46 protein-coding genes (2 of these 46 cut by a window edge) are annotated in these 57,671 nt (G+C 38.5%); 18 read left to right on the top strand and 28 right to left on the bottom strand.

Annotation, left to right across the window (positions count from 1 at the left end; genetic code table 11):
- From ABD769_RS07185 to ABD769_RS07195, 3 genes are all read left to right on the top strand, one after another.
- A protein-coding gene (locus tag ABD769_RS07185; protein WP_344850668.1) for a DNA alkylation repair protein crosses the window boundary here: on the top strand, window positions 1-511 show its 3' portion. The gene continues 170 nt to the left of window position 1, outside the view; only the last 511 of its 681 coding nucleotides appear in the window; its start codon lies beyond the left edge, outside the window; the stop codon is at window positions 509-511.
- Between the two features lie 114 nt (window positions 512-625).
- Complete coding sequence (locus tag ABD769_RS07190) at window positions 626-1,348, top strand: pirin family protein (RefSeq protein WP_344850670.1); 723 nt, start codon at window positions 626-628, stop codon at window positions 1,346-1,348.
- A 59-nt stretch (window positions 1,349-1,407) separates the two neighbouring features.
- Window positions 1,408-1,704: a response regulator gene (locus ABD769_RS07195; RefSeq protein WP_344850672.1), complete on the top strand. Its 297-nt coding sequence runs from the start codon at window positions 1,408-1,410 to the stop codon at window positions 1,702-1,704.
- 341 nt (window positions 1,705-2,045) lie between these two features.
- Here the strand turns inward: ABD769_RS07195 and ABD769_RS07200 are convergent, their stop codons facing one another.
- From ABD769_RS07200 to tgt, 5 genes are all read right to left on the bottom strand, one after another.
- Window positions 2,046-2,324 (bottom strand): lipopolysaccharide assembly protein LapA domain-containing protein, encoded by a 279-nt coding sequence (locus tag ABD769_RS07200; protein ID WP_344850673.1) that lies wholly within the window; start codon window positions 2,322-2,324, stop codon window positions 2,046-2,048.
- A 3-nt stretch (window positions 2,325-2,327) separates the two neighbouring features.
- Window positions 2,328-5,132, bottom strand: a complete 2,805-nt coding sequence (locus ABD769_RS07205; RefSeq protein ID WP_344850675.1) for a hypothetical protein — start codon at window positions 5,130-5,132, stop codon at window positions 2,328-2,330.
- A gap of 1,986 nt (window positions 5,133-7,118) precedes the next feature.
- Window positions 7,119-7,997, bottom strand: a complete 879-nt coding sequence (locus ABD769_RS07210) for a DMT family transporter (RefSeq protein ID WP_344850677.1) — start codon at window positions 7,995-7,997, stop codon at window positions 7,119-7,121.
- Window positions 7,998-7,999: 2 nt separating this feature from the next.
- Window positions 8,000-9,103 carry an LptF/LptG family permease gene (locus ABD769_RS07215; protein ID WP_344850679.1) on the bottom strand — a complete coding sequence of 368 codons (1,104 nt, stop codon included), beginning with the start codon at window positions 9,101-9,103 and terminating at the stop codon, window positions 8,000-8,002.
- A 1-nt stretch (window position 9,104) separates the two neighbouring features.
- Window positions 9,105-10,235 (bottom strand): tRNA guanosine(34) transglycosylase Tgt, encoded by a 1,131-nt coding sequence (gene tgt / locus ABD769_RS07220; protein WP_344850681.1) that lies wholly within the window; start codon window positions 10,233-10,235, stop codon window positions 9,105-9,107.
- 43 nt (window positions 10,236-10,278) lie between these two features.
- On the opposite strand from tgt, the gene ABD769_RS07225 reads away from it, so the two are divergent.
- Together ABD769_RS07225 and rsmG are read left to right on the top strand one after the other, a co-directional pair.
- Window positions 10,279-11,496, top strand: a complete 1,218-nt coding sequence (locus ABD769_RS07225; protein ID WP_344850683.1) for a glycosyltransferase — start codon at window positions 10,279-10,281, stop codon at window positions 11,494-11,496.
- 26 nt (window positions 11,497-11,522) lie between these two features.
- Entirely contained in the window at window positions 11,523-12,158 is a 636-nt protein-coding gene (rsmG, locus tag ABD769_RS07230) for a 16S rRNA (guanine(527)-N(7))-methyltransferase RsmG (RefSeq protein ID WP_344850685.1), read from the top strand.
- Here the strand turns inward: rsmG and ABD769_RS07235 are convergent, their stop codons facing one another.
- The 5 genes from ABD769_RS07235 to ABD769_RS07255 all read right to left on the bottom strand — a co-directional run bounded on the left by ABD769_RS07235 (window position 12,159) and on the right by ABD769_RS07255 (window position 19,972).
- Window positions 12,159-13,136 (bottom strand): M28 family peptidase, encoded by a 978-nt coding sequence (locus ABD769_RS07235; protein WP_344850687.1) that lies wholly within the window; start codon window positions 13,134-13,136, stop codon window positions 12,159-12,161. It abuts the gene before it with no gap.
- 61 nt (window positions 13,137-13,197) lie between these two features.
- Window positions 13,198-13,452 carry a type II toxin-antitoxin system VapC family toxin gene (locus tag ABD769_RS07240; protein WP_344850689.1) on the bottom strand — a complete coding sequence of 85 codons (255 nt, stop codon included), beginning with the start codon at window positions 13,450-13,452 and terminating at the stop codon, window positions 13,198-13,200.
- Window positions 13,452-13,661 carry a DUF2281 domain-containing protein gene (locus ABD769_RS07245; RefSeq protein WP_187591035.1) on the bottom strand — a complete coding sequence of 70 codons (210 nt, stop codon included), beginning with the start codon at window positions 13,659-13,661 and terminating at the stop codon, window positions 13,452-13,454. Before ABD769_RS07245 ends, ABD769_RS07240 begins: the two co-directional genes overlap by 1 nt.
- Before the next feature lie 261 nt (window positions 13,662-13,922).
- Entirely contained in the window at window positions 13,923-17,462 is a 3,540-nt protein-coding gene (gene smc, locus ABD769_RS07250; protein ID WP_344850693.1) for a chromosome segregation protein SMC, read from the bottom strand.
- Between the two features lie 206 nt (window positions 17,463-17,668).
- The gene (locus ABD769_RS07255) at window positions 17,669-19,972 is read right to left on the bottom strand and encodes an ATP-dependent helicase (RefSeq protein ID WP_344850945.1); all 2,304 of its coding nucleotides are present in this window, start codon (window positions 19,970-19,972) and stop codon (window positions 17,669-17,671) included.
- 408 nt (window positions 19,973-20,380) lie between these two features.
- Here ABD769_RS07255 and ABD769_RS07260 point away from each other — a divergent pair, with 408 nt between their 5' ends.
- Complete coding sequence (locus ABD769_RS07260; protein WP_344850695.1) at window positions 20,381-20,704, top strand: DUF493 family protein; 324 nt, start codon at window positions 20,381-20,383, stop codon at window positions 20,702-20,704.
- Window positions 20,705-20,828: 124 nt separating this feature from the next.
- Here ABD769_RS07260 and ABD769_RS07265 read toward each other — a convergent pair whose 3' ends face one another.
- The 3 genes from ABD769_RS07265 to ABD769_RS07275 are packed head-to-tail and all read right to left on the bottom strand — an operon-like array spanning window position 20,829 to window position 23,912.
- Window positions 20,829-22,334 carry a PH domain-containing protein gene (locus tag ABD769_RS07265; RefSeq protein ID WP_344850697.1) on the bottom strand — a complete coding sequence of 502 codons (1,506 nt, stop codon included), beginning with the start codon at window positions 22,332-22,334 and terminating at the stop codon, window positions 20,829-20,831.
- A complete protein-coding gene (locus ABD769_RS07270) occupies window positions 22,334-22,882 on the bottom strand; it encodes a PH domain-containing protein (RefSeq protein ID WP_344850699.1) in 549 nt (182 codons plus the stop codon). Before ABD769_RS07270 ends, ABD769_RS07265 begins: the two co-directional genes overlap by 1 nt.
- A gap of 55 nt (window positions 22,883-22,937) precedes the next feature.
- Window positions 22,938-23,912, bottom strand: coding sequence for an SGNH/GDSL hydrolase family protein (locus ABD769_RS07275; RefSeq protein ID WP_344850701.1), 975 nt, complete (start codon window positions 23,910-23,912; stop codon window positions 22,938-22,940).
- A gap of 257 nt (window positions 23,913-24,169) precedes the next feature.
- On the opposite strand from ABD769_RS07275, the gene ABD769_RS07280 reads away from it, so the two are divergent.
- Both ABD769_RS07280 and ABD769_RS07285 read left to right on the top strand, forming a co-directional pair.
- Complete coding sequence (locus ABD769_RS07280; RefSeq protein ID WP_344850703.1) at window positions 24,170-25,540, top strand: dipeptidase; 1,371 nt, start codon at window positions 24,170-24,172, stop codon at window positions 25,538-25,540.
- A 730-nt stretch (window positions 25,541-26,270) separates the two neighbouring features.
- On the top strand, window positions 26,271-27,251 hold the full coding sequence (locus ABD769_RS07285; RefSeq protein WP_344850705.1) for a glycoside hydrolase family 43 protein: 981 nt from the start codon (window positions 26,271-26,273) through the stop codon (window positions 27,249-27,251).
- Between the two features lie 19 nt (window positions 27,252-27,270).
- Here ABD769_RS07285 and ABD769_RS07290 read toward each other — a convergent pair whose 3' ends face one another.
- Window positions 27,271-28,518, bottom strand: a complete 1,248-nt coding sequence (locus ABD769_RS07290) for an MFS transporter (RefSeq protein WP_344850707.1) — start codon at window positions 28,516-28,518, stop codon at window positions 27,271-27,273.
- Between the two features lie 132 nt (window positions 28,519-28,650).
- Between ABD769_RS07290 and ABD769_RS07295 the strand changes: the two genes are divergently transcribed.
- From ABD769_RS07295 to ABD769_RS07305, 3 genes are all read left to right on the top strand, one after another.
- Window positions 28,651-29,613, top strand: coding sequence for a phytanoyl-CoA dioxygenase family protein (locus ABD769_RS07295; protein ID WP_344850709.1), 963 nt, complete (start codon window positions 28,651-28,653; stop codon window positions 29,611-29,613).
- A gap of 21 nt (window positions 29,614-29,634) precedes the next feature.
- Window positions 29,635-30,597 carry an SAM-dependent methyltransferase gene (locus ABD769_RS07300; protein WP_344850711.1) on the top strand — a complete coding sequence of 321 codons (963 nt, stop codon included), beginning with the start codon at window positions 29,635-29,637 and terminating at the stop codon, window positions 30,595-30,597.
- Between the two features lie 126 nt (window positions 30,598-30,723).
- Window positions 30,724-31,617: a glycoside hydrolase family 25 protein gene (locus tag ABD769_RS07305; protein ID WP_344850713.1), complete on the top strand. Its 894-nt coding sequence runs from the start codon at window positions 30,724-30,726 to the stop codon at window positions 31,615-31,617.
- Between the two features lie 169 nt (window positions 31,618-31,786).
- Here the strand turns inward: ABD769_RS07305 and ABD769_RS07310 are convergent, their stop codons facing one another.
- Complete coding sequence (locus ABD769_RS07310; protein ID WP_344850715.1) at window positions 31,787-32,884, bottom strand: mandelate racemase/muconate lactonizing enzyme family protein; 1,098 nt, start codon at window positions 32,882-32,884, stop codon at window positions 31,787-31,789.
- Between the two features lie 131 nt (window positions 32,885-33,015).
- On the opposite strand from ABD769_RS07310, the gene ABD769_RS07315 reads away from it, so the two are divergent.
- Window positions 33,016-35,025, top strand: a complete 2,010-nt coding sequence (locus tag ABD769_RS07315; protein ID WP_344850717.1) for a thioredoxin domain-containing protein — start codon at window positions 33,016-33,018, stop codon at window positions 35,023-35,025.
- Window positions 35,026-35,035: 10 nt separating this feature from the next.
- Window positions 35,036-35,542 carry an FKBP-type peptidyl-prolyl cis-trans isomerase gene (locus ABD769_RS07320; RefSeq protein WP_344850719.1) on the top strand — a complete coding sequence of 169 codons (507 nt, stop codon included), beginning with the start codon at window positions 35,036-35,038 and terminating at the stop codon, window positions 35,540-35,542.
- Between the two features lie 91 nt (window positions 35,543-35,633).
- Here ABD769_RS07320 and ABD769_RS07325 read toward each other — a convergent pair whose 3' ends face one another.
- The 6 genes from ABD769_RS07325 to ABD769_RS07350 form a co-directional block, all read right to left on the bottom strand.
- Window positions 35,634-36,263 (bottom strand): Uma2 family endonuclease, encoded by a 630-nt coding sequence (locus ABD769_RS07325; RefSeq protein ID WP_344850720.1) that lies wholly within the window; start codon window positions 36,261-36,263, stop codon window positions 35,634-35,636.
- A gap of 36 nt (window positions 36,264-36,299) precedes the next feature.
- Complete coding sequence (locus ABD769_RS07330) at window positions 36,300-37,517, bottom strand: hypothetical protein (RefSeq protein WP_344850722.1); 1,218 nt, start codon at window positions 37,515-37,517, stop codon at window positions 36,300-36,302.
- Window positions 37,510-38,094, bottom strand: coding sequence for an RNA polymerase sigma factor (locus ABD769_RS07335; RefSeq protein WP_344850724.1), 585 nt, complete (start codon window positions 38,092-38,094; stop codon window positions 37,510-37,512). Before ABD769_RS07335 ends, ABD769_RS07330 begins: the two co-directional genes overlap by 8 nt.
- A gap of 120 nt (window positions 38,095-38,214) precedes the next feature.
- Window positions 38,215-38,910, bottom strand: coding sequence for a DUF4397 domain-containing protein (locus ABD769_RS07340; RefSeq protein WP_344850726.1), 696 nt, complete (start codon window positions 38,908-38,910; stop codon window positions 38,215-38,217).
- 117 nt (window positions 38,911-39,027) lie between these two features.
- The gene (locus tag ABD769_RS07345) at window positions 39,028-39,684 is read right to left on the bottom strand and encodes a hypothetical protein (protein WP_344850728.1); all 657 of its coding nucleotides are present in this window, start codon (window positions 39,682-39,684) and stop codon (window positions 39,028-39,030) included.
- Window positions 39,685-39,767: 83 nt separating this feature from the next.
- On the bottom strand, window positions 39,768-41,390 hold the full coding sequence (locus ABD769_RS07350; RefSeq protein WP_344850730.1) for an ABC-F family ATP-binding cassette domain-containing protein: 1,623 nt from the start codon (window positions 41,388-41,390) through the stop codon (window positions 39,768-39,770).
- A 660-nt stretch (window positions 41,391-42,050) separates the two neighbouring features.
- On the opposite strand from ABD769_RS07350, the gene ABD769_RS07355 reads away from it, so the two are divergent.
- From ABD769_RS07355 to ABD769_RS07365, 3 genes are all read left to right on the top strand, one after another.
- Window positions 42,051-42,611, top strand: coding sequence for a hypothetical protein (locus tag ABD769_RS07355; protein ID WP_344850732.1), 561 nt, complete (start codon window positions 42,051-42,053; stop codon window positions 42,609-42,611).
- A gap of 147 nt (window positions 42,612-42,758) precedes the next feature.
- Window positions 42,759-43,334 carry a nitroreductase family protein gene (locus ABD769_RS07360; RefSeq protein WP_344850734.1) on the top strand — a complete coding sequence of 192 codons (576 nt, stop codon included), beginning with the start codon at window positions 42,759-42,761 and terminating at the stop codon, window positions 43,332-43,334.
- 206 nt (window positions 43,335-43,540) lie between these two features.
- Window positions 43,541-43,993 carry a 3-oxoacyl-ACP synthase gene (locus tag ABD769_RS07365; RefSeq protein WP_344850736.1) on the top strand — a complete coding sequence of 151 codons (453 nt, stop codon included), beginning with the start codon at window positions 43,541-43,543 and terminating at the stop codon, window positions 43,991-43,993.
- A 1,304-nt stretch (window positions 43,994-45,297) separates the two neighbouring features.
- Here the strand turns inward: ABD769_RS07365 and ABD769_RS07370 are convergent.
- From ABD769_RS07370 to ABD769_RS07385, 4 genes are all read right to left on the bottom strand, one after another.
- A complete protein-coding gene (locus ABD769_RS07370) occupies window positions 45,298-46,467 on the bottom strand; it encodes a DUF3298 and DUF4163 domain-containing protein (protein WP_344850738.1) in 1,170 nt (389 codons plus the stop codon).
- A gap of 259 nt (window positions 46,468-46,726) precedes the next feature.
- The gene (locus tag ABD769_RS07375; RefSeq protein WP_344850740.1) at window positions 46,727-47,614 is read right to left on the bottom strand and encodes a polysaccharide deacetylase family protein; all 888 of its coding nucleotides are present in this window, start codon (window positions 47,612-47,614) and stop codon (window positions 46,727-46,729) included.
- A gap of 11 nt (window positions 47,615-47,625) precedes the next feature.
- The gene (locus ABD769_RS07380) at window positions 47,626-48,987 is read right to left on the bottom strand and encodes a M1 family aminopeptidase (RefSeq protein ID WP_344850741.1); all 1,362 of its coding nucleotides are present in this window, start codon (window positions 48,985-48,987) and stop codon (window positions 47,626-47,628) included.
- Between the two features lie 57 nt (window positions 48,988-49,044).
- Window positions 49,045-49,923 carry a polysaccharide deacetylase family protein gene (locus ABD769_RS07385; RefSeq protein WP_344850743.1) on the bottom strand — a complete coding sequence of 293 codons (879 nt, stop codon included), beginning with the start codon at window positions 49,921-49,923 and terminating at the stop codon, window positions 49,045-49,047.
- A gap of 176 nt (window positions 49,924-50,099) precedes the next feature.
- Between ABD769_RS07385 and ABD769_RS07390 the strand changes: the two genes are divergently transcribed.
- Window positions 50,100-52,607 carry a S9 family peptidase gene (locus ABD769_RS07390; RefSeq protein ID WP_344850745.1) on the top strand — a complete coding sequence of 836 codons (2,508 nt, stop codon included), beginning with the start codon at window positions 50,100-50,102 and terminating at the stop codon, window positions 52,605-52,607.
- Between the two features lie 485 nt (window positions 52,608-53,092).
- Here ABD769_RS07390 and ABD769_RS07395 read toward each other — a convergent pair whose 3' ends face one another.
- On the bottom strand, window positions 53,093-53,929 hold the full coding sequence (locus tag ABD769_RS07395) for a M57 family metalloprotease (RefSeq protein ID WP_344850747.1): 837 nt from the start codon (window positions 53,927-53,929) through the stop codon (window positions 53,093-53,095).
- A gap of 122 nt (window positions 53,930-54,051) precedes the next feature.
- Here ABD769_RS07395 and ABD769_RS07400 point away from each other — a divergent pair, with 122 nt between their 5' ends.
- Window positions 54,052-56,877, top strand: a complete 2,826-nt coding sequence (locus tag ABD769_RS07400; RefSeq protein WP_344850749.1) for a S8 family serine peptidase — start codon at window positions 54,052-54,054, stop codon at window positions 56,875-56,877.
- A gap of 237 nt (window positions 56,878-57,114) precedes the next feature.
- Here the strand turns inward: ABD769_RS07400 and ABD769_RS07405 are convergent, their stop codons facing one another.
- Both ABD769_RS07405 and ABD769_RS07410 read right to left on the bottom strand, forming a co-directional pair.
- Entirely contained in the window at window positions 57,115-57,531 is a 417-nt protein-coding gene (locus tag ABD769_RS07405; protein WP_344850751.1) for a c-type cytochrome, read from the bottom strand.
- A gap of 25 nt (window positions 57,532-57,556) precedes the next feature.
- Window positions 57,557-57,671, bottom strand: the end of a protein-coding gene (locus tag ABD769_RS07410; RefSeq protein WP_344850753.1) for a hypothetical protein. Its footprint extends 347 nt past the window's final position; only the last 115 of its 462 coding nucleotides appear in the window; the start codon falls outside the window, past its right edge; it ends in the stop codon at window positions 57,557-57,559.

Below are 57,671 nucleotides of genomic sequence, written 5' to 3' on the forward strand. Positions count from 1 at the left end.
GCTCTGGGAAACCGGATTTCATGAAGCACATTTACTGGCCACCTTAATTGGCGATTATAAACAAGTAACAGAGATGCAAATAAACACCTGGACAAAAGATTTCAGCTCATGGGATGTATGTGATCAGGCTTGCGGAAATCTTTTCGTTAAAACGCCTTATTTTAAGTCGAAAGCTTTTGAGTTTGCCGAAGCGGAAGCAGAATTTGTAAAACGTACCGGTTTTGTGCTGATGGCCGAGGCAGCCGTTCACCTTAAAAAGGAACCCAACGAAACTTTTCTTGCCTTTCTTCCTGTAATTGAAAGTGAAGCTTACGATAACCGTAATTTTGTTAAAAAAGCAATCAACTGGGCTTTGAGGCAGATTGGCAAACGAAATGCTTTCCTCCATACGCACGCCATCCAAACTGCAAATAATATCCTTGCCCAAAACAATAAAAAAGCAAACTGGGTAGCTTTAGATGCTTTAAGGGAATTGAACAGCGATATAGTACTTGCTAAAATTAAGTTTTAGCGACATCGAACGCTCAGCGCTCCCCGTTCTCCGCCCAACTCACTTCTTATCTTACATCAATGCACAGCAGGTTGTACAGTATTAACTTTGTATCATAAATAAGAAAGGAAATTTATGTCACAGTTCATTTTGCACAAAGAAAACACCCGCGGTCATGCCAATCATGGCTGGTTAAATGCACATCACTCATTCAGTTTTGCAAACTACTACAATCCAGAAAGGATGCACTTCGGGGTTTTGAGGGTTTTAAATGATGACTTGATTGATGGTGGTATGGGCTTTGGTAGCCACCCACACGATAACATGGAAATTATTACCATTCCGTTGGCCGGTGCAATTGCGCATAAAGATAGTATGGGCAATTCGGCAGTGATCAAAAGCGGAGAAATCCAGGTAATGAGTGCCGGAACAGGAGTAAGCCACAGCGAGTTTAACGCAAATGCCGGTGAGCAGTTAAATTTATTGCAGATCTGGTTGTTCCCGAACAAGAAAAACGTTACACCACGTTACGATCAGCAAACTTTGGATGTTGCCGCCCGTCACAACAACTTTCAGCAGATCTTATCGCCCAATGCAGATGATGCCGGCGTTTGGATCCATCAGGATGCCTGGTTTTCGTTAGGGAATTTTGATGAAGGTTTTGAAACCGAATACAAAATCAAAAAAGCCGGTAACGGAGTTTATGCATTCGTAATCAGCGGAGAGGTAACCATTAACGGACAAGTATTAGGTAAAAGAGATGGATTAGGCGTGTGGGATACCAATAGCATCAGTTTTAAAGCTAACACTGCAGGCGCAGAAGTTTTATTGATGGATGTTCCGATGGAATTGAATTAAAATAATTTAACCAAACCCCGAAGGTTTTAGAACCTCGGGGTTTATTTATTTAAAAAAATATGCAAACTACCATACTTTATATCGGCAGGGATACTGAAATTACGGTTGTAATGAACCGCCTGTTAAATGCCAGGCCGGAGTGGAAGGGGATCTGTGTATGCACGGATGAAGAAGCCATTGAGATTTGCAAAGAACAGCACATTGATCTGGTGCTGCTCGGAAACGGTATTGATGCAACATGCGAAAAAGCATTGAGAGCAAAACTGAACGGACTTAAACCCGGATTGAAAATTATCCAGCATTATGGCGGGGGTAGTGGCTTGTTGTATGGGGAAATCATGACCGCACTGAATTAGTTAATTGAATATTTATGCGTTTTGCTATTTGAACTTAAATAGCAGCAGTTGCTAATCCTACCTAAACGGGATTGCAGCGGTATCCTTTTAAAATTAGCAGTTGCTTCCGTTTTTATTGTCATGCTGAGGTACGAAGCATCTGCAACCGATGATACAGATGCTTCGTGCCTTAGCATGACAGCTGTATTTTAAAAGATTTAGCAAAAAGCCCGGCTAACCCTTAATAGCATTACGGGATTTGCTTTTCAAAATATTTTTATTGAACCTTACTAAAGTTAGCCGTAGGCAAAGGCTGTGCTTCAAAAAAAACTTGATGGTCTGTGAGACACAGACCAAGGGATCTAACTAATGTAATCCCTGTCCTCATCGCTCAATTCTTTTTTGTTTGAAACCGGTTGATGTTTTTCGATCTCATCATCATAACTGCTAACTGTTTTTCGCGGACGGCCTACTACAAAGCCGATGATAAAACCGATGATGATACAGATACCGATAACCAGAAGTTTAGATACCGGGACCGTGGCAACCAGGAAATCGAAATCTACAGGTTCTGTGTTTACCATTAAAAAAATGGTTAGTAATACGGTTACTATAATGATGGAAATTGTTTTTGCGCTCATGGCTTAAAAGCTATAATTAAATGAAAACTCTAATATCGGATTTTGATTGTAAATCTGGTTGACAAAAACCAATCTCGCTCCTAGATCTACAACAGGCTGATAGCGCAAAATGTTTACACTCGTATTCAATTCTACACCATAAGTTTTCGGATCATTAAAAGTTGTGCCTTTGCCGATGTTCTCGTAATGGCAGAATAAACCCGCCCTGAAATTCCTCACGTAAGCCAGCGGACCCAACTCCCAATCGGGAAAGGCAAAAGGAAAACGATAATTAAAAAGTAAACTGTTTTGCAGTTTGCTTTTTGCTAAGATGTTGTTGTATCCATATACGGTTGCAATCTCGGTTGCATACTGGTTTACCCCACTTGCCTTTTGGTAATTGAAACTTGCCAGGAAGGAATGATTTTTGGCCAGCCCCGGAAAATAAAGAAAACTTTCGAGCGCCAGAATTTCGCCTCCCAAATTTTTATCGAAAGGTTGATGATCATAAGTTACCCTGAGCACCTGTGCCCACTTTGGCGCGATGTCTCTTTCGGTGGTACGCACATTGTGGTTGAAAGTAAAATTGTATTCCATCGGGAATTTAAGCTCGCGGATAAAATTGGTAGGCATGTTTTCGGGCATATACCTTTGCGTAAAACTGGTTGCCGCATTTAAGGTAAAAGCATAGTTCTCGTTGCGGGCATTAAACGATAGCGGAAGCGATGCATTAAGCTTAATGTAATGTTCTCTCCAGTCGCCTTGCTGTACCACATTTTTAGCTCTGTAGAACGTTCTTTTCGGGCGGTTGCGATACAACACACTCAATACCGGATAAAGTGCTTTATAGCTAATGTCTGCAGTGTACTCGAAACGTTTTAAATCGCGGTGGTATTTTGCGCCCGAATAAAAGTCCATGGTGTTAAGCAGGTTGTTCGATTGCAGTTCCAAACCGAAAACATATTCGTTATCAATTACCGGAATAATGCTGTGGATGCTGAACAGATTTAACGCCTGGCGGTAGTGTTTGGATTGGTACGTGCTGTCCGGAATTTTGTCGAAAACATTGCCAACGTTTTCCTGCTTTTCTGCTGCGGCTGAAAAATCGATAAAGTTATTTTCACCTACCGGTTTTTCTGTAATGCTGGTTTCAGCAATTTCGTAGCCGTTGATTTTATAATCGTTAAAAATGATTTTTCCATCTTCGGTTTCGGTAGGATTGAAGGCTCCGTATTTTGACGAACTAAGGGCTGTGATTTTTTTCGAAGATGGATCAATTCCGTAAATATTATCAATGCCATTGAAGTGTGCATTGAAGACAACTTTATCGTTAATAAAAACCGGGCGACTGAGCTGTTGTCTGCTGTTCGAAATCAGCGCCGATTTTTGATCTCCATCCATCAGCCATAAAGTTTTTCCTTTTTCCGTTACACCGATATAAGCAATCTTATTTCCGGTTTTATCGAAAGACGGAGTTTGCAGAATTTCATTTTCCGGATTTGGATAAGTCTTTAAAATTTTTCCCGAAGCGGCATCCATCTCTACCAGATTGAACTGATTATTGAGTTCAACTTTTGCAGCAATAATTTTCTTTCCATCTTCAGATAGGCTGGGAGAGAAGAGCTTGCTCTTGCTGCTTAATTTGTTGAATTTTTTAGTCTTTAAATTGTACGAACAGATTACGCTATAACTGCGTTGTTTATATCTCGGATCGTAACGGATTTCATCCCAAACCAACAGGTCATTTTTTAAGCTAAACCAGGGCTGTTCCTGGTAGCCGATTCCGAATAATTTTTGCTCCGATTTATCTTCGTTAATAATCACGAAATAACGGGCATCTGTCTTACTTTCTTTTAGTGCTAAAATCTGATTTTTATTTAACCGTACCGGCAGGAAATAATTGGTCGCTAATGCTGATTTTTTATTTAAACTTTCATAGCTTTCTGTGGTGGATTTTTCCTCCTGATTTTTCCACGCTTCAGCCAGCTTATTTTGGGTAGCCAGAAAATACTGTCGGGTATTTTCTCCGGTGTATTTTTTCAGGCTCTTCGAAAAGGGGTAAGGCCGCACCGGTCTTTTTCTAATGTCGCCAAGCAGACTGTCTGAAATGAACTGGCCGTATTTTTCTTTCATGTCTGCCACCATCAAATATCCGGTTTGGTAGTAGCCCGGCGTCACGTCTTTGTTCGATCCAAAATAGGCTTTGCTGTAGCTAAATTTTTTGCCTTCCAAAATCGAGGCCCGGTAAGGCATGATCCAATTCGGCTGCCGGCCCCTGCCCGAGTAGGTCAAAGCTGTTTCGTTTACCACCGCATCACCTTCGAAAAACCAGGTGGGTATGCCCGCTCCAAAGTAGGCGAAGTATACCAGCTCGGGGAAGGGGTGTGCCTGTGTTCCTGTCAATTTGTCAAACTGTGCGATGTGCCTGAGCTCATGTACAGCGAGGTTGTTCAGCCAATCCTGACTGTCGAAAAACTGGGGCGGGGTAGCATAGAATTCCGACTTCTTTGGCCCCAGCTGAACAAAGCCATTTGCAACCGTTCCGCGGTTCTGTAACAGGAGCGGAATTGAGGTTTTTTGTTGCCTTAAACCTAAACCAGTCCTGGTGTAAATATAGGGTAGGGTATTGGCCATTCTTTGGGCCTCTTTCTCCAATTCTTCAGGATAGATGATTTTAAAGCCGCCTGATGAAATGTAGTTCCATTTTACACTAAGTGGGTTTTGTGCTGTGCTGAAAATCTGACCAAAAACTGATGGTGAAATAAAACTTAAAGTAATTGCAGTTAAATACTTGATAATTAGTTTTTTGTTCGATTTTTTTAAATTCATCTATATTCTTTGCTAAAATATTTAGTTTTTTAAATTTTACAGGTATTCTAAATTGTGAATTTTTAATTTATGTTAAATGATATAAATTGCTGATTTATAATTTGTAATGAAATTTATGTAAATTTACTAATTGTTGATTTTATCTTGATTTTTAATTCAATTTTCTTTCATATTGAAGCGCTTCATCTCATTTTTTACCAGCAGTAATTTATTGATTTAATTTACACTTATTAATCGATTTTCCCTGAAAATTTTTGAGGCTTTTTTCTATTCTGTATGATTTGTAGAAAGAGGTTTGAGTCTCATTAATAAAGGCTAACCCAAGATATATTTGATAGTTGTATGAAGATTTTAGTTATGAATCTAAGCTTGAAATGCAGTGGTAATAAATCTAAAATATTCGCTTAAAATTGATGGTTTTAAAGCAAAAAAAACCGTCTTGATAATTGATAATCTTAAAGATCTTTAGCATTAAATTCAGAATTTTGATGATGATTTTAAATTGAAGTTTATGTGGGTGATGCTATTGTTGTGACAAAATGTCTTTGTTTTTTGTTTTGAAATTTAAACTGAATTGGATCCTTTAAGTAATGGATATAGCTTTGGTAAGGCTGGATTCATAAATTCGAAAGGGTCTGAATCTTCTACTTGACCTCTCAAATACTGTGTTTTTTCAATGTTAAGCAAGGATTTTGGAGGGCGAATTCTTGCTTGGAATTCAACTTAAAGCCTCGATTTCGTATATATTTTTAGTGAATTTGGTATCCAATTCGGTAGTTTTTGGCTTAGATAATGCGATTTCCTTACGATATTTCCGGATAGCAGGGTTTTTAACTGAGTTTTTTGAAAATTCGATATTTATTTAAAAAAACTTGCTTTATTAGTGTTTAAACAGGGTTTTTTTATCTATTTGTTGCATTTCTTTTGAGTTGGTAAAATGCTTCTGATTTGGTGGTTTTTAATCCTTAGGGGACAAATTTAAATGTAAAATCAGGATTATTTTTTTCTCTCTTTTTTTAAAAAATGGATCTTTAAATATTACTGCTTTTGTGGTTGGGTGAGTCAGTTTTTACCAGGGTGAAGAAGCTGATGTAGAAATGTAGTTTGTGGTAATGGGTGTTTTAGTTTATTTTTTTTTATGAGTTAACAGGCATAATTCCTGGTAATTTTTGCTGGCAATATGAATAGCTTATCTGTAGATTTTTGAGGGAAATTGGCTCCTTATTTCTGGAAGTTTATTGGAGCTTTTTGCCCGACTTTTATTCGCTATTGTATTGATTAATTATTGGTGTTTTAATGATTTTACTGTCGCGTTTTATATGAATTTTTTTATTGTTTTATTTAGAGTAATCGTGTCTTTTTTATAGTCCGTTTATCAAGCTGATTTTTGTTTTATTTTACAGGTATTTAAAGTGTTATTTTAGAATTAAATCGCTGGCTATTTTCGATCTTTTTTTTATACAATACAATATTGTTTTTTTAGATATCTGGTTAAGCATTTTGTGTTTTTATATTCCTGTTTTTATTAGTCGGTATTATGGTTTTGCGTAATGATTTTAAACCTGTTTTAAGCGGCTGGTTCATGTAATGATCACTTAGGTTACTATCATTTCGATTCATGGTTTATTGTGTAAAAATCAGCATGATGGAAAAGGAATTATTGTATATAGATTCCCTTTAAGTTTTCTTCATTTCGTGCGGAGAGCAACGGAGCCGAGAACCCGCAGGCTCAGCGAAGCTAAATCTATCCCGGGAAAAATCTCTTTATTACACCTTGCTTAAATCTAAATAACAAATCGTTTTTAGTTGAGTATTCAAGGTGGGGGCCAGGTATAAATTTGTTTAGAATTTTGAAGGCTCGATTAAGAGAAATATGTCTTGATAGATCTTTGCGCTCCACTGCGTTTCAGTCGGGATGATAATGTTTTTTAGCGGAGCCTTTTTGGTAGATAGCTTACGTAGAAACAGCAGATTTTGCGGTACTTTCTACAGTTTATTTTTCCTTTTTTTATAGATGGGATACAAGAATATTGAACCCAGAATGATCGTTGCACCGATATAAAATCCACCTGTCATCTGCTCTTTATTCTGAAAGAAAATGAAGGCCAGTACAATTCCGTAAACAGGTTCAAGGTTTGTAATTAAGGCCACCCTGAAGGCTGATAAAGTACGCATTACAGCAACACCTGCAACATAGGCAACCGATGTACAAAGCGTGCCTAAAAGCGTTAAATAAAACCAGTTTTTTGCACTCAGGTTAAAGTGTGTGTGCAACAAAGTTCCGTCGTATAGGCGGTATAAAGTGATCCAAAAGAAAGCGCCAACAAGTTCATAAAAACCAATTATGGAAGGTTCACTTTTTTGTACCAGGGTCGAATTAATTGTAGAAAAAAGACTGGATGCTATCGCTGCCAGTAACCCAAAAATAATCCCTAAAGTATATTGACCTTCGAATTTAAAGATCATATAAATGCCTAAAATAATCAGCAAACCGATCAGGATATCGCCCATCTGAATCGGCTGTTTTTTAATCAGCGGTTCTAAAATTGCGGTAAATAAAGTGAAAGAAGAAAGGCAAACCAAAGTAACCGAAACGGTAGAAACTTTAATGGCATGAAAGAAAAATATCCAGTGGATGGCTACAATTCCACCGGTTAAAAAGAATTGTAAAAACTGTTTTTTAGTAACCCTGATATCCTTCTTTGTAATCAGAAACCAGGCAAAAAGAGTTGTCGATGCAATGAGTACGCGATACCAAACCATGGGTACGGCATCAATAGAAATTACTTTCCCGAGCACGCCTGTAAAGCCCCATACAAATACAGTAAGATGAAGGATGAGCAGGTTTTTTTTGGTTGCTTCCATGGTTATTTTGGCGCCTTCCTCAACAGGTAAAAGCCTAACAGGCCAAAGAAGAGTGTAGGCATTATAACAGCTGCAAATGGAGGTAAACCACCTTTGGTAGAGAACATCTGTGTAAACTGATTAAACACGATATAAGCGAAGCTAATAAAGATGCCGATACCTAATGATACACCAACACCTCCACGCACTTTACGTGAGGACAGGGCCACACCGATAAGCGTTAATACAAAGGCTGAAAGTGGGTGTAAGTAGCGTTTATATTTTTCAAACTGAAGATCGTTCATTACGCCTGTTCCACGGATTTTTTCTTTTCTGATTTTATCCGTTAATTCCTTTGTAGTTAAATTTTGCACGATATTATCGTAAGCAGAAAAGTCATCCGGGCGCATATCCAGGATGGTATCTTTTAGCTTCCCGTTGCCGTAAATCATGGTTTCTTTCATGCCATCAATTTTACGGATAGAGTAATTGGTTAATTGCCATTTACGTTTAAGCGAATCCCACTTAATATTTTCGGCAACGATTTTTTTGGTCAGGATATCACCGTTAAAATTATCGAGTGAAAAGCGGTAACCTGAGTTCGTTTTATTGTCGAAATTATCAATGTAGATGTAAGTTTTATCATCCAGTTTCATATGGATGTTCGACTTCGTTGAAGGGTCGTTACGCTTTACATAGGTGTTTTCGAAACTGTTTTTTAGCGTATTCGTATAAGGTAAAATGTATAGATTTGAAACCAGGTTGGCAGAGAAAATAATCGTAGCCGATACCAGATAAGGGAATAAAAAGCGGTTAAAACTTACCCCTCCACTTAAAATCGGCACGATTTCCGTCTGATCGGCCATTTTTGCTGTAAAGAAAATCACCGCAATAAAATTGATCAGCGGCGAAAGCATATTCACATAAAAGGGAATAGAGCCGGCGTAGTATTTAGAGAGGATTCCCCAAAAGCTCAGCCCGCTTTTCATAAAATCATCCATCTTTTCAGAAAGGTCGAACACCACAATAATGATGACGAAAATGGCCAGGGTATATATAAATGTACCCAGGTATTTGCCGATAATGTACTGATCGATGATTTTTATTTTCCCTTTTAACAGACTCATTTTATAGCTTATTGCCTAATATTTTAACCATTTTGTTTTTCCACTCATAAAATTCACCTGCAATAATCTTTTCTCTTGCCTGTTTTACCAGCCAAAGGTAGAAATGCAGGTTGTGCAAGGTAGCAATTTGTGCGCCAAGCATCTCTTTGCTATGCACCAAATGCCTTAAATAAGCCTTGCTGGTTACCTGATCAGCGTGCAGGTCACTTTCGGCATCCAATGGAGAAAAATCGTTCTCCCATTTCTTATTTCTGATGTTGATGATTCCGTTTCTGGTAAAAAGCATGCCGTTTCTGGCATTTCTTGTAGGCATTACACAATCAAACATATCCACACCTAAGGCAATGTTTTCTAAAATATTGATCGGCGTACCTACACCCATTAAATAACGCGGTTTTTCTACCGGTAATATGTCGCACACCACTTCAGTCATGGCATACATCTCTTCTGCAGGCTCACCTACCGATAAACCTCCTATGGCATTGCCTTCACGGCCCATGCTGGCGATAAATTCTGCAGATTTTATGCGTAAATCTTTATATACCGATCCCTGAACAATAGGGAATAGCGTTTGGTCGAAACCATATTTCGGTTCTGTAGTATCAAAACGTTCGCAGCAGCGTTTCAACCAACGATGCGTCATTTTGATCGATTGTGCCGCATAGGTATAATCGCATGGGTACGGTGTACATTCATCAAAAGCCATAATAATATCGGCACCAATGGTACGCTGAATATCCATGGCATATTCTGGCGTAAAAAGGTGCTTCGAGCCATCAATATGAGAATGAAAAGTAACGCCTTCTTCTTTAATTTTACGAACTTTACTTAAAGAATATACCTGGTAACCACCGCTATCGGTTAAAATCGGACGGTCCCAGCCAATAAATTTATGTAATCCACCTGCTTTTTCAAGAGTATCCAAACCTGGTCTTAAATAAAGGTGGTAAGTATTACCGAGAATGATTTTTGCGTCGATATCATCTTTAAGTTCGCGCTGATGTACGGCTTTTACCGTTCCGGCAGTGCCCACAGGCATAAAAATAGGGGTTTGTATTTCGCCATGGGCAGTTGTTACCGTCCCGGCCCTGGCTTTTGATAGGGGATCGTTAGCCTGTAAACTAAATTTCATAATGTGTTTTTTCTCGTCAAAAATCTGCCAAAAATAGCAAAAATTGAGGGCATTATTTTGTTTAATTTTTTATCCACATAAAAGTGATTTACAGATTAAAAATGAGAAATTTGCGCCTATTTATTTTACCATCGTGATATTAACCCTGCTTGAAATTATTCTGCTCTCGATATTGGCTTTTTGCCTTTTGGTTCAGCTCTATTATGTCCTTTTTGTTCATTTAAAACTGGCCAGGGTTGGGATTGAAGAAGTGCCTGTATCTGCGCGTAAGCCTATAAGTGTAATTATATGTGCCCGCAATGAAATTGTAAATCTGGAGCAGTATCTTCCTTCTTTATTTAATCAAAATTACCCTGAATTTGAAGTCGTAGTGGTTAATGATCGCTCCTGGGATGGCACAGAAGAGTTTTTAGAACAGCTGGAGAAGAAATATTCCAATCTCAAAGTAGTAAAGATTTTAGATAATGATAAGTTTATTGCGGGCAAAAAATTTGCGGTAACCATGGGTATAAAGGCTGCCAAATACGACTGGTTGGTTTTTACTGATGCCGATTGTATGCCTGCTTCTGAAAATTGGCTAATGGATATGCAGCAGCCTGCCGATGAAAATACTGAAATTGTATTGGGTTATTCTCCTTATATGAAAAGAAGAAGCCTTTTAAATGCACTGATCCGGTTTGAAACTTTTTTTACTGCAGTAAATTATCTTTCTTTTGCCTTAAAAGGCATGCCTTATATGGGCGTTGGACGCAACATGGCTTACAAAAAGTCGCTTTTTTTTAAAAATAAAGGTTTTGCAGCGCACATGCATATTCCATCAGGTGATGACGACTTATTTGTAAATGCTCATGCCAATAAACACAATACAGAAATCCGTTTACACCGCGATAGCCATGTTTGGAGTGAGCCAAATAAAACCTGGAGTGGTTACCTGAGACAGAAAAAGCGCCATTTTGGAGCTGGAAAGCTGTATAAATCAAAACAAAAATTTATTTTGAGCCTGCAGATTGTTTTTCAGTTTCTGTTTTATGGCTTCTTCGCGGCATGCATGTTTTTTAGCCGTGAGGCGCAATATATAGCTTTGGGAATCCTGGCACTAAGCATCATCATCAGGTGTTTTATCTATCCAAAATTGCTGAAACGATTAAACTATAGCGATTTGCGTTGGTGGTTCCCGATTTTAGACATACTTTTGTTTCTGTTTTTAACCCTGAACGGATTTTTAGCCTTATTTGGTAAGAAAAAAGTGAACTGGAAATAATTCGATAATCCTTTAGTAATTATAATATGCTTGATGTAAAGCCTGATATCATTTTAAAATATTTTCCTGATTTAAGCGAAAAACAGCTTGCTCAATTTTCGCAGCTGTTCGAATTATATAGCTTTTGGAATGCCCAGATCAATGTAATTTCCAGAAAAGATATCGAAGAATTATATGAACGCCATGTATTGCATTCGTTAGGGATAGCCAAAGTATGTACATTTAAAGCTGGAGAATCGGTTTTAGATGTGGGTACTGGTGGAGGTTTTCCGGGTATTCCGCTGGCCATTTTGTTCCCTGAAACGCAATTCTATCTGGTAGATTCGATCGGGAAAAAAATCAAGGTGGTAAAAGAAGTGGCTTCGGCACTTGGACTGGATAATTTAAGGGCCGACCATTTAAGGGCTGAACAGGTTAAAGAAAAATTTAATTTTGTGGTTTCGAGAGCGGTAACACGTTTAGGCGAATTTTACCCATGGATACAGGGAAAATTTAAAAAAGACACGTTAAATGCTATTCCGAATGGAATCCTGTATCTAAAAGGTGGCGATTTAGCTGATGAAATTAAGGAATCGAAACTGAAAGCAGAATTATATCCGCTTTCAGCTTATTTTGAGGAAGATTTCTTTGAAACGAAATTCGTGGTTTATGTACCGCAGTAGTTAAAACCTTTCAGCTTTTCTTGGATTATCCGTCATCCTCATTTTATCTTTTAACAACAGTTGCAGGCCTGTTTGCTTGTCGATGTTTTTAACCACATCTAAAACAGCATTGGCTGCGTTGCTGAAAAACGTTTTGGTAATGGTCGAATACTCGTCGGTGGCTTTGTGGTAATCTTTATGGTCTTCAACACCGAAGTATAAAAAGGGAATATTTTTAGCGTTAAAAGCTCCCTGATCACTTTGGTTGGTCCAGTCATCGTGGCCCAGTTTAGGATTATCGTGACCAAAAAGTAATTTGATATTGGCTTTAGTGGTATCAACATATTTCTTTAAATCCGGATATTTATAGGTTCCGCAGATGTATAGTTCACCTTTATCACTGTGGCTGATCATGTCCATATTCAAATCTATCGCAATAGTATTGATATTCACCGGAGGATTGCCAACAAATGCTTTTGCGCCCTGTAAGCCCATTTCCTCAGCATCAAAAGAGGCAAAAATGATGGTGTTATTGGGTTTGTTTTTTGCAAAATAGGAGGCAATTTTTAATAAACCTGCAGTTCCGGATGCATTATCGTCGGCACCATTAAAAACTTCATCCTTTACTACTCCTAAATGGTCATAATGTGCTGAAACGACAATTACATTTGTGCTTTTACCTGGAATATAACCAATAATGTTAGTTCCATTTACTTTTGTACCACCTCTTCCGTTAAAAGTGAATTCCTGTGCATAGTTTACATGTTGAGGGTAAGATTTTAAGCCTAATTTTTGAAATCTTTCGATAATGTAAGCTCTTGCCATCTCGGCACCTTTGGTACCTGTTTTCCGTCCCTGATAAGCATCTGATGATAATACTTCTACGTCTTTTAGTAACTGGGTATCTAATTTGCCAGAATCAGGAGCGCCGGTTTGATTTTTTACTGATGAACAGCAGCTTAGCATCATGGCTAAGGGTAAGATATATAGGATTTTCATGGTTATAAATAGTTATTGCCACAGCAATTTTAAGATATTTGGATAAAGTTTGAACTTTTCATCAGCAGATAGCAGTGTTTAAGAAAGTAAAGCCATCTAATAATGCTTGATTGTAAATATCTTCAGCAGTTACACTAAAATTGGGGAGTTTACCAAGAGACTGCTTAATTGATATTTCAAATAAACTGATTTGACTGAAATAGATTATATTTTCTACATTCTGAAGAATATCTAATACTTTTTTAGGGATTTTTGGATTATTTTCCTGAAACCATATTAAACAATGTGTATCTAAAAGGTAGTGATTAGATGCCATTACATATACTCTTTTAAATCATCTAAAGGATCGTTAAAATCATCTGGAATTGATATCTTGCCTTTAAGTGCACCTGGAATTCTTTTATCAAGAACCGGTTTATCTTCTGTTAAAAAAGTAACAATAACTTCCGTTTTTGTATGTACAGGCGCTTTTTCTTTGAGCGTTATTTTTCCTTTTTCGTAATATCCTTTAACTGTAGCTAACATATCTTTATCGTTATTAACAAATATACATTTTTCGTTACGCTATTCAAACGCTGTTTACTTTACTGTATTGCGTTGCTAAACCTGATGGAAATGCAAATTCTTTTTATTTGCAGCAATCCTGAATATGCTGTCATGCTGAGGCACGAAGCATCTGTTTCATAGGTTGTAGATGCTTCGTGCCTAAGTATGACAAAAAACACAAATTATCGATGATGGAAGTGATAGTCTTACTTTGGTCTTTTTGCTTTTGTCTTTAAACTTTTACGCCGCCACTTCCCTTAAATCCACCGCTACAACCCTCGAAACGCCCTGTTCTACCATCGTTACGCCATAAATAATATCGGTGCTGGCAATGGTACGTTTATTATGTGATACAATGATAAACTGCGACTGATCGGAGAATTTGCGGATAATATTATTGAATTTGTCGATGTTCGTATCATCCAAAGGGGCATCAACCTCATCGAAAATACAGAAAGGAGCAGGTTTTAAAAGGTAAAGCGAAAATAACAGGGCAGTAGCCGTTAACGTTTTTTCTCCACCTGATAACTGATTGATAGACAGCGGTCTTTTACCTTTCGGACGAGCTACAATATCGATATCAGCCTCTAAAGGATTGTTGATATCTGATAAAATCAGGTCGCAGCTATCTTCTTCATTAAATAAGGAGCGAAAAACCACAATAAAATGTTCGCGGGCCTGTGTAAAAGCCTGCATAAATTTATCTTTCGCCGTATCGTCTATTTCTTTAATGGTTTGTAAAAGATCGGTTTTAGCAGCGTTAAGGTCTTTTTTCTGGTTCTGAATAAAAGTGTAACGCTCTTCCATTTCTTTAAAAGCCTCCATCGCCATCGAGTTAATGGCGCCAAACTCATCCAGCTGGCGTTTCATTTTTTCTACTTTCTGGCGCAGCTCAAACTCACTTTCCAAAGTCTCAATTTCAGTCTCGGTTTCTAAAAGATCATTAATGTCAATATTAAATTCGACAGCTAAACGCTCTTTTAAGGCATTTAAGTCGATCTTTAAGGCGTTCTTTTTATCCTTGATTTCCGTTAGCAGAAAATCGGTTTCTTCGCGGTTTTTACGGATGTTGGTGAGGTCGTTCTCTACCTCGTTAATACTTCCTTTGCTCGTAAAATAGGCTTGTTCGGCCTCCGCAAGTCCTTTTTCCATTTCCTCACGTTGTTGATACATCTCTAAAAGCGTATCATCGTTCAAATCGGTATGCTGTAAAGTTGCAGTAATCTGAATTAAAGCTTCCTGCAGTTCTTTGTCGTTTTGGGTTATACGTTTATTTAAAGCTTCTTCCTGTACAAAACGGTAATCGAGGTCTTTTTCCAAGCCTGATAATTTATTTTGTTGCTGGTGAAAACGGATATTGTCCTGGTTATATTTACCTGCACTTTCGTTCACCTGATCGGCAATTTCCTGGTAATTAAGTTGTTGCTCCTGTAAATTAACATGTGCTTCCTGCTGATCTTTTTGTAACTGAACCAAAGCAGGCAATTTTTCGGATAAAGCTTTTTCTATCGAAACAATTTTTTGAGCAATGTCTGTTTTACGGTTTTCGCTGGTGGTAATAAACTCCTGGTATTGATCACGGCGCGTCTGCACAGAAATGTGTTCGTTATTTAAACGATTCATTTCCTGCTGCAGGCTATTGATCTGGTTAATTTTTGAAGCTTCTTTCAGGTTAAATATATTGTCTGTTTCGGCTTTTATCGCAGCATTGTACTGATTAATCAGTGATTCTGACGCTTTAATTTCTTTGGCCAGGTTTTCTAAATTCTTGGCCCTACCAATCCTTTTACCTTCAAATAAACCTACCGAGCCACCGGCCAAAGTGAATTTAGTTTGCGCATACTTTCCGTTTTTAGCCAAAATGGTTAAACTATCTGTTGGTGTTTCTTTGAAAAGATTTTCCTGCTCGGCTATTGCGATATATACATTTTGTAAAAGCAGGTTGCAGAGGTGCTGGTATTTTTTGTCGACTTCAATTACTGAAAGTGCAGAAACCAGACCCTCATGAGTACCAATAACCGGGTTTTTATCCGGAACATTTTCTAAAATAAAGAAATTCGCCCTTCCACGGCTCGCATCTGTTAAAAGATTTATCGCCTGAACGGCATCTGTATATTTTTCGACCACATAGTGGTTCATTACCGGTTCGAGGTAATTTTCTATGGCAATCCGGTAATCTTCGTTACAGAATAAAATATCAGAAAGGAGCAGGGCGTTTTTGGCAAAGGCACTATTTTTCTTTAAAAAACGGATCGATTCCGGGAAACCTTCCAGGCTATCAACCAGCGATTTAGTCAGGTTGTACTCGTTCTGCTTGGCATCTTTTTTACGGTTTTCGGCAGTTAGTTTTTCCTTGTTCGAACTTAAGTTGCTTTCTGAGGCAGCGAGTTTTTCTTTTAAAACTTCTTCAGCTTCGGTTAAATTTTTAATATTAGCCTGTTTTTCCCTTACCTGAATATCCAATTCGGCCAATGCATGGTCAAATGCTTTCAATTCCAGGGTTTTGGTTTCAGTATCGTCAACATTACGGTTGCTTTCCTGTATCAGGGCATCTTTCTGGATATTGAGGATATCGATTTCCTTTTGAGATTGATAAACCGTGTTCTGCAGTTCGTTAACCGATTTTATAAGGTTATCAATCCTGTTTTTCTCAGTTTGCTGTTGTTCGCGTAAAGTATCGAGCGTAGATTTTAAGCTTTTTAAATCAGATTCAAGACGGTTAAAAACTTCAGTTTCCGTTACAACCTCTTCATTTAAACGCTTAATGTTGTATTTGATGTGGTTAACCTGGTTTTTATCTTTTTCGAGTTCGCCAGATAACCGTGTTTCTTTTTCCTGTAAGAAACGCATCTGTTCGTTCTTTACTTTTTTCTCGCTTTCGTAGGCGCGGATTTTGGAAACAAACTCATTGGTAGCTTTTTGCTGTATCGAAAGGTTTTTCTCCTGACTGATGCTGCCCAACTTCAGTTTTTGCAGTTCGGCTTCGCCGGTGTCTATCTTCGTATTAAGTTCTGTCCGGTTTACCAGCTGGCTTTGCTCCTGGATTTCCAACGCGTTTAAATCGGTACGAAAGAATGCAATGCGGTGTGTAGCCAGCTGAACACTCAGCTCACGGTATTGCTCTTTTAATTTATAATAACGTTCGGCCTTACGCGCCTGATTTTCTAACGTTTTTAGATTTTTTTCGATTTCAAAAAGTAAATCTTCTACACGTTCTAAATCAGCTTCAGTATCTTTTAACTTATTGAAAGTCTGTTTCTTACGTAATTTGTATTTCGAAATCCCAGAAGCTTCTTCAAACAGTGAACGGCGGCTATGCTCTTTATTGGTAATGATCTCATCCACCATTTTCAGCTCGATAATAGAATAACTATCCGAGCCGATACCGGTATCCAAAAACAGGTCGGTAATATCTTTTAACCTGCACTGCACATCATTTAAGCGATATTCGCTATCGCCATTACGATAAAGTTTGCGGGTTACCGTAACCTGTGAATATGCAGTAGGAAGAATATTTTTGGTATTATCAAAGCTTAGCGAAACCTCTGCCAGTTGTGCCTGTTTACGGTTTTTTGTTCCGTTAAAAATGATGTTCTCCATCTTTTCAGAACGTAAGGCTTTGGTACTCTGTTCGCCCAAAACCCAGCGCATGGCATCAATTACATTGGATTTTCCGCAACCATTAGGCCCAACAATAGCCGTAACCCCCTCATTAAAATTGATGGTCACTTTATCGCCAAAGCTCTTAAAACCTTTAATTTCTAACCTGGTAAGTTGCATGGTTTGTTTTCGGGAAAACCGACCTCAATATTAAGGATAATTTTGTGTTTTTTCAAGTGGTTTAAGTGCAAAGGCCGGGGATAGAAAAGGGCAAAGGACGCAAAGTTGAAAAGATAAATTATTCCATCATCCACATTACATTTTTCATAATTAACCACTAAGGCACAAAAACACAATCGTGACCTGGTGCCTTTGTGGTAAAAAACTTATTTTACAATCATTAGTTTCGCAAATTTAAGCAGTAACTGTTTGTTGCCTAATCCCTGGAAAAATACCGTTGCTTTAACATCTGGTAGTGTTCCTTCTAGGCTGATGATTTTCCCGAAGCCGAATTTTTCGTGTTCTACTTCCATACCACCTTGAAATTCATGCGGTTGCGATGGGGTAAAACCTGGGGTAGGTATATGTGCTTTTGCTAATAAAGTTGTGGTTTTTGGTCGCGCCGGTGGGGCAGAAGTTGTTGCTCCTGCAGCCGGTTTTGGTTTGCTAAAGAAATCGCGTGGCTGCGAAGTCCAGGTTTTGCGCTCATCATCGAAATTGCCGTCGAAAGAATTTGATTTAGCTGGTTTTACATCCAGTTCTAAAAATTTCGGGTTAATTTCGTTAATGAAACGGCTTGGTTCACAGTTGGTTAAAGTTCCCCAGCGGTAACGAGAAGTTGCATAGGTAATGGTTAATTTAATCTCCGCACGGGTAATGGCCACATAAAACAAACGGCGTTCCTCTTCCAGATCGGAGCGGGAGTTAACCGACATTTGAGAAGGGAAAAGATTCTCTTCCAAACCCACAATAAATACGTTTTTAAACTCCAAACCTTTGGCAGAGTGGATCGTCATTAACGAAACCGTATCCTTATTCTTATCGCCGTCTTTATCATCATTGGTTAAAAGGGCAACATCCTGCATAAAAATATCAAGGCCTTTTTCCTCAATATCTTCACGCTCTGCAAACTCCTTAATACCATTTAATAACTCCTGGATATTCTCGTAACGGGCACGGCCTTCAACGCTGTCGTCCGTGTAAAGCTCCTTTAAAATACCTGTATGCTGTGCAATAAACAAAGCAGAGTCGTAAGCATCAAGTTTTTTTGCTTCCGCCTGAAAACTCTGCACCATCATAGAAAAATCGTTCAGTTGGTTGGCCAATCGCCCGTCAACATATTGGTGCGCGTTCGAAATCACATCCCACATGGTCAGGTTGTTTTGATCTGCCGCAACAATAATTTTATCTATAGAAGTATCGCCGATACCGCGTTTTGGGTAATTGATTACGCGTTTAATGGCCTCCTCATCTTTAGGGTTAAAAGTTAAACGGAAGTAAGCAATTAAATCTTTAATCTCCTTACGTTGATAGAAAGAAGTACCGCCGTAAATTTTGTAGGGGATATTAAGCTTGCGCAAACCTTCCTCCATTGCCCTGCTTTGCGCATTGGTACGGTAAAGAATGGCGAAATCATGGTAAGTGTAACCTTTTAAGCTGCGCTCCTGGATAATGGATTCGGCAACCAGTTTACCTTCCTCATTATCGGTAAATGCACGCGCAACTTTGATCCGGTCGCCCTCAACATTTTCAGAAAATACATTTTTTTCCAGCTGGTTTTTATTGTTGGCAATAATACTGCTGGCTGCATCAACAATATTCTGGGTAGAACGGTAATTCTGTTCTAATTTATAAACCTTTAAATCAGGGTAATCGCGTTCGAAATTTAGAATGTTCTGGATATTGGCCCCACGGAAAGCGTAAATACTTTGCGCATCATCGCCCACTACGCAGATGTTCTGATAGGCCGCGGCCAGTTTTTTTACAATAGTATATTGCGAAAAGTTGGTATCCTGGTACTCATCCACCATCAGGTACCTGAATTTCTGCTGGTATTTATTTAAAACTTCCGGATGTTCTTTTAACAGGATGTTGGTTTTGAACAATAAATCGTCGAAATCCATTGCGCCGGCCCTGAAACAACGTTTAGCGTATTGTTCGTAGATCTGGCCAATAAGCGGACGTTTATTTTGGATATCTTCTGCCTGGATCTGATCGTTAGATTGATATTCGCCCCACGAGATTAAGTTGTTTTTTGCAGATGAAATCCGGCCGAAAACGAAATTTACCGCATAAAGCTTATCATCCAGCTGCATTTCTTTCAAAATGGCACGCAGTACGCTTTTGCTATCATCCGTATCGTAAATGGTGAAATTATTCGGATAACCGATTTTTTCGGCTTCAACACGTAAAATTTTCGCAAAAACGGAGTGAAAAGTACCCATCCAGATGTTTTTAGCCTCTGCGCCAACCACTTTACTAATACGCTCGCGCATATCCTTACTCGCTTTGTTGGTAAAGGTTAAAACCAGAATGTTAAACGGATCGGTACCGGTTTGGATCAGGTGGGCCACACGAAACGTAATTACCCTGGTTTTGCCCGAACCTGCACCCGCAACAATCATTACCGGTCCTTTTGTGTTCTCTACTGCTGCTCTTTGTTGTGGGTTTAATCCTTCTAAATAATCCAAATCTGCTCCTGTTTTTTTGAGGTTCAAAAATAACAATAATTGGGGCTTTTTGCCAAAGGTGTTGGTAATTATATCTCATCGTGATTCTGAACTTGATTCAGAATCTATTTTGATAGGTTTGTAGCAGTTGGATGGAAGGTGAATTTTTATTTCATTAATTTTGAGAAAAGCCAAACCTGTGTTTCATTAGCATCGTTAGCCCTTTGCTTCGCTCATACTGCTGCAGGCCTTATGCTCCGGGCCGGTATCCGCTTCGCCAAGGTTTATTTAAAATGGGCGGTGCTGCTATTAATGGCTTAAAACCCTCCGTTTATGCGCAAAATTGCGGGACTGTGAGTTAAATAAATGCAGTATGCTGTCAGAATTACACCCTGATTATTTGGGTATAGAATTTGATATGTTTTTGTTATGGAAGAGAAAAATATAAATAAAGATATTGAGTTTACTGATATCCCGGATGGGGCAAATACAGATATTTACGCCAACTTAAAAGAGAAACTGGAAAGTGTAGAGCAATTTCCTGGTATTTACAATTTTAAATTTATTATTACCGGCGGACTGGAGAAAATACAGGATTTAAGAGCTATTTTGCCTGATGATGAGTTTATTGAGCAACCATCAAAAACAGGGAAATATGTTTCCATTACAGTAAAAAAGCAAATGAAAAATGCTGATGAGGTAATTGCTGTTTATAAACAGGCCGGAAACATCAAGGGAATTATGATCCTCTAAGTTTTAACCGGTGTAAAATTATTGATCTGATATCATATGGCATAATGGTTCTGAAGATATGAAGCATTATGCCGTATCAATGTCTTTCACCTTCTGCTTTCAACTTTAAAACCTTCTATCTTCATTACATCCAATCTTTATTCCCGCTTTCTACCTGATAAAGCCAATAATTGACCAGTTTTTTAATTTCTGTGTAATTGCCATATTTAAAATGAATCTGACCAGCAGCGGTATGTAAAGAAAGATGGCCAACATCAACACCCTTATGCCATGGGTATTGAAAAGTGGTAATGGCCTGAATTTTATTGGGCTGTACAATCTCATTCGAAACATCCCATATGCCACTGGTTTTGATGATAAAATCCTGGTTTACCGAAATGCGGTGCCTCCTGTAACTGATGTAAATCATCATTATTCCGATAGCAAAGTATGCAATTGCGATACCGATAAAAGGTTTCACTTCGGGAATGTTAAAAGCCAGAATCAAAAAAACCGATACAGGTAAAATCAGTTTAAAGAAAATTGGCAGGTTTAAAAAACGCCAGTCGGGGATAAAGGTTTTTCCTTTTAAAGGTGCCTCATCCAATATCATTTTTAATAGTTCATCGCGCTCAGTAGGGTTGCAACCCGGAATTTCCAAAGTATTCCCCTGCATTTCATGCCCTTTTTTACTCTGGCCAAAATGTGCCTGCCGTAAACTCATGTTCAGCATGTGCATCTTCTTCTGAAAATAATTCTGACTGTATTTGGTAATCTGTACTTTATTTGGACTGATCAGGGTATTTTTCTTGGCAATTAATCCGGAAGAGAGGAGCAGGGCATCTTTATGCTGACTAATTTCGAGCTCAAAATATTTATAAAAAGTTCTTACCAGATTGATAATCAGCAATACAATTAAAAGGCATGCAATTAAAATGAAAACCGTAACAATAGTCAGCATTCCGGTTACTGTGCTCTGAATTTCATCTCTGTTAATTTTAAAAGCATCAAGCAATTGGCGGCCTTCATAAATTACGGTATAAAAAAATGCTGCAAGTAAGGCTAAACTTTGCCCGTAATTAGAAGTTAAACCAACTTTAAACAACGTAAAGCCACTTATCCTTAAAAACGGTGCTTCTTCTGCCAAATGGTTTTCATGTTCCATTTCTGGCTGCATATCAATTGCGGTATCACGGTTAAGCAAGTGCGCCTTAAGATTATAAGCAGCAGTTTCATCAATGGCTTTTATACTTACTTCCTCTCCATGGGCACCTGCCGTATCAATTTTTAAGCCGTAAACACCGATAATTTTCTGCAGAATATTCTGGTTTATGTTAACCTGCTGAATTTTATCGAGCTGGATAATGACCTGATCGCGGTTAAATATGCCTTTGTTTACCACAAATTCCTGTTTTTCTTTATTCAGGAAGAAAGTAAATTTTAGGTATCGTAAATAAGCAAGAACGAAACTGAACAGGATAATAGCGAAGGCGCCTAGCAAAACATAAATAATGTCATTAATCTGCATTTTTAAAAATGCGATAACGAATATGAAGAAAGTTCCTTTAATGATCTGAAAAGTAGTGTATGCGCCCATTATAATAATGCCAAAGGCCGATTCGCGCTGCGGTTTACTAAAATCGTTCTCCATTATGCTTCAGTTTCAGTGGCCGGATTTTCGAGCAGGTCTAATTTTTTCAGAAGCAGGTCCCTGATGCTTTTTGCCTCTTCAATTGCTATGCCCGAAATGTGGATATGCCCGCTTTGGCCACCGGCGGTAAATACCTGCAGAGATCCCAGTTTGTATATTCTTGAAAAAATACCTTCGTTTAATTCGATATGCTGGATCCTGTTTAAAGGAACAATCGTGGTCGATTCGGCTATAATTCCACTTTTATAGATTACGTCGTGTGTACGAACGGCATAACCACGTTTTTTAAAACTTAGCCGGAAAAGCAGGAAAAAGATAATGACTACTGTAAAATAAAGGGGTACAATCCAAATGGCATTTGGCCTTACTTCATCAACAAAGAATAAAATTGAACCCAGGCCAATTCCCATTAAACCAAAAAAGACCGATAAGTTAATACAGATGATTTTCCAATAATCGGGGTGTGGCTGCTTTAATAAAATTTCTTCATACTTGGGAAGATGATCAAGATCAACTGTTTCGTTGGTAAAAGAGGTATCGGAGGACATAATTAAAGTTATAAAACGTATTAATCAAATATCTGACTAATATTTTATGCTTTTGTTACCTCGCTACAATAAACTTTTTTGCAGCGTTATACTGTCCGGAATCGGAAGAAATCTTAAAAAAATAAATACCCGGCACAAAGGTAGAGGTGTTAATTTCGAGGGTATGTTTACCCGTATTTAAATATTCGTTTACCACTGTTTTAACCAGCCGGCCCATTAAATCGTAAATCTGAATATTAAGTTTATCAGATTCCGGTAATACCACATCAATAAAGGTTTGCATGGCTGCAGGGTTTGGGTAATTCTGCGAAACGGTAAACTTTAAGAATTTATCGAAAATAGCTTTGTTAATCGCATCAAAAATAACATAACTTACTAATCTGTAGCCACGTGCATTTGGGTGAAAAGCATCCTGATATAAAGTAAAATCGCGCCTCATTGCAGCATTTACATCTGCAAGGTAAATTTTATATTCTGTTGCTAATTTTCTGTAAGCCGCGTTAATGTTCCTTATATTGGTATTAACAGCAACGTAGCTTTTATTGGTTCTGTCATCAACAAACTGCAGGGTACACAAAATGGGTACTAATTTTTGCTTTAAACTAGAAGTAATAAATACCCGCATGTTGGCTACCGTTTCTGCCACACTGCCTTTACCATTGGCAATTGCAAGGGCATCGTTTATCCCCATATCAATTACAATAAAGCCTGTTCTGTTCGCTATCGCATTATCAATTCTCAGCAAACCTTGAAAAGTTGTCTGTCCGCCGATACCGTGATTCGTAATATCAACTGTTTTATTGGTATAGCAGTTTAAAAAATTATTCTGGAGCATGGTTTGGAAGCCAAGGCCATTTACCCCTTCTACCGTACTGGCTCCAAATGTTACAATATTGATGCTGTCTTTAGAGTAGTATTGGGCTGCTTCAGGGCAACTTACCCGTGTGGGGTTCTGAGCTTGTGCAAAAGAATTAATGCAGACAAACAGAAGCAGCAGCAGAGATAAAAAAACTTTTGCGCTAAACTTCATTGTTAAAATTCTTTCGTACAGGATTTAAGGATATCTGTTAAAGGCGCAATTTACAAAAAAGTAAATATAATTGATAGTTTGCCTTACTCTTTTTTACAAACAATAAACTATTTTTTGTATCTGTTAAAAGACGGCCAGAAATTTAAAAAGCCAGTTTCAGGGCATACAGGAATTTAACTTATAGAAAGTTATAATTTGTATCCACTTAGTAGGCCATTTATTTGGTAAAGCCTATATTTGTCCAAATTCATTTTGTTATGCAAGAGATTAAAAATTATGTAGAAACGCACAAACAACGTTTTTTAGATGAGCTGTTTGAATTATTGCGTTTTCCATCGGTTAGTGCTGATCCGAAATACAAAGGCGACGTTTTAAAAACAGCCGATTATGTTGCGCAGAAATTAAAGGATGCAGGTGCAGATAACGTAGAAATTTGCCCTACTGCCGGTTATCCGATTGTGTACGGCGAAAAAATTATAGATGCTTCTTTACCAACCGTTTTAATATATGGCCACTACGATGTTCAGCCTGCTGATCCGTTAGAGCTTTGGCATACCCCGCCTTTTGAACCAACAGTACGCGACGGCAAAATTTATGCCCGTGGTGCCTGTGATGATAAAGGCCAGTTTTACATGCACGTTAAAGCTTTCGAATTGATGATGGAAACCAATACCCTGGCCTGCAACGTTAAATTTATGATCGAAGGCGAAGAAGAGGTAGGTTCTGCAAACCTGGGTATTTTTGTAAAAGATAATGCTGAGCGTTTAAAAGCCGATGTAGTGCTGATTTCAGATACTTCGATGATTAGTATGGATCATCCTTCAATTGAAACCGGTTTACGTGGTTTAGCTTACATGGAAGTAGAAGTGGTTGGTCCAAACCGCGATTTACACTCTGGTGTTTATGGTGGTGCAGTAGCAAATCCGGCTACCATTCTTTGCAAAATGATTGCTTCATTGCACGATGAAAATAACCACATCACTATTCCTGCTTTTTATGATAAAGTACTCGAATTAACCGATGAGGAGAAAAAAGCATTAAATTCTGCTCCTTACGATGAGGAAGAATATAAAAAAGACCTTGATATTGAAGAAGTTTGGGGCGAAAAAGGTTATTCTACTTTAGAACGTACCGGTACGCGTCCAACTTTAGAGGTTAACGGAATCTGGAGCGGTTACATTGGCGAAGGTGCAAAAACGGTGTTGCCAAGTAAAGCCAATGCTAAAATTTCGATGCGTTTGGTGCCACACCAAAGTTCAAAAGAAATTGCAGAGATTTTTACCAAACATTTCGAAAGCATTGCGCCTAAAAATGTAAAAGTTAAAGTTACCCCTCACCATGGTGGCGAGCCGGTGGTAACCCCGACTGATAGTATTGCTTACCAGGCTGCAGAAAAGGCTATTGAAGATAGCTTTGGTAAAAAAGCAATTCCAACACGTGGTGGTGGCAGTATCCCGATTGTAGCTCTGTTTGAAGATGTGCTGGGCATTAAATCTGTACTTTTTGGCTTCGGTTTAGATAGCGATGCCTTACACTCGCCAAATGAGAAATATGATATTTACAATTATTATAAAGGAATAGAAACTTTGCCATTATTCCATAAGTATTTCGCTGAATTGAGCAAATAAATCTATTTGTCGTGCTAAGCGAAGTTGAAGACTATCCCTGCCTATTTTTATAAGCAGGGATTTTTTATTGGTTTCTTTTTTTTGAAAATGTGCAGACTGTTTTTCATAGGTGCTTTCGTCCCGCCATCACTTATAGTCCTCGTTTCGTTGCACTTCACTGCGGGTTATCCGCTCTGTTGGGTTTATTAAGAAAGGTCTGTTCCGGTATAGCGACATAGACAATTTGCATCATTTAATAGTACCATTGGCCGCGCCATCTAAACCCGACCGAAATGTAAAACCCACAGCCTGAGGCACGAGGGCGAGGATTTGGAACGAAGGGCGGGACTGGTGAGACCGAAAAGCACTGTTACTGCTTTCCAAAAAATTAAAGCCCAACTGTCAGTCTGAGCGGAGTTAAAGACTATCCCTGCCTATCTATATAAGCAGGGATTTTTTATTGGTTTCCTTTTTTGAAAATGTGCGGACTGTTTTTCATAGGTGCTTTCGTCCCGCCATCACTTATAGTCCTCGTTTCGTTGCACTTCACTGCGGGCTATCCGCTCTGTCGGGTTTATTTAACTGCAGACAGCTCCCGGATGCAGCACTACAGATGCAACTGCATTTTCAGAGCCTGTTGTCAGTCTGAACGGAGTTGAAGACCATCCTGTTGTTTTCATATCAACTGGTTTCAACCAATTGATTTTAGTGGTTAATTTTTTTACCACAGATTTTTTTCTAAATTGGTACCATGAAACACCTCATCTCATCTCTTTTACTTTTATCGGGGCTCACTTCTTTTGCTCAGGGTACTAAAACGATTAACCAGTCTGGAAATCCAATTTTTGAAGGTTGGTATGCAGATCCCGATGCTGCTATTTTTAACAACAAATATTGGGTTTATCCAACTTATTCTGCCAAGTACAAAGAACAGGTATTTTTAGATGCCTTCTCGTCTGACGATTTGGTGAAATGGAAAAAACACCCCCATATTTTAGATACTGCAGCCGTAAAATGGGCCAATAAAGCCATGTGGGCTCCTGCAATTGTTCAAAAAGACAAAAAATATTACCTGTTTTTCGGCGCTAATGATATTCAGAGCGATAATGAAATCGGAGGGATCGGAGTAGCAGTTGCCGATAAACCGGAAGGACCTTATAAAGACCATTTAGGCAAACCCTTGGTAGATAAATTCCATAATGGTGCGCAACCGATCGATCAGTTTGTATTTAAAGATAAAGATGGCCAGTATTATTTAATTTATGGTGGCTGGAAACACTGTAACATTGCCAAACTGAACAAAGATTTTAGCGGTTTCCTGCCTTTTGAAGATGGTTCTACCTTTAAAGAAATTACACCCGATAATTATGTAGAAGGACCGTATATGTTCATCAGGAACGGTAAATATTATTTCATGTGGAGCGAGGGCGGCTGGACTGGTCCAGATTATTCTGTGGCTTATGCCGTAGGCGATTCGCCATTTGGTCCGTTTAAAAGAGTAGGTAAAATATTAAAACAAGATGCTGCCATTGCAACAGGAGCAGGCCATCACTCCGTAATCATCAATGAGAAAAAAGGACAGTATTATATTGTTTACCACCGCAGGCCATTAACCGAAACCGATGGAAATCATCGCGTTACCTGTATCGATGAAATGAAATTCGACGCAGCAGGCAACATTCTCCCTGTAAAAATTACTAACAAAGGCGTTAAAGCGCAAAAAGTAAAATAATTAAAAGCTGCTGGAGATGTTATTCCATTTCCGGCAGCATTTCACTTTCTTCCAGAACTTTTTTTACCTGTTTTTTATTCAGGGTGTTAAATCCCCAGGTACATGCTAAAAGTATGCAGGCAAGTCCCAGCCAAAGAAAATTGTAACCAAGGTGTTCTGCAACCAAAAAACCAACATAAGGGCCTGCAAGCTGTGCAAAAGACCAGCTTAAGGTATAACCCGCGGCATATAAGCCCCTGTTATGCTCATTACTTCTGCTGATTACAATTGTATTGATGAAAGGTAGGGTAAGCATCTCGCCACAGGTAAAAACCACTACGGTTAATATGGCCATTGCAATGTGGAAACTTACCGGAGCACTTAATATAACATAGGAGCATGCAAACAAAACTGCACCGATCATGATGAAAAACATGGGTGATCGTTTGGCTTCAATTTTATTGATCATCACCATTTCGAACAAGGCAATTACTGCTCCGTTAATGCCTATTATGATGCCGATGGCAAATTCATCTATGTGCCATTCCTGTTTAAAAAATACGGGCACTATCCTGAACATTAAAAATGCACAGGTAATAAATATGGTGGTTAGGAGGATAAATTTTACGTAGAAAGCATCTTCCCATGGTTTCATAATAATCATACTACTGGCTGTTTCCTTTGCCCTTCTAATGAAACCTTTAACCTGTGGCAAAAAAGTCAGGATTAACAAACCAACAATTATACTTACCACGCCTTCAACAATAAAAAGTAACCTGTAATTAATTGAAGCGATTATACCTGCAAAACTGATCCCGATAGACCAGCCCATATTTGTGGCCAGCCTGTTTAGCGAGTACGATCTTGTTAAAGTACCTTCTGCAGCATAATGGGCAACTGCTGTAAAATTGGCAGGCCGGAAAGCTTCAGAGAAAAAACTGATTACCACAGCCAAAATACACAGACTGTAAAAATGGGTTAGGGTAGAAAATAAAATAAACAATAACCCGCTAACGATAGAGGATAAAACCTGTACCGGACGAAAACCGATCATATCGGTTAATTTACCCCCTGTTGCAGAGCCCAGAACAGAACCAACCCCAAATAAAATGATGATTAAACCTGCATCCGTTACCGATCTGTGCAAACTTTGGGTTACAAACAAGCCCATAAACGGAACCGACATGCTCCCAAACCTGTTAAAGAGTATCACAAAACTCAATAACCAGGTTTCTTTGCTTAATCCACTAAAAGAGGTTTTATACGTATTGTAAATTGCGGTAATCATAGATCGTGTAGTAGCGTATCAAAAGTAAGCAATGTAGAAGCATTACGCCTTAATTTTTTGGTAATGGATTAGCAATTTTTATCATGGATTTAATTAATTTTTTGTTAGAATTGCCCTTAATAAATCAAGATCATGCTCATCCCAAACGCTCAGCAACCTGCGGATTGTCCATTTTTAAGTATTGTGAGGAAATATCACGGCCTAAAATGTACCAAAAAAGATGTAGGGGAACAATATCACCATCAGGAGAAAGTATTTTTTAGCATTTTTCAGATCGGGCTTTTCGAAACCTATAATTTTTTATATAGCGAATGCCGGGATGATGACCATTTTAAAAACTGGATTATCCGGTTAAAAGGAGCTGATTTTTATCAACAGGCCAGTGCAAAATTTAATCAATGGTACTTGGGCGTAATAGATGGAATAAACAGGCCGTTTGATCGTGTTTTAAGTGAAGCACAGCATCAATTTTGGGAAGAAAACGGCTATTTAAAAATTGATAGTGTAATTGATGCCGAACGTTGTAATGCCGTAATCGAACTGATCATCAAAACACTCGGTGCGGATATGGAGAAACCGGAAACCTGGTATAATGATCATCAGTTGCTGCAAGGGCTTATGCTCCAGCTTTATCAGCATAAGGCGCTTGATGCTATCCGGAACGATGAGCAGGTAAAATCGGTTTTTGCTAGCCTCTATGGCTCTGGTGCATTATTACCCAACTGCGAAAAGGTAAGTTTTAACCCACCTGTAAATGGAAATTTTAACTTTAAAGGAAGTGCGCTTCATTGGGATATTGATTTTAACATTGGCCCTAAATATTATATTCAAGGTTTACTTTATTTAAATGATGTTCCGGTAAACCGTGGTCCATTTAGCCTTATTCCGGGTTATCATCATAAAATTGAAGCAGAATTACAGCATAATAGCCCCGAATTACTAATTCAGCAGTTGGCGGAGCAAAACCTGGCTGTACCTGTAGCGGGCAAACAAGGCGACATTATTTTATGGTTGCAATCTATTCCGCATGCGGCTACACCTAATTATGCTGATGTGCCAAGGTTTGTTCAATACCTAAGTTTTAATCAAATATAATCTGCCCATAAACCCCTGTAAATGGAAGCAATACAACTGAAAGAAAGATTACGTCGTATAAGTGATGAAATTTTAAAACCCGGAGATTTTCACGATCAACTAGCACCTGCCATAGCTGATTATGCAGCCCTGCTGTCTACAATCGTAAAAATCGATAATAATGACGAACAGCATAGAAAACACATTCAGAGCGAAATGGGCGAAGCAATTGGGACATTTTGGGCGGCGCAGTGTGTTAAGGAAATTTTAAGGACCCAACGTTTTGTAAGGAGCTTATATTTGGCAATTAAAGAAAAGTTAAGTCAAAAACCAGGGCCGGTTCGGGTAATGTACGCGGGCACGGGGCCATTTGCTGCCCTGGCTTTACCGGTAATGATGCACTTTAGTCCGGCTGAAGTTCAGTTTACAATGTTGGAAATCAATCAGCAAACCTATGATATTTTACAAGAAGTATTAGCAGCTTTTAATTTAAAAGATTACGTGGCAAAGTGTGAAATTGCAGATGCCACAATTTATCAGGTTGAAAATGCAAATATCGATATTGTTTTAAGTGAAACCATGAGTCGTGCACTCATCAAAGAACCACAGGTTGCCATTATGCTTAATTTTGCAAGGCAATTGCCCTCAGATACCATTTTTATACCTGAAGAAATTAATGTTGGCATAAGTACGCAGCAAAAAAGTGGCGCCAGGCCAAAATTAATAAAGCATTTGATGGAGTTTAACACATCTTTGAGGCAAAAACTTGTCAGCAATACCGTGGGCTTTAACTGGCAATTTGATGAGGTAATTATAGAAAATGAGATAGAAGAAAATGAACCGCTCTATTTTTCTACTGAAATTAAAGTATATCAGGATAATTTTTTAGGTTTTAACGATTGTTCGCTAAACATACTGGAAAGAATTAAGACCGATAAACCAGCTCCTGAAAAATTAAAATTCAGATATGTTTTAAAGGAAGCACCCGGCTTTATTGTTTATTAGTGGTTTGGGACTTTTGATTTTTAATAGGTAGGGCAGGGATTTATGGAGGTAGCAGCTGTGGATTAGTGTTATTCTCAATCTCAAATTTTTATTTCCCTACTTTTTCCTCAACTTTGCCGGACAAGTATGCCGCCAGAGAAAAGAATTCCGAATAAAGCCCCTGTTACCAGAAAACCTGGCGTAAAAAAGCCGGCAGTTAGAAAGCCTGCAACAAATAAAAAAAAGAAGAGTGCCTTATCCATTCAGCTTAAATTATTCCTTGCTGGTTTATTATTGATTTTACTCTCCCCATTTTATTACGGATACGTTTTAAGAAGTTTTGTGGCTACCTGGCGATGGGTTAAAGATTGGGGTCAAGATCCTAATTATAGAACTTACGAGAGTTTTAACATTAAAATCCCCAAAAAATATACCATTCATGGAATTGATGTTTCTTATTATCAGGGCAAAATAAACTGGCCAAAGGTAAAAGAGATGAAAGAGGATGAGGTGAGCATCAGGTTTGCCTTTATCAAAGCAACTGAAGGATTGTTACTCGTTGATCCCTATTTTCAACGCAATTGGCGCGAAGCTCCAAAATCAGGCATTATCTGTGGTGCTTACCATTTTTTCAGACCAAAAAAGGATGGAAAAACGCAGGCTAAATTTTTTCTGCAGGTAGTAAATATAGAAAAAGGCGATTTGCCTCCCGTAGTGGATATTGAAGCCTTAGATGGTGTTTCTCCTCTAAAAATGAGGGCCGAACTGTCTGATTTTCTTAATTATGTAGAACTGAAAACTAAAGTCAGGCCGATCATCTACACCGGACTTAAATTTTATGAAGATTATTTGCTGAATTTTTTTGATGATTATCCCTTATGGATTGCCCATTACTATCAGCCTAAGTTACGATTGGATAAAAGCCGATGGAAATTTTGGCAACACTCTGATAAAGCCAAAATTAATGGCATTGGGCATGTGGTCGATTTTAATGCTTTTAATGGCGATAGTTTAGCATTAGACAGGTTGTTAGTTAGATAGTTGGTTATTGTAAAGTATGGTTAATTGGTTAATTGTTTAAATCGGTTAATTGTAAGCTAGGGTGAATTGTTTAAATCGGTTAATCGACTCCAAACTCCAAACGCCCAACTGCAAACTATTACCGGCACTATACCGGAAACTAATGACTAATGAACCAATGACTAATGAACTAAACCATCCAGCTTTCACATTTCTCTAAGAAAAATTCGTCAGCTTCGGCACCGATGCCAATTTCTTCCGGAACATCAAGAAAGTAGCCATTATAAGTAAGTCCGCCAACTACCGGATCTACCAGATGGCCCAATAGGGCAGTATCTAAGTCGAAAAACTCCACATTCGGACTTGCCAATGCGAAATGAAGGTTAGCACTCAAGGCAATCCTACTTTCAAGCATACTGCCAATCATGCATTTTACACCTCTTTGCAATGCTTCTTCATGGATTTTTTGTGCTTCTAAAATGCCGCCCGATTTTGAAAATTTAATATTTAGGTAGGTTGTAGACTGGCTATTGATCAGTTTGCGGGCATCGTGGTGATTATAACAGCTCTCATCAGCCATCAGTTTAATGGGTGAGTTTACATTCAGTTCAGGCAGTTTATCATCGTACCAGGTCCTCATGGGTTGTTCGCAAAATTCAATATTGTACTTTTCCAGTTCGCCTAGGGCAAATAAGGCATCATCAAAACTCCAGCCCTGGTTGGCGTCCAAACGCAGCGTTAGTTCTTCGCCCACCGCTTCGCGGATGTGTTTTACCCTTTCTATATCATCGTGTACCTTTTTGCCCAGTTTAATTTTAATGATTCTGCAACCCTGGCTTTTATATTTCAATGCCGTAGCTGCCATCCCTTCGGGCGTATCTATGCCAATCGTCATATCGGTTTCGATGGTCCTTTTTTGTCCGCCAAGGAATTTATAAAGTGGCAGTTTCGCATTTTTGGCTGCAATATCGAACAGCGCCATATCAAAAGCACTTTTAATTGTATTATTATGGTCGGCATAACCTAAAAGATCGTTCATGCGCTCCGGAATATCCAAAGGATCTTTGCCTTTTAAAATCGCCGCGAAATCTTTGGCCATGGCAATACAGGTTTCCTGCGTTTCTCCTACAATCATCGGGAAAGCAGAACATTCTCCAATGCCATGGATACCCGCATCGGTATAAATCCTGATCAGTACATTCTGCGCAAAATGCATGGTTCCCGTGGCAATAACAAATGGCTCCATGGGGATGCTAAAGCGGTATATTTCGGTGTGGGTGATTTTCATTTTTTTTAAAGGCTAGATTTCCAACTAAAGTATAAAAACAAAAACTAAATAGAAACAGGTTTGTAGATTATTAATAGATTTACGCCTCAAATCAAATTCCATTTTCCCGCTTACATTTTACATCACCCGTCATGTCAGAAACCAATAATTTAATCCACGCTTCATCACCATATTTATTGCAGCATGCCCATAATCCGGTTAACTGGTACGAATGGGGGCAAGAGGCATTAGAAAAGGCTAAAGCAGAAAATAAACTGATATTGGTGAGTATAGGCTATTCGGCCTGCCATTGGTGCCATGTGATGGAACGCGAAAGCTTCGAAAACCACGAGGTTGCTGAAGTAATGAACAGGCATTTTATCTGTATTAAGGTAGACCGTGAGGAGCGTCCGGATATTGACCAGATTTACATGTATGCCATTCAGTTGATGACTGGTAGTGGTGGCTGGCCGCTAAACTGCATCTGTTTGCCCGATCAGCGGCCGATTTATGGCGGAACGTATTTCAGGAAAAACGACTGGATCAATATTCTTGAAAATGTTGCTGCACTTTGGGCAAACGAGCCCGATAAAGCCATTCAATATGCAGAGCGCCTAACTTCAGGTATAAAAGACAGCGAAAAAATAATCCCCGTGCCTGAAACTGAAGCATATACAGACGAACACCTCACCGAAATCATCGAACCCTGGAAACGCCATTTTGATATTGGTTACGGAGGTTACAACCGTGCCCCAAAATTTCCTTTACCTAATAACTGGGTATTTTTATTGCGTTACGGTTTTTTAAAAGACGATTCATCTGTTTTTACCGCTGTATGCCATACACTCGAAGAAATGAGCAGGGGAGGTATTTACGATCAGATTGGAGGCGGTTTTGCCCGTTATTCGGTTGATGATAAATGGCATGTGCCGCATTTTGAAAAGATGCTTTACGATAATGCACAACTGATCAGTTTATACGCAGAAGCTTATCAATGTACCAAATTCGATTCCTTCAAACAAACTGCTGTAGAAACCATAAATTGGGTTTTTGATGAAATGACTTCGGCCGACGGACTGTTTTATTCAGCATTGGATGCAGATAGTGAAGGTGTAGAAGGTAAGTTTTACATCTGGGATAAGGCAGAGTTTGATGAGGTTTTAGGTGAAGATGCACAACTGATTGGTGCATATTATAATGTTACCGAAGAGGGGAACTGGGAGGAGGAACAAGCCAATATTCTGCGGAAAACCATCAGTGATGATGATTTGCTTGCCAGGTTTAATATTGAAGCAGAAGTGCTTTATGATAAGGTAAAATCAGCCAAAGCAAAATTAATGGCGGTTCGGAGCAAAAGGGTTCGTCCGGGCTTGGATGATAAATGCTTAACCGCATGGAATGGCATGATGATCAAGGCCCTTGCAGATGCTGCACAGATTTTAAGCCAAAGCGGTTATTATGAAAAAGCATCAGCTGCAGCCTCTTTTATTTTAAATCACCTCAAATCGGAAAAGGGAGGTTTATATCGCAATTATAAAAACGGGAAAGCATCGATTACGGGTTTTTTAGATGATTATGCTTTCTTAACAGAAGCTTTAATTGCTTTGTATGAGTATGATTTTGACGAAAAATGGCTGGAAGAAGCAAAATTACTGACTGATTATGTTATCGCTAATTTTACTGATCCAGATTCTCCGATGTTTTTCTATACCTCTGCCGAAAGTGAGGATTTAATTGCCCGCAAACACGAAGTTATGGATAACGTAATTCCGGCTTCAAACTCTGTCATGGCACAGAACTTAAAGAAACTGGGTGTACTTTTTGATATTGAAGAATATGCAGAAAAAGCCTCAGCAATGCTTGCTGCGGTTCAGCCAAAAATTAAAACTTATGGTTCTGCCTACTCAAACTGGGCCATTCAGTTATTGAATGAAGTGTATGGTATAAATGAAATCGCCATTACAGGTTTGGAAACCGATGTGATTAAATTAGAATTAAGCAGTCATTATATTCCAAACAAAATTACACTGGGCGGAACAAAAAGTAACTTACCACTGTTAAAAGGTAAGCAAAGCAATGAAACAAAAGTTTATATTTGCCGAAATAAAGTATGCCAGTTGCCGGTTAACACTGTTGAGGACGCATTAGAGTATTTACAATAAATTAATTTAAATGAATATTTCACCAAACTCTGTAGTAGCGTTAACTTACGAATTGCATACTACTAACGAAGAAGGACAACAAGTTTTTGTAGAAAAAGCTGACGAACAAAATCCTTTAGTATTTTTATATGGCGTTGGCATGATGTTGCCTAAATTTGAAGAGCATTTAACCGGTTTAAAAACTGGTGATGAATATAGCTTCGAGCTTTCTGCTGCAGATGGCTATGGCGATATCGATCCGGGTGCTTACGCTGATCTTCCTAAAACGATGTTTACTGAAGCTGGTGGCGAATTACCTAACGTTGGTGATGTAATTCCTTTACAGGATAACAATGGCAATCAGTTCAGGGCAGGTGTTACTGCGGTTCATGATGAAACCATTTCAGTTGATTTAAACCACCCGATGGCTGGTAAAAATTTATTGTTCAGCGGTGTTATTTTAAATGTGCGTGAAGCTACACAAGATGAATTAGCTCATGGCCATGCTCACGGAGCTGACGGTCATTCAGGTCATTAATCAATCGATTATAAACGATTTTAAAGAAGTCAGGTTTTAAATAACAATTTTGCTATTTAAACCTGACTTCTTTTGTTAGAATATAGCTGGACTAATCCTGAAAAACTTCCTCTAAAATGAGCGTAAAGCCCGGCAAAATAGGCGTGGTTACTTTTTCGCCTTCGGTAAGCAGTTTAGTGGGCTGAAACTTGCCCTGATCATCCAACAGATACCTGAAAAACGTTTTATCTTCAGGGCTTATAATCCAGTATTCTTTAACGCCTGCTTCTTCATAAACCTCATATTTACTGATCAGTTCTTTTTTGCTGTTTCCTGGCGACAAAATCTCCACAACAATATCAGGTGCACCGATACAACCGCGTTTATCTAACTTGCTTTGATCGCAAATTACAACCAGATCAGGTTGTACCACGGTAAAAATTTCTTTATCTTTCTGTGTTTTCTTTGCTAAACGGACATCAAACGGCGCCGTGTAAACATGACATGGCTTTCCTTTTAAGATATTATATATTGGCCCGAAAATATTGGTTAAAACGCCCTGATGAATCCGCGAAGGAGCAGGGCTCATCCTAAAAATGTACCCTTTAATAATTTCTAAGCGCTCCTCAAATTCAAAGCGCAAATAATCTGCATAACTGTATTTTGCAGAAAAATCTACCTCATTAACGGTTTTAATGGGAGGTAGTTCGTCTTCAGTTGGATATGGTTTGATATTTTTCATATGGCATTTAACCAAATATACTAAATATCTTAGTTTTTAAAAATCGATTTTTAAACGTAGTCCGCCGTTGGTAAGGTTCAGGTTTTCTTTAGAGAAAGTTTTCATCGGCAGTCTCAAAAACGGCTCAATGGCAATATTATTCTTTTTAGATATTTTTTGCTTGTAACCTAAAGAAAAATTGTAAAATCCGATGTATTTATCAGGATCTATACTGGCTTCGGGCTGAGGCTCTGTGGTTTTTTCCGCTACAATAAATGTTTTCGATTCAGCATAGCCATTTACAGGTGCAGAAGAAAAATTTTGTACCTGGTTTACAATGTAATTATTCTGTTGTGAGCTATTTAGAACCGCTAGTGCAGAAACCCCGATATTGGTGTACAATTTTTCGCTGATCTTATACTTTAGTTCTAAAGGAATATTAATTCCACGCACTTTAGAGTCAACCGATTCCAGGTTTCTACCCGATAAAGTTTGCGGAGCGCCCGCGTTCAGCGATTCTGAAGTGCTGATGGCAGCATAAGAAACACCAGAACTGATAGACAGTTTATTTGCAATGGCATACGATAATGAAAAGCCATAGTTCATATTCACCTTATTATCGTTACCCATTGCAGGGGCAACATACACATCAGGTTGCCATTTAGAGTTTTCGTTCGTTTTAGATGAATTTTTTTGCTGGTTTGCACGGCTATCCTTTGCAAGTAATTCTTCAAATGTTGTTTTTTTAGCCGGTAAGTCTTTTTTCTTTTCGGTTAAAAGCTCAAAGTTCTTAGGGCTAAATGTCGAAATATTAGCACCTGCAAGTTTATTATCCAGTATATTACCGTTTAAAGGCAATAAACCTTGTGTATCATTTACATAGGGATAATTTTTATGCTCCTCAACAATTAGGTTTGTGCTTTCTGTAATTTTATTTGCAGGGCTGGCCGCAATAGGGTTATTTAAAACAGTGGTTGAATCATTTAATGGAGTAGGGGTATTTTTTTTAGGTACGCTATTACTAAGATCGGTGTTTGATTTTTGTTGCGTTTTAAGTTTAGTTAAGGCAAGATCAGTTTTTTGACCGGTATTGTTCAGAGCAAAAAACACCCCGCCGAAAACAAAAATAAGGGCAGCAGCTGCCCACAACGGCCAGAATGCAATGCTCCGTTTTTTATTTTCTTTTACCGAAAAGCGCTCCCAGGCACCATCAGGGTATGTTTCCTCATGGTTTTGGAGTTGCGCGGTGATATGCTCAATTAATTCCTTATCCATTTTTCTTGTACGAATTAACCATGGTATTTAAATAAAGGGTACGTAACTTATTTTTAGAACGTGTTAAATACACACGGCTCGAACTTTCGGGTATATTCAGCATCTTCGATATCTCATCGTGTGCAAAACCTTCAATTTCGTATAAGTTAAATACCAGTCTTTGCGTATCTGGTAAGTGATTTAGTAAATTCAAAATATCATTCACATGAAGTTCCGAAGCAACCGAAACCTGCGTAACCGGATGTTCGTTTTCGGCCAGGTCGTCTACATAGAACTGAACTTTCGAACTCCGTATTTTATCTATTGCTGTTCTCGAAGCAATCTGGGCAATCCAGCCTTTAAACGACCGCTGCAGTTCTTCCGGGTTTTTGGGCGCTTTAAAACCCGCCACATGTTTAAAAATCTTGATAAAGCTATCATTTACAAGCTCTTCACTGTCTGAAGTGTTCTTGGTGTACCTTAAAATAATGCCCATTAAATAGCCATAAAATGATTTATACATCATTTCTTTACAGCTATTGTCGTTTTTTACACAGCCTTTTAAAATTTCCTCAAAACTGAGTATTTTTTTTATCACCCCTGTAAAGGACTATTTATTAAAGGTTTATCATGATTAATTGCTTGCAAATTTAAGAAAATAACACCACCCGATTTTTTGAGTGGTGTCAATTTTCATGATCACAGGTAGTGCGATTCTTTATTTATTTGTCATCACAGATAAACCCAGTCCGGTACTATCGGTTTTGCTGGTTAAACCTTTGGCCCAAATGGTATAAATTTTTCCTTTTTCAATTTTAATGGCCGGTAAGCTTACTTTTACCGTTCCGCTTTGTTTTAACTGAAAAGTATAGCTATCGTTAGGTGCAATGTTGGTAAAGGTTGTAAATTCTTTGAAAGCTTTTGCTGTAAACAATGGGGCATCAGTTCCGGCAACAGCTAAATCGTAAGTTGCAGTTCCGGGGCTTAAGTTTACAAAACGAACTTTTGCTTTATCTGCTTCAGGAGCTTTTAAATCATCTTCCAGAATCAGAAGTTTTGTCGATTTTAATGTATCAACCACAAATACTGAATAGAAGAAGCCTGATTTTAAACCTGCAGTAGCCGTAGTTACATATTTTAAAGAATCTTTTTTAGCCACTCCAACCAATCTCGTTCCTGGATAGGCTGCATAATAACCCAAATCTTTGGTGTAACTAAAAAAGTTGATTTTCTGGTTGTCGAGGATAAAATCCAGTGGACCTGTTCCTGGTGATGCATGTACAAAACCAATACCTGCTGCTTCTATCGGATCGTTATTGAAATCTTTTTTACATGCCGTAATGGTTAAGGTTATTGCAAAGAGAGAGAGTATAATTTTTGCCGTAGTGCTAAAATTTTTCAAATTCGTTTTCATTTTAATGTTTAAATCAATTTTATGAACAAAATTGGTTAATGGCCATTAACGCTTTTTTCTTGTAAAACGATTAATGGAATGAAAACGCTACATTATATCTGTTTTTTTATGAATATTTTAATCTACTGTTAATTTACTCTGGAAAATTAACCGACTTGCAACGGGCTTTCCATTTAAGTATGCAGGTACAAAGTCAAAATCTTCAGGACGAAATTTTGATAATGAAATTTCTTCTGTTCTTTTCAGTTCTCCTTCTCCGGTTTCTGCTTGATATTTGATAAGTTTTCCATGCTCATCTATATGGAAAATTAAAAGTACAGTATGAACTCCTGCATAAGCACGGAATTCCTTTGATGGTGAAAATTTTTTAATTAGAAAGCGTAGACTAGTATGATATCCACCAATTTTTGCTGGATAAATAATTTTATCACCTTCTTTTGTAGAATCTATTTCGTAAACTATATTTTTTGCTGTATGGTTGTATTCCAGTTTCTTTGTGGTATAGTTATAAATCTGTTCTAACGAATCAGGACCATTAAAAAAACGCCATCTACCAGAGCGTTCGTCATCTTTGTATAATCCGACTGCCAACAGATCCCGTCCAATTTTTATTTCAGATTCACCATTTTTTACATAGCGTTTCGATTTCAACTCTGTTGAATGTTCAATCATCCCTCCTCGAATAATTCTAAAATGTGTATGGGTGGAGTCGCTTTTTTGTGCAGAAGCAAATAAAGGAATAAACAAGGAGAGGAGCAGCGTAAGTTTTTTCACAATTTTAGGTTTTGTTTATAAAGAAAAAGAGTTTTGACGTAATATCAAAACTCTTTTAATAATTCACATAGCAATGTGGTTAGTTAAGCATACATCTCTTCGCGGAGTTTGGCTACATCACTGCTGTTAATATACTCATCGTACGTCATTAACTTATCAATAGTACCTTTTGGTGTGATCTCAATAATGCGGTTGGCAACCGTTTCTGTTAACTGGTGATCTCGTGAGGTAAACAATATTGCACCCTTAAAATCTTTCATGCCATTGTTTAATGCCTCGATCGATTCCAGATCCAGGTGATTGGTTGGCTCATCAAACATCAATAAGTTGGCTTGCTGAAGCATCATTCTGGAGAACATACAACGCATTTTTTCGCCTCCTGAAAGCACTTTTACGTTTTTAAGTACTTCTTCGCCTGAGAATAACATACGACCTAAGAAACTGCGTACAAACTGCTCATCGGCATCCGTTCCGGAGTATTCGCGTAACCAATCCACCAGGTTTTCATCCTTACCGGCAAAGTATTCAGAGTTATCGTTCGGAATATCTGCAGTACTGATGGTAACGCCCCATTTAAATTCTCCCTTGTGGTCAGTATCTCTACCGGTTAATACATCGTAAAACGCTGCGGTAGCCAAACTGTTCTGAGATAAAATAGCAATTTTATCGCCTTTATTTACCATGAAAGTAACTTTATCAAATAAGATTCCGTCATTTCCGGTTTTACCCAGGTTTTCTACCTGTAAAATCTGGTCGCCAGCCTCACGGCCTGTATTGTTAAAAATAATTGCAGGATATTTTCTGCTCGAAGCTTTAATTTCGGTAATATCGATCTTATCCAAAGCTTTCTTACGTGAAGTTGCCTGTTTTGATTTCGAAGCATTCGCACTAAAACGGCGGATAAACTCCTGAAGCTCCTTCACCTTATCTTCCAATTTTTTATTCTGGTCACTGCGTTGTTTTAAGGCCAGCTGACTTGATTCATACCAGAACGTATAGTTACCTGTGTAAATACTCATTTTAGCAAAGTCGATATCCACAATGTGGGTACAAACGGCATCTAAAAAGTGCCTGTCGTGACTTACCACCAATACAATATTCTGGTAATCGGCCAAAAAGTTTTCCAGCCAGGCAATGGTTTCGATGTCCAAATCGTTGGTAGGCTCATCCAGTAACAAAATATCCGGATTACCGAAAAGGGCCTGCGCCAATAACACCCGTACTTTTTGCGTGTTATCCAATTCCTTTAACAATTTATAATGGTTGTCTTCGGTAATGCCTAAATTGCTCAACATGGTTGCGGCATTGCTTTCCATGTTCCAGCCGTCCATTTCTGCAAAAAGATTTTCCAGTTCTCCCGCACGTTCGCCGTCTTTCTCTGAGAAATCTTCTTTCATGTAAATGGCATCTTTCTCTTTCATAATGGCATAAAGCTCTTTATGACCAATCATTACGGTTTCTAATACCGAAAACTCATCAAATTCGTAGTGGTTTTGTTTTAAAACCGCCATTCTTTCGCCTGGAGTAAAAGCCACGCTACCAGAAGTCTGGTTAACTTCTCCCGATAAAATTTTCAGGAAAGTAGATTTACCTGCACCGTTAGCCCCGATTACGCCATAGCAGTTGCCCTGGGTAAATTTTAGGTTAACATCTTCAAATAATGTGCGTTTGCCGTATCGTAATGATAAATTAGAAACTGAAATCATGCTGTAATTGAAATAAGGCGCAAAGATAGGGAAAAAGGTTGAGGGTAGGAAAGAAGTAGGCGTTTGATTGTTTCATTGTTGGAAAGTTTAAGGTTAAAATGTTCAATTGTTTGATTGTTCTATTGTTGGAAATAAATGATCGGTTAACCGCTTTAAACAGTTACCAATTTTTTTTTGAAAACGGAGGATCCAGTTCGTTGTGGCAAATGCAGGCCCGCTTTCACTTCAATCTTTTAAAAAAAACTTCTGTCATGCTGAGGCACGAAGCATCTGTTTCATAGCTGCAGATGCTTCGTGCCTCAGCATGACAGTATATCGGGGTTAATGCAACTTTAAATTATTTCCGTTCAATTAGGTTTATTGATAGTGGTTGGTGCTTTTGTTCAATGGCTTAAAAACCAACGCATCTGGGAATCTTAATGTAAGCTGTATATCACATTTAGATTATGTTAGATGGGCACTTCTTGGTTCCCAATCAGATGAGGCCGTCTCCATAAATATAGAATTGTCATCCTGAGCTTGTTGAAGGATCTGTTTTAAATCTCTTAAAAAGCGTTTCGACAGGCTCAACGTGACAAATTCGATTGAATTACATTTATGATACAGCCCCGTGACGATTTATCTCAATGTACTTTAAGGTAAAATATTTATTTTAGTCCTATGCAAAACGATCTCTTGCTCGAAACCATTAAAACCACACTTCAAAAAAGCAAAGTAGAAAAACTGGCTGCAATTGCTTCTGAAGATACTTTTTCGGTAAAAGAATTAATTGATTTAAGTTTTTACCATGATGAACAGATTGGTTTCAGGGCAGCGTGGATTTTAGAGAATGTATATACAGCTCACCAGCTTCGCTTTTTGCCTCATGCGCTTTATTTTCTAGATAAGCTGCCACAACAGCATAATTTATCGGCATTGAGGCATTATGTTAAAATCCTGGCCTTTATGACCAAGAAAAATGCTCATGAATCTGTTAAAAAGATCATTTCTGATTACAATACCGATCATCTGGCAGAGGTTGTTTTCGCCTGGCTCATCGATGAAAAAATACCTGTGGCCATAAAATCACACTGCCTTAATATCCTGGCGAATTTAAATGTAAAGCACAGCTGGATTAAGGAAGAACTGCTGCAAACGATGGATTTTCTGGTTGATAGGGAAAGCATTGGCTTTTTTTCAAAGGTGAAACAGATCAGGAAACAGTTTTCAGTTGGCAGTTAGCCGTTATCAGTTAACAGTTACTAATAAACCAATGATTAATGACCAATTTACAGTTATCAGTTAACATAGCGTCAAATCTTTCAGGATATATCGAATTTGTATCTCTCTTTCGGCATTAGTCTTTCAGCTTTTAGCTATTTTTACCGAATGAGTACTATATACGAAACCATCTCAAAAGTTATAAAAGAACGTCGCAGTATATTCCCTGCAAGCTATATTAAAAAAGAAATTCCGGTTGAGGTTATTAATCAGATTTTAGAAACGGCCAATTATGCCCCAACACATAAATTAACCCAGCCCTGGCGCTTCGTGGTGATCAGGAAAGCCGGATTGGCTAAACTGGGCGAAGAACTGGGCCGGTTATACAAGGCATTGGTAAATCCGCAGCAGTTTTTGCAGAAAAAGTACGATAGCTTTGCCGAGAAAACAAGTCAGGCTGATTGCATTATTGCCATTAATATGCATTTAAGCGGTAAAATACCAGAGTGGGAGGAGTTGGCAGCAGTATCGTGCGCGGTACAGAACATGGCCTTAACAGCCGAAAGTTTACAGGTTGGCGCTTATTGGAGTTCGCCTCCTTTAATTAACGACCTGGGTGATTTTTTAAGTCTGGGTGAGCATGAAAAGTGCATCGGCTTATTCTATATGGGCTATCACAACGAAAAACCCTGGGAACCCAACCGTACGCCAATGAGCGAAAAAGTGAAGTGGATAGAGGGGTAGGTTTGAGTTATTAGTCCATAGTCATTAGTCTGGAGTCATTAGTCATTGATCATTAGTCATTGGTCATTAGTCATTAGTCCGGAATTCTAAGTCATCAATTGTGTTATAGTTTGATAGTTCAAGGCTATTATACTATGGACCATCAACCATTTTCCATCACCCATCTTACATCTTACATCGTCCATCTTAAATCATCCATCACCTCTATGTCTACATTAAAATCTACACTATACCAGCTTTGCTTAACTTTTATCCAAAACAGGATTGAAAATATCGAATATTCGCTGCAACAGGCGAGGCAGGCCTCAAACGACGACACAAAAAGCAGTGCGGGCGATAAATATGAAACCACGCGGGAAATGATGCAACAGGAAATGGATCGCAATAATAAACTGCTTTATGAAGCGGGGCAACAGAAAATTGCATTACAGCAGATCGAAAATGTAGAATCGGATCAGGTTGTTAAAAACGGGAGCGTGGTGCTAACCTCCGAAGGTAATTTTTACATCAGCATTAGTGCAGGGGAATTAAATACGGGTGGACAGAAATTTTTTGCCGTGTCGCAGGCTTCTCCTATAGGTAAGATTTTGATCGGAAAGGCCAAAAACGAAAGTTTCAAGTTTAATGGTAAAGAATATACTGTAAAAGAGATATTATAAAAGTTTTCAGCTGGTAGTTTACAATTTGCAGTTAACAGATTTATACTTGCAGTAACCAGATCTATACTTGCAGTGGCCAGGTTTATACTTGCAGTGAGTAGGTTTATACTTGCAGTTGCCAGAATGTAGTTTGCGCATGGCAATATTACCGGCGCCATCGAAAGTTGTGAACTTGCAGTAGACAGTTATAAACTTTCCAACGATAACATTATCGCGTCAGGTCGTAGGTTTATCTTTGCAGTCGACAGTTTTATACTTTCCATCGACAGGTTTGAACTTGCAGTTGATAGATATATACTTTCCATCGGTAGGTTTATCACGGCAGTTCGCAACTCTATCAAAGGGGTCGGTAGGTTTATGTTTGCAGTAGATAGTTTTATGTTTGCAGTAGATAGTTTTATGTTTGCAGTGGGTAGGATTATGATGGCAGTTAGCAGTTGATCAATAGTTGATTTAGTTGGGAGTTAGGAGGCTGGAGTTTTGAGTCTATTTAACCGCTTTTAAAAGAAAATCGCTTAATCAATTTCAACAGTTAAAGTTATCTATCAAAGGATTAAAAATACTTATTTCATAAGTCGGGATTAGAAATCCCAACTAACGGGAAGTTTGGAGTCAGTTAACCGATTAAATAATTAATCGCTTAATTAATTTCAACAGTTAAAGTTATCTATCAAAGGATTAAAAATACTTAGTTCATAAGTCGGGATTACAAAACCCCAACTAACGGGTTAGGAGGCTGGAGTTTGGAGTCCAGTTGAAGAAAATCGCTTAATCAATTTCAACAGTTAAAGTTATCTATTGAAGAATTAAAAATCCTTAGCTCATAAGTCGGGATTAGAAATCCCAACTAGCGGGAAGTTTGGAGTCAGTTAACCAGTTAAATAATTAATCGCTTAATCAATTTCAACAGTTAAAGTTTTCTATCAAAGGATTAAAAATCTTAGCTCATAAGTCGGGATTACAAATCCCAACTAACGGGAAGTTTAACCGGTTTAAATAATTAATCGCTTAATTAATTTCAACAGATAAAGTTTTCTATCGAAGGATTAAAAATCTTTAGCTCATAAGTCGGGATTAGAAATCCCAACTAGCGAGAAGTTTAACCGGTTTAAATAATTAATCGCTTAACCAATTTCAACAGTTAAAGTTATCTATCAAAGGATTAAAAATCTTAGTTCATAAGTCGGGATTAGAAATCCTAACTAGCGGGAAGTTTTGAACAGTTAACCAATTCAAACAATTAACCGGTTAACCCTTTCAACAGTTAACCAATTAACCAATGACTAATCAACCAATAAACTAACTTAAAAAATTATCCCCATCCGTTTTGCGAAAGCAGGGACTAAATAAGTTTTTAAATCTGCGTAAGGTATAAATACGACAATCTGTCCCTGGGCGTAACTGGCTACTTCGTAAGGATTGTACATAAAAGCAATTCCATTGTTGTTGAAGTAGAAATTATTATTCGGTTTTATAAAATCATCGAAAAGTACCGAGCTTAAAGCATCTTTAGCCTTGATGTTATATTCTTTACGCAGATTGCGTTCTAAAATACCTTGTAAAGTATTCGAATCTATCTTGACAATGTCGCCAAGCACCATTTGTTTTTTATTCTTTACATCAAGGCAGTACATTACACTGCTGTAATTGCCATGGGCACCGCCAGTATAGGCATCGGCCAGGAAATCGATCACTACATAACCATTATCGTTATAACTCACTGATTGCTGACTGTTGTTGGTGTAATTTAGCCAGGCCTGAAAATCATCATCGCGACCGTTTTTAGATTGTTCGGCAGCCTGTGCTTTGTAATCTTTAAAATAACCGGCGGCTATATTTTTAAAACCGGTTGTAAGGGCCACCTGTGAACCTAATCCTAACATTTTTTTAAGCTGGGTATTTAACCAGGTGCTGGATTCGTCGGTATTTTTGCTTTCGAGGTATTCAAAACTGATTTGTGCAGCCGGCGATTTAGGCTGGCTGGCAAAAGCCTTAACCGAATCGTCGTAAATGCCTGCATTGAACTGATAACTTCCATCAGGATATTTTTCTGTAAGCACAATCGGGAATTTTTTGGCTTTATCTCCGCTTTCCCATGTACCGTTAAAACCGTTTCCATTCCACTTTAAGGCCAGATGCGGCGATTTAAAATCTTGTGTAAAATACGATTCGTAATAACTGTATTCGGTAAGTACAATGCTGTCTTTCCCGATTAAAGTATCGGTTGAGAGGTTAAGCCATGAGCCATCGTAATAATAAGAACCACTTACGTCATCATTAACCTTTTGCAAGTGCATTACTACTTTTTTACCCGCAATGGTGCCTTCTAATCTCTTATAAAAATGCCTGGTAAGTTCTGTTTTTACCTTTGCGGTACTATCTGTTTTTACGGTATTATTATTCCCGTTTTTAGGGTTGTTGCAGGCTGAGAGTATCGCTATTCCGAAAAGGCATAATAAAAAAGAGTATTTCATAAGGGCTGGTATGTAGGGGTTTTAGCGTGGTGAAGTTGGGAGGTTTAGTGCTATAAGGTTGGAAGGTTTTAAAGTTGAATTATCTTTAACATCAAAATTTTTCTTAGTTGTTGTAATGTTTTAAAGGCAGGTTGCATTAACCTTTCCAACATTCAAACCATTCAACATTCAACATTCAAACTTCTCTTCAAACCTTTCAACATTCAAACTCCTCTTTCAACATTCAAACTTCTCCTTCAACTTCCCTTAATTAACCCCTCTACCTGGATTTTGTTTTATTAAAGCTCTTGTTAATGCTGTAATAAAGGTTTTTTGCGGTGTATCTTCCCGGGTCAATAATTCTTCTGATGGTGTAAAGCGGATAGTTTTCATCCCTTGCTGTAGACAGGATAAAAGCTGCCTTAAAACCATGTTCTTTTAACTTATGCAGGGTAGATGATTTGAAAACGCCGTATGGAAATGCAAAGTATTCTACTTTTTTTCCGGTAATCTGCTCCAGTTTTTTGGTGGGTTCATCAATTTGGGTAGTCCAGTCGGCATCTGTAAATTGAGCAAAGTTCTTATGGTCGTAGGTATGGCTGGCAATGGTATTTCCTTCGTCTGATAATTGTTTGATCTGCTCTTTCGTCATGTAATTAATCCGGCCTTTTTTGCCAATCGAAACCGTCATGATAAAATAAACCCCTTTGAAGCCATATTTTTTTAATGCGGCGTTACCAACAGTAAACTGATCTTCATCGGTATCATCGAAACTGATGATGATTGGTTTTTCAGGCAATTTAGCCCCATAAACAAGGTAATTGTATAAATCATCGGGCTGGATGGTATGGTAGCCGCTATCGGCCAGCATTTTAATGTGTTCGCGGAATTTATCCGGGGCGATAATATCATCGTGTGCCCTTTTACTATCGCTTGCAATGTTGTTCCTGATCTGGTGGTAGCAAAGTACAGGAACCTCCCTACGGGCCATAATGGTTTTATTATCAGCAGGTTTTGTATTCGTAGAATCTGTTTTAACCTGTTGTCCGCTGGTGCTGCTAACAACCGTTTTTTCCTTTTGCTTATTGCCCGAACAAGCCAGTGAAAATGAACCTAGAAACAGGATTGAGATCAGGGTATGGGCAGCTGGTTTTAAATGTGGATTCAATTTTTTATCATTTATTTAATCAAAGATACAGCGTTTTCGGAAAGGATAAAGTCTTTTTCGTAAGCATCCCATTCTTTTTGGGTGATGCCCGATTTTAAAGCATTTCTTTTAAAGAAATTATAATCGGTGAGTTCATTTTTATTGGTTAAACAGGTATTTAAGAATTTAAACATGCGTTTTTCTCCAATTATCTGCTCAAGGCCACGGAGCAAAAAAGGACCATAAGAGTAACGGTAAGTACCCGATATTTCATTAATCTCTTTAACGGCGTTTAAAGGTTTGGCCTTAAAGTTTTTCAATTGTTTTCCCCTCTCTGCAAAGTATTTGGTACTGAAGGTTTTTCCGAATTTTTCTTCGGCTGCTTTAACCGATAAATATTCGGCGGTCGATTCTAAGAAGAACCAGAACAAGGTTGAATTTGGCTGTAGCACATTTCCGAAATAGTAATGGCCAATTTCGTGTGCAATAAACGGATAATCGGTAGAATCTTTAAGTTTATGATGTTCTACATCAATCATATCGCCCAGTTTAATACCTGCAAATGCAATGGTTGGGAAAGCCACAAAACCCCAGCTTCGGCCTTTGTTAAATTTTTCTACCGGCGAATGCTCTATAAAAACATTTTTCGTATCATATGGGATCTTTAAAACCTTAAAATAATAGGCTTTCATTTCGGCAATATTATTTTCAAAAACCTCCAGTTGTTTATTGTCCATCTGGCTGTTTAAAAATAGTGCTCCTTTGGTTTTTTGTACGCCATAATCGCCCGCAAAGATCATAGGTGCAATGGGCACTTCAGATTTAAACCTGGCCACAGGTCCTGGTTTTGGCTGATCGCCGTTTATAAAAATCATTTTAGCATCCTTACTGGTCACCTCAATATCAAAAGTCATTTGCTCCATCTGCCTGTCGTTTTTGATGTCGTAAATAATAGGGTACCATTTAGACTGATCAGTGGCCCGCATGGTTTTTCCGTTAAAGGCAATCAAACCTTTAAAATCAATAAAATTGAGTGTATCGGTATAAATCGGGAAAGCCCCGGTATAAGTGATGTGCAGTTTGCCGGGGTTTACCATGGTACTGTCTTTATACAATGGGGCATAGGTTAAGCCTTCGCCACGCATGGCGCCACCATAAAAACCGCTGTATTTTAGGGTTTGGTTAACTGAATCTTTAATGGCTTTAATGTTAAAACCTTTGTTTAATAATAGCTGATAGTCTTTACCCAGGTTAGGGATATTGCTCAAAACAAAATCGCAGGTAATCTGCCCTGTGGCCATTACCACCTCAACTTTTCCGCTTAGGTGCGGGGTTTGCGCATATATTTTAAAAAACTGGACTAATAAGAAGGCGAGTAACGCTAATTTTTTCATATAAATTGGTGGTTCGGTATCAAAAGAAAATCCCGGTGCAAAAACCGGGATTTTTTGTTAAAAACTATTTTTAATGCTGTTGCTTAATGTTTTTGGCGACCAGTAACCGCTGGCAATAATTCTTCGGATGGTAAACAACGGATCCTTTTCGTCGCGTTTGGTTGATAGCTGGTATGCCATTCTGAAACCACGTTTTTTCAGTTCAGGGATGCCTTCAGCGTTCCATAAACCAAAAGGATAGGCAAATTCGGTCATTTTTTTACCTGTAATTTCTTCCAGTTTTTTGGTTGGTTTATCCAACTGTTCTTCCCAATCTTTACCTGCATATTTTTTAAAGTTTTTATGGTCGTAAGTATGGCTGCCAATGATGTTCCCTTCATCAGAAAGCTGTTTAATCTGCTCTCTGGTCATATAATCAACAAATTTCCCTTTTTTGCCGATCGAAACTGTCATGATAAAATATACCGCTTTATAACCCAGTTTTTCTAAAGTTGGGCGTACAACGGTAAACTGGTCCATGTCGGTATCATCAAAAGTTAGCATAATGGGTTTGCTCGGTAAGGCAGCACCTGTGTTTAGGTAAGCATAAAGTTGGTCGGGCAAAATGGTGTGGTAACCGCTATCGGCCAGCATTTTCATCTGGTCTTTAAAATTCTGAATTTCTACAATATAATCCTTTCCTACTTTTCCATCAGTTGGTTTCCAGTTTCTTACCTGGTGATAACATAAGATAGGTACCTGTTTTCTGGCCAGGATGGTTTTGGCGTCAGCCACTTTTATTTTAGAAACATCAACCTGTGTTGCGGTGCTTGCTGTTGTTTTAGTGGTTTGTGCAGTAGAATCTTTATCAGCAGATTTTTCGGTTTGAGACTTAGACTGGCAGCTGGCAAATAAAATTGCACCGGCTGTTAAAATGGTTAAAAAGCTATATTTCATTATCAGGGATGTATGGCTACAAAACTATAAATTCTGTTAATTATTTAGGTGTTAAAATAAATTGTGTTAATAATTATTTTACATTAAAGAAATTGTGCTAACTATCGCTTTTATTACATATTAAAGCATGTTTAATATCCTATTATTAAATAATTTAGCAGCTCAAACAAATTTTGATGAATAAACTTTATAAACTCCTGTTGTGTGCGCAGTTTTTATCCTTAACTGTAGCGGCACAAACCAAAACATTTACCATAACCGAAAATATCCAGCCGCAACCTAAGGCAAATTATCAGCTGGCCTCGCGTTTTTCGCCAAATAAACTAAAGAAAATGGTTTATTCTACTGCGGTTGATCCGCATTGGCTAAAACTGAGTAACCGTTTCTGGTACACTTTCGAAAGTCCGAAAGGGAAATTCTGGTACCTGGTAGATCCCGCTTCGAAAAGCAAAAAAGTGATGTTCGATAATTCGAAGCTGGCAGCAGATATTACGCTGATTGTACGCGATCCCTTTGATGCGGAGCATCTGCCACTCGAAAACCTGAAATTTGCTGCAGATGAAAAAAGCATTTCTTTCGAGATCAAAAGCAGTGTAGATGAACTGAAAAAAGACCGTAAAGACAAAAAAGCTGCAGATTCGATGCAGAAAAAAATCTATTCTTTTAAATATGAACTGGCTACCGCTAAATTAACCGAGTTGCCAAATTTCAGCAAACCAAAACCTAAACCAGCCTGGGGCTCGGTAGCACCAGATTCGTCGGCCATTATCTTCTCCCGTAACTACAACCTTTACTGGATGGATAAGGAGAATTATAAAAAAGCGGTTAAAAACGAAGACGACAGCACCATTGTAGAGCACCAGCTTACCAAAGATGGGGTTAAGTTTTATTCGTACGGAAGTGATGGCGATGGCGAAAACAACGTAGAAAACGAAAAGAACAATAAAAAACGCCGTGGTGCTTATGTACTTTGGTCGCCAAATTCGAAATATTTTGTGTTGGACCGGACCGATTCTCGCAAGGTGAAAGATCTGTGGGTGATTAACAGTGTTACACCGGGCCGCCCCACATTGGAAACCTATAAATACCAGATGCCGGGAGAGGCCGAAGCACCACAGGATGAAGTTTTACTGTTCGATTTTGCCGCAAAATCTTACAAAAAACTGAGTGTTGCCGCTTTTAAAGATCAGAGTGTTTCCGTTTGGAGCAAACCTTCTTTAAATAAAGACCGCGATAATGAATTCCGCCCATCCATCTGGTTGGGTAACAACAGCCATTTTTACTTTTCGCGCACCAGCCGCGATTTAAAGCGTATTGATATTGGTACGGTTGATATTGCGACAGGTAAGGTTACGCCAATCATCGACGAACGTTTTAATACCTATGTTGAGGTTAACCGTCCGGGTTTGGTAAACGATGGTAAAGAACTGATTCACTGGAGCGAGCGCGATGGCTGGGCACATTTTTATCTTTTTGACGGAAACGGTAAATTGAAAAACCAGATTACCAAAGGTGCTTTTCACTGCGAGAGTATTGTAAATATTGATGAGAAAAAACGCATTCTCTATTTTACCGCCAACGGACGTGAGGGAAAAGAAGATCCTTATTACCTGCATTTGTACAGCATTAATTTTGACGGTTCGAACATGAAATTGTTAAATGCGGGCGACTTTGACCATCTGGCCAACATGAACGATAACAATACTTATTTTGTTGATAATTACTCGAGGGTAAACACGGCGCCGAAAGCTACTTTATATGATGGAAGCGGTAAAAAGATTATGGATCTTGAAACGACAGATCTTTCTTTATTAATGGCTGCGGGATATAAGTTCCCTGAAACCTTTAAAGTGAAGGCAGATGACGGCATTACCGATTTATATGGGGTTATGTATAAACCTTTCGATTTCGATCCGAACAAAAAATATCCTATTATTGAGTATGTGTACCCAGGACCACAAACTGAAGCGGTAAATAAAGCATTCAGCAAAAGCATGGACCGTACCGAGCGTTTAGCTCAGTTTGGTTATATCGTAATTACGGTAGGTAACCGTGGTGGTAATCCTTCGCGTTCTAAATGGTACCACACTTATGGTTACGGTAATCTCCGCGATTATGGTTTGGCAGATAAAAAAACAGCGATCGAGCAACTGGCAGCGAAATATTCGTATATCGACGAATCTAAAGTGGGCATTACAGGTCACTCGGGTGGTGGTTTTATGTCCACAGCCGCCATGCTGGTTTATCCTGATTTCTTTAAAGCTGCGGTTTCAAATGCGGGTAACCACGATAACAGCATTTATAACCGTTGGTGGAGCGAGAAACACCATGGCGTAAAAGAAACGATCTCTTTAAAAGGCGATACTTCTTTTAAATACAGCATTGATAAAAACCCTGATCTGGCTAAAAACCTGAAAGGACATTTATTGCTGATGCATGGTGATGTAGATAATAACGTGCATCCTGCAAACTCAATCCGTGTGGCTAACGCGTTGATGAAAGCGGGTAAACGCTTCGATTTTCTGATTATTCCAGGTCAGCGCCATGGTTTCGGAGATATGACGGAGTATGCTTTCTGGAAACTGGCCGATCATTTCAATAAATATTTAATCGGTGATTTTTCTGAACCAAGCGATGTGGATCTGGTTGAAATGGACAGGGATATTGAGCAGAATGGGAAGTAGAAATTAATTAAAATACCCATGGTTTGTGTTGCCACAGATCATTTGAAGAAGTTTAATAATGGCCTGTGGAAACACAGGCCATTTTTTATGCCGATAGCCTAGGTTCTTGTCTCCACGAACCGTTTTAGCTACCAGGAAACTATGTAGTGTCTTAACGTTTATGTTTTTTTGAAAAACAAGGTACTGTAGTTCTTCGGTTAGGGTAGTCCTGCTATTGCCTATAGTCCCGATTGGGCCGCTACTGCTAACTTACAAAGTCTGCTCTATGCCAGTTGCTGCTAATGTCATTAGTTAATTCGCAATTTTATAATTATTTGGATTAAGATTCCCAATCAGGTTGAGAATGACATAACGAATTAAAAAATACCTCCGTGTTAATCCGTGCATCCGTGGCTGAAAAAACAGCCCCATAAAAAAAGCCTCCCGACTTTTACGTCAGAGAGGCCTTTTCTTAGGTTTTTAGGTAATCCTTGGGTGTTTTGATCTTATTTGTACAGGTAATTAATTGCAATTACGTCGTTTGCATTAAAGGTGCGGTTACCACCATTAGAACAGGCTAACATAAATGAAGCAGCATCCGGAGCAGAAGGAGTTCCAGGGATTCTTACCGCACCAATATTAGATGCGCCTTCGTTTCCTGCACCGCTTGAACCACAGCTAAAAGCACGGTTCATGTAATCTGTATGGCGGAAACCAATACAGTGACCAACCTCGTGTTGAAGAACGGATGCCAGGTACAATAAATTAGGGTTTGTACCATAGGCTGCAGCGTTGGTGTTCATTTTTACCTGACTATATGGCGCACCTGATGAAGTAGGGAAGCCCGATGAGCCTAAAGTAATGAAACCACCGCTCGGACCTTCGTTAAAGCCAACAATATCGATGTTTCCTTTTGCACCGGCACTAGCCCTTTGGAAAGTAAGGCGTAAACCCAATGAGTTATATCTCGAAATCATGGTGTTTACTGCATCGCTATATACCTGTGGTAAATTGGTAACTGATACTGTAACAACACGTGGTAAAGATTTAACAACGTTTGTGGTTCGGTACTGCTCAGTTTCGGCAATGTTTAAATTTGCGCCTGCAGATGGTTCAGTTAAATTATCATCTGTTAAAAGGATGTCGCCTTCTACCAGATATCCTTCGTCTATCTTACGGACATTGTCTGTACTAAAGCCTAATGATTTGATCTGTGATAATTTGTCGGCTGAAATGTCAGTCTTGTTTTCTACTGCATTCTCTGTATTATTACTCTTACAAGAATATAAAGTAGTGAATAAAAGACATGCGGCTGCAATGGATAAAAATTGGGATGTTTTCATCTTGATTTAGGTTTGATTTTTTTAAATTGAATAAGTTAGTTAATAATGTTTGTGGATTACCTAATAAATCCTAATTTAGGGAAGATATTCGATGTAATCAAAATTTTATAATAAAATAATATTTGAAAGTCAGCACTGTATTTTTAGTTGTATGTTTTTGTCTGTCTGCATTTCGTTTAAACGCACAGATACAACCTGTAGGAATAGAAAAAAAAATTGAAAAATATATTTCTAAAACCTCAACTTCTTTAAAATTAAGTGAAGATCAGCCAGTTTTGGTTAGATTTAACCATGTATTAAGTCCTGCAGAAATCAGGTCATTAAATCCTAAAAAAAGACTTTCCGGCGATTATTTTATTGTGCAAAAATCTGCCATTTCGAGCCTCTCTAATAGTGTGGTTTATCAGCAACAGGCTAATGCGCTCTGGAAGGTAAGCGAGCGGCTGATGAAAGTGCTGGATAAAGCAGGTAAAAAGAACGATTCTGTTCTGGTGAGGTTAGCCGTAAAAAATGTGGAGACATTATCCGGTGTAGCCCGATCCTTAAATATAAAATCAGTAGATAAAGTCAATAATATTTACACTATTAATGTGTTGCCAGCTGATTTAATGGCGCTATTGGAAAAAGAAGAGATTTTATATGCTGATGTTTTGCCCGTAGCTAAAGAAGAAGTTGTTATTAACGGCCTCGACCTGGGTTTAAATCAGATTTCGAATGCGCACAGCCTTTTTCCTGGTATTGATGGCACAGGAATTAACCTTTCACTTAAAGAACAGATGTATGATGCAACTGATCTTGATTTATTAGGAAAAACGGTACCAGGTGCAATTACCGGTTCAGTGCCCACTACCCACGCCACCATTATGGCTACTTTGGCACTCGGAAGCGGCAATTCCTTTATCCGCGGTTTGGGCGCTGCACCTAAGGCTAAATTGGCCTATGCTGATTTTTCGAACCTGATGCCCGATGCAGCCAGCGAACTGGCTAAACTTAGAATCAGTATTCAGAACCATTCTTACGGTACTGATATAGATAACGATTATGGCATGGAGGCTGCGGCCTACGATAAACAGATTTTTGAAACCGATACGCTGATCCACGTTTTTTCTGCAGGAAATAAAGGAACATCAACACCATCGGTTGGTTTATATCAGGGCATAACTGCCAGGGCTAATTTAACGGGCAATTTTAAACAGGCCAAAAATTTATTGGTCATCGGCGGCATCAACAGGGAAAATGTTTCCGAAAGTTTGAGCAGTAAAGGCCCGGCTTATGATGGACGCGTAAAACCGGAGCTTGTAGCCCTGGGAGAAGACGGAACATCGGGTTCGGCAGCGATTACCAGCGGATCCATCGCTTTACTGGAGCAGTTTTATCAGCAGAAATATAAAAAAGCTGCTTCAGCGGCACTCATCCGGGCAACTTTGATTAACGCTGCAGACGATTTAGGAGCGCCACAGGTCGATTATTTGTATGGCTATGGGAAGTTAAATGTGTCTCAATCGTTAAAAACTTTGGATGAAAACCGGGTTGCTTTATATAACGTAGCTAAAAATCAGGATCTGGTGGTGCCCTTAACTGTTCCTGCAAATGTGGCCGAAGTTAAATTAACCATAACCTGGAATGATCCCCCCGCTACGGTAAATGCCGCTCAAAGTTTGGTAAATGGTTTGGATTTAAGTCTCGAAAATCCGTCCGGAAGTATAACCCTTCCCTGGGTTTTAAGCACCTATCCTGATTTAGATTCGCTTGCAAAGCCAGCGGTACGTAAAGCAGATCTGATTAATACGGCACAACAGGTTAGTGTGGATAATCCTGATGCAGGCACTTACAATATTCATATTAAAGGCAACCGAATATCACAAGGAAACAATCAGACAGTTGCACTGGCTTATCAATTTAAGCTTAAAAATACTTTTTCTTTTATCAGTCCTGACCAAAACGGATATTTTTTTGCTAATGAAGGCAATTATATCCGTTGGGAGAATACCTATTCTGCTAAAACCGGAAATCTATCGGTAAGTTACGATGATGGAGCAACATGGAAATCAATTGCGCAGAATGTTGACCTTAGCAAAGGTTTTTACAACTGGACTGCGCCAGATCAGTTTTCGAAAGCGATCATCAGGATGGAGGTTGAAGGCAATACGATACAAAGCCAGCCTTTTGTGATTTCGAGTCCACGCACTTTAAAGGTGGGTTATGTATGTAAAGATGGTATTGTACTTAACTGGAATCCACAACCTGGGGCCAAAGATTATACACTTTATCATGTTACAGATAACGTGCTTACCCCATTATTAACCCTTACCGATACCATTACCAAAATTGATATCAGTAAAATTTCAGGTAAGTATTTTGCTGTTGCAGCTAACGGAGCAGGTTTTACAGGTTTAAAAAGTTATTCTATCGATTATTCGCAGCAGGGAATTGCCTGTTACGTAAAGAATTTATTCGCGACAGTAGCCGATGATAACCGCATCAGGGTTGATCTGAACATCGGCAGTACGCTGGACCTGAAGAACATCATCTGGGAAAAACAGACGGGACCCAATACTTTTAGTGTTTTACAGCAAACCAAACCAATTTCAAACCAACTCGATTATGCCATTTTTGATGATAAACCCAAAGAAGGCATTCAGTTTTACCGGGTAACTTTCGAAACGGCCAGCGGGCAGGTGCAGAGCGACCTCGTTTCGGTGGTTTTCCTCAAGGCAGATCAATTTTCTTTCTTTCCCAATCCGGTAACTGATTATTTAACCATTTTAAGCGGATCATTCGAAGATTACAGCCTTTCTATCTTTAATATTTTAGGGCAAAAGGTTTTCGAAGAAAAAGCCACAAGCTCGAATAAATTTGCGCTTAATGCACTTTCTTCAGGTATTTATGTTGGTGTAATCAATAAAAACGGACAGCAGTTGAAGAAATTTAAGCTGATTAAGAGATAGCGGAGAAGGTTAATTTAAACCAGCGTTGGAAAAGTGATAAGATATAATCTTATTTCTCATGTTCCGCAAGTATCAATTAATGATATGGATTTTAGTTGCTGTTTTTATTATGATTTGTATAGCCAATAATAAGGAAATACCTAAACTTAGCTTTGTTATATTAAAATCCATTGGTGGGAGAGTTTAGAACTTACGCTTATTTTTCAGGTATGGTATCTTTAACATCTTCAGGGGTTCTTAATATGTACACATGTGGCGATTATATTCTTTTACATAGTGAATTAGGTTTTTGCGGTCACATTCCGATAGACTATCAATTTTTTCAAGCCGTTGTTTTGCAATTGGAGCATCTTTATATAAACTAAGATTTTTTTTATGCTTAATGATGAACAAAAAATCTCTTAATTTTAAACTATCCATGTCAGAAACCTCTTTCATGGTAAACACATTAGGTCCAACTCTTTCATCTGCTAAAGTGTGGCAACTTGTGCAGCTAATACCTCGTCCAAGCTTCTCGGCCTTTTCTGTATCTACTTTACAGGTGTCAGTTTTGTTTTTAACCAGCACATCAGTTTTATCATTGTTTCTGCAACTTAAAGCAATTAAAACCATTAATAAACTACCTAAACTTAGCTTTGTTATATTAAAATCCATTGGTGGGAGAGTTTAGAACTTACGCTTATTTTTCAGGTATGGTATCATTAACATCTTCAGGGGTTCTTAATATGTAAACATGTGGGCGATTGTATTCTTTAATATAATGGATCAGGTTTTTTCTATCGCAATCTGATAAA

Source organism: Pedobacter jeongneungensis (genome assembly GCF_039538295.1).
In the GTDB taxonomy this organism is placed as follows: domain Bacteria; phylum Bacteroidota; class Bacteroidia; order Sphingobacteriales; family Sphingobacteriaceae; genus Pedobacter; species Pedobacter jeongneungensis.

Coding starts and splice junctions, on each gene's coding strand:
- ABD769_RS07320 (WP_344850719.1), top strand. CDS start 35,036: ATGAATATTTCACCAAACTCTGTAGTAGCGTTAACTTACGAATTGCAT.
- rsmG (WP_344850685.1), top strand. CDS start 11,523: ATGCTTGATGTAAAGCCTGATATCATTTTAAAATATTTTCCTGATTTA.
- ABD769_RS07195 (WP_344850672.1), top strand. CDS start 1,408: ATGCAAACTACCATACTTTATATCGGCAGGGATACTGAAATTACGGTT.
- ABD769_RS07360 (WP_344850734.1), top strand. CDS start 42,759: ATGAGTACTATATACGAAACCATCTCAAAAGTTATAAAAGAACGTCGC.
- ABD769_RS07235 (WP_344850687.1), bottom strand. CDS start 13,136: ATGAAAATCCTATATATCTTACCCTTAGCCATGATGCTAAGCTGCTGT.
- ABD769_RS07205 (WP_344850675.1), bottom strand. CDS start 5,132: ATGAATTTAAAAAAATCGAACAAAAAACTAATTATCAAGTATTTAACT.
- ABD769_RS07310 (WP_344850715.1), bottom strand. CDS start 32,884: ATGAAAATCACCCACACCGAAATATACCGCTTTAGCATCCCCATGGAG.
- ABD769_RS07285 (WP_344850705.1), top strand. CDS start 26,271: ATGAAACACCTCATCTCATCTCTTTTACTTTTATCGGGGCTCACTTCT.
- ABD769_RS07290 (WP_344850707.1), bottom strand. CDS start 28,518: ATGATTACCGCAATTTACAATACGTATAAAACCTCTTTTAGTGGATTA.
- ABD769_RS07350 (WP_344850730.1), bottom strand. CDS start 41,390: ATGATTTCAGTTTCTAATTTATCATTACGATACGGCAAACGCACATTA.
- ABD769_RS07245 (WP_187591035.1), bottom strand. CDS start 13,661: ATGTTAGCTACAGTTAAAGGATATTACGAAAAAGGAAAAATAACGCTC.
- smc (WP_344850693.1), bottom strand. CDS start 17,462: ATGCAACTTACCAGGTTAGAAATTAAAGGTTTTAAGAGCTTTGGCGAT.
- tgt (WP_344850681.1), bottom strand. CDS start 10,235: ATGAAATTTAGTTTACAGGCTAACGATCCCCTATCAAAAGCCAGGGCC.
- ABD769_RS07305 (WP_344850713.1), top strand. CDS start 30,724: ATGCCGCCAGAGAAAAGAATTCCGAATAAAGCCCCTGTTACCAGAAAA.
- ABD769_RS07215 (WP_344850679.1), bottom strand. CDS start 9,103: ATGAGTCTGTTAAAAGGGAAAATAAAAATCATCGATCAGTACATTATC.
- ABD769_RS07190 (WP_344850670.1), top strand. CDS start 626: ATGTCACAGTTCATTTTGCACAAAGAAAACACCCGCGGTCATGCCAAT.
- ABD769_RS07330 (WP_344850722.1), bottom strand. CDS start 37,517: ATGGATAAGGAATTAATTGAGCATATCACCGCGCAACTCCAAAACCAT.
- ABD769_RS07240 (WP_344850689.1), bottom strand. CDS start 13,452: ATGGCATCTAATCACTACCTTTTAGATACACATTGTTTAATATGGTTT.
- ABD769_RS07270 (WP_344850699.1), bottom strand. CDS start 22,882: ATGTCCTCCGATACCTCTTTTACCAACGAAACAGTTGATCTTGATCAT.
- ABD769_RS07275 (WP_344850701.1), bottom strand. CDS start 23,912: ATGAAGTTTAGCGCAAAAGTTTTTTTATCTCTGCTGCTGCTTCTGTTT.
- ABD769_RS07280 (WP_344850703.1), top strand. CDS start 24,170: ATGCAAGAGATTAAAAATTATGTAGAAACGCACAAACAACGTTTTTTA.
- ABD769_RS07385 (WP_344850743.1), bottom strand. CDS start 49,923: ATGAAATATAGCTTTTTAACCATTTTAACAGCCGGTGCAATTTTATTT.
- ABD769_RS07370 (WP_344850738.1), bottom strand. CDS start 46,467: ATGAAATACTCTTTTTTATTATGCCTTTTCGGAATAGCGATACTCTCA.
- ABD769_RS07200 (WP_344850673.1), bottom strand. CDS start 2,324: ATGAGCGCAAAAACAATTTCCATCATTATAGTAACCGTATTACTAACC.
- ABD769_RS07340 (WP_344850726.1), bottom strand. CDS start 38,910: ATGAAAACGAATTTGAAAAATTTTAGCACTACGGCAAAAATTATACTC.
- ABD769_RS07380 (WP_344850741.1), bottom strand. CDS start 48,987: ATGAAAAAATTAGCGTTACTCGCCTTCTTATTAGTCCAGTTTTTTAAA.
- ABD769_RS07300 (WP_344850711.1), top strand. CDS start 29,635: ATGGAAGCAATACAACTGAAAGAAAGATTACGTCGTATAAGTGATGAA.
- ABD769_RS07265 (WP_344850697.1), bottom strand. CDS start 22,334: ATGGAGAACGATTTTAGTAAACCGCAGCGCGAATCGGCCTTTGGCATT.
- ABD769_RS07325 (WP_344850720.1), bottom strand. CDS start 36,263: ATGAAAAATATCAAACCATATCCAACTGAAGACGAACTACCTCCCATT.
- ABD769_RS07405 (WP_344850751.1), bottom strand. CDS start 57,531: ATGGATTTTAATATAACAAAGCTAAGTTTAGGTAGTTTATTAATGGTT.
- ABD769_RS07210 (WP_344850677.1), bottom strand. CDS start 7,997: ATGGAAGCAACCAAAAAAAACCTGCTCATCCTTCATCTTACTGTATTT.
- ABD769_RS07295 (WP_344850709.1), top strand. CDS start 28,651: ATGCTCATCCCAAACGCTCAGCAACCTGCGGATTGTCCATTTTTAAGT.
- ABD769_RS07365 (WP_344850736.1), top strand. CDS start 43,541: ATGTCTACATTAAAATCTACACTATACCAGCTTTGCTTAACTTTTATC.
- ABD769_RS07315 (WP_344850717.1), top strand. CDS start 33,016: ATGTCAGAAACCAATAATTTAATCCACGCTTCATCACCATATTTATTG.
- ABD769_RS07390 (WP_344850745.1), top strand. CDS start 50,100: ATGAATAAACTTTATAAACTCCTGTTGTGTGCGCAGTTTTTATCCTTA.
- ABD769_RS07260 (WP_344850695.1), top strand. CDS start 20,381: ATGGAAGAGAAAAATATAAATAAAGATATTGAGTTTACTGATATCCCG.
- ABD769_RS07355 (WP_344850732.1), top strand. CDS start 42,051: ATGCAAAACGATCTCTTGCTCGAAACCATTAAAACCACACTTCAAAAA.
- ABD769_RS07395 (WP_344850747.1), bottom strand. CDS start 53,929: ATGAAAACATCCCAATTTTTATCCATTGCAGCCGCATGTCTTTTATTC.